General features: G+C 51.8%; 55 protein-coding genes. 39 read left to right on the forward strand and 16 right to left on the reverse strand.

Annotation, left to right across the window (positions count from 1 at the left end; all coding sequences use genetic code 11):
* Positions 1–113: 113 nt before the first annotated feature.
* Entirely contained in the window at positions 114–494 is a 381-nt protein-coding gene (locus J2I46_RS30135; protein WP_310589142.1) for a nucleotidyl transferase AbiEii/AbiGii toxin family protein, read from the forward strand.
* 635 nt (positions 495–1,129) lie between these two features.
* Here the strand turns inward: J2I46_RS30135 and J2I46_RS30140 are convergent.
* Genes J2I46_RS30140 through J2I46_RS30150 form a run of 3 tightly spaced genes read right to left on the reverse strand, consistent with a single transcriptional unit; the run spans position 1,130 to position 5,245 of the window.
* Entirely contained in the window at positions 1,130–2,509 is a 1,380-nt protein-coding gene (locus J2I46_RS30140) for a hypothetical protein (RefSeq protein WP_207332826.1), read from the reverse strand.
* Between the two features lie 47 nt (positions 2,510–2,556).
* Positions 2,557–3,855 (reverse strand): hypothetical protein, encoded by a 1,299-nt coding sequence (locus tag J2I46_RS30145; protein ID WP_207332827.1) that lies wholly within the window; start codon positions 3,853–3,855, stop codon positions 2,557–2,559.
* Positions 3,856–3,901: 46 nt separating this feature from the next.
* Positions 3,902–5,245: an FISUMP domain-containing protein gene (locus J2I46_RS30150; protein ID WP_207332828.1), complete on the reverse strand. Its 1,344-nt coding sequence runs from the start codon at positions 5,243–5,245 to the stop codon at positions 3,902–3,904.
* A 274-nt stretch (positions 5,246–5,519) separates the two neighbouring features.
* Between J2I46_RS30150 and J2I46_RS30155 the strand changes: the two genes are divergently transcribed.
* From J2I46_RS30155 to J2I46_RS30210, 12 genes are all read left to right on the forward strand, one after another.
* Entirely contained in the window at positions 5,520–6,101 is a 582-nt protein-coding gene (locus J2I46_RS30155; protein WP_207332829.1) for a cupin domain-containing protein, read from the forward strand.
* Positions 6,102–6,225: 124 nt separating this feature from the next.
* Positions 6,226–6,618: a RidA family protein gene (locus tag J2I46_RS30160; protein ID WP_207332830.1), complete on the forward strand. Its 393-nt coding sequence runs from the start codon at positions 6,226–6,228 to the stop codon at positions 6,616–6,618.
* Positions 6,619–6,641: 23 nt separating this feature from the next.
* Complete coding sequence (locus J2I46_RS30165) at positions 6,642–7,322, forward strand: hemerythrin domain-containing protein (protein ID WP_207332831.1); 681 nt, start codon at positions 6,642–6,644, stop codon at positions 7,320–7,322.
* A gap of 108 nt (positions 7,323–7,430) precedes the next feature.
* A complete protein-coding gene (locus J2I46_RS30170) occupies positions 7,431–8,276 on the forward strand; it encodes a helix-turn-helix transcriptional regulator (RefSeq protein WP_207332832.1) in 846 nt (281 codons plus the stop codon).
* 140 nt (positions 8,277–8,416) lie between these two features.
* Complete coding sequence (locus J2I46_RS30175; protein ID WP_207332833.1) at positions 8,417–9,010, forward strand: c-type cytochrome; 594 nt, start codon at positions 8,417–8,419, stop codon at positions 9,008–9,010.
* 107 nt (positions 9,011–9,117) lie between these two features.
* A complete protein-coding gene (locus J2I46_RS30180) occupies positions 9,118–10,143 on the forward strand; it encodes a sensor histidine kinase (protein WP_207332834.1) in 1,026 nt (341 codons plus the stop codon).
* Between the two features lie 78 nt (positions 10,144–10,221).
* Positions 10,222–11,247: a sensor histidine kinase gene (locus J2I46_RS30185; protein ID WP_207332835.1), complete on the forward strand. Its 1,026-nt coding sequence runs from the start codon at positions 10,222–10,224 to the stop codon at positions 11,245–11,247.
* Positions 11,248–11,433: 186 nt separating this feature from the next.
* Positions 11,434–12,960: a right-handed parallel beta-helix repeat-containing protein gene (locus J2I46_RS30190; protein WP_207332836.1), complete on the forward strand. Its 1,527-nt coding sequence runs from the start codon at positions 11,434–11,436 to the stop codon at positions 12,958–12,960.
* A gap of 122 nt (positions 12,961–13,082) precedes the next feature.
* Positions 13,083–13,859 (forward strand): LytR/AlgR family response regulator transcription factor, encoded by a 777-nt coding sequence (locus J2I46_RS30195; RefSeq protein WP_207332837.1) that lies wholly within the window; start codon positions 13,083–13,085, stop codon positions 13,857–13,859.
* Between the two features lie 216 nt (positions 13,860–14,075).
* A complete protein-coding gene (locus J2I46_RS30200; RefSeq protein WP_207332838.1) occupies positions 14,076–14,735 on the forward strand; it encodes a nucleotide-binding protein in 660 nt (219 codons plus the stop codon).
* Positions 14,736–14,821: 86 nt separating this feature from the next.
* Positions 14,822–15,121 (forward strand): hypothetical protein, encoded by a 300-nt coding sequence (locus J2I46_RS30205; protein ID WP_207332839.1) that lies wholly within the window; start codon positions 14,822–14,824, stop codon positions 15,119–15,121.
* 30 nt (positions 15,122–15,151) lie between these two features.
* Entirely contained in the window at positions 15,152–16,153 is a 1,002-nt protein-coding gene (locus tag J2I46_RS30210) for a replication protein RepA (protein ID WP_207332840.1), read from the forward strand.
* A 594-nt stretch (positions 16,154–16,747) separates the two neighbouring features.
* Here the strand turns inward: J2I46_RS30210 and J2I46_RS33065 are convergent.
* From J2I46_RS33065 to J2I46_RS30230, 4 genes are all read right to left on the reverse strand, one after another.
* Positions 16,748–16,942, reverse strand: coding sequence for a PIN domain-containing protein (locus tag J2I46_RS33065; protein ID WP_374758112.1), 195 nt, complete (start codon positions 16,940–16,942; stop codon positions 16,748–16,750).
* Positions 16,943–17,149: 207 nt separating this feature from the next.
* Positions 17,150–17,395, reverse strand: coding sequence for a hypothetical protein (locus tag J2I46_RS30220; protein ID WP_207332841.1), 246 nt, complete (start codon positions 17,393–17,395; stop codon positions 17,150–17,152).
* A 349-nt stretch (positions 17,396–17,744) separates the two neighbouring features.
* A complete protein-coding gene (locus J2I46_RS30225) occupies positions 17,745–18,137 on the reverse strand; it encodes a LytTR family DNA-binding domain-containing protein (RefSeq protein WP_207332842.1) in 393 nt (130 codons plus the stop codon).
* A 102-nt stretch (positions 18,138–18,239) separates the two neighbouring features.
* A complete protein-coding gene (locus tag J2I46_RS30230) occupies positions 18,240–18,671 on the reverse strand; it encodes a hypothetical protein (protein WP_207332843.1) in 432 nt (143 codons plus the stop codon).
* 566 nt (positions 18,672–19,237) lie between these two features.
* Here J2I46_RS30230 and J2I46_RS30235 point away from each other — a divergent pair.
* The gene (locus J2I46_RS30235; RefSeq protein ID WP_207332844.1) at positions 19,238–19,666 is read left to right on the forward strand and encodes a LytR/AlgR family response regulator transcription factor; all 429 of its coding nucleotides are present in this window, start codon (positions 19,238–19,240) and stop codon (positions 19,664–19,666) included.
* A 240-nt stretch (positions 19,667–19,906) separates the two neighbouring features.
* Here J2I46_RS30235 and J2I46_RS30240 read toward each other — a convergent pair whose 3' ends face one another.
* On the reverse strand, positions 19,907–20,485 hold the full coding sequence (locus J2I46_RS30240; RefSeq protein WP_207332845.1) for an NUDIX hydrolase: 579 nt from the start codon (positions 20,483–20,485) through the stop codon (positions 19,907–19,909).
* Positions 20,486–20,929: 444 nt separating this feature from the next.
* On the opposite strand from J2I46_RS30240, the gene J2I46_RS30245 reads away from it, so the two are divergent.
* The 6 genes from J2I46_RS30245 to J2I46_RS30270 all read left to right on the forward strand — a co-directional run bounded on the left by J2I46_RS30245 (position 20,930) and on the right by J2I46_RS30270 (position 26,118).
* On the forward strand, positions 20,930–22,396 hold the full coding sequence (locus J2I46_RS30245) for a TIR domain-containing protein (RefSeq protein WP_207332846.1): 1,467 nt from the start codon (positions 20,930–20,932) through the stop codon (positions 22,394–22,396).
* 50 nt (positions 22,397–22,446) lie between these two features.
* A complete protein-coding gene (locus tag J2I46_RS30250) occupies positions 22,447–23,019 on the forward strand; it encodes a hypothetical protein (protein ID WP_207332847.1) in 573 nt (190 codons plus the stop codon).
* A gap of 62 nt (positions 23,020–23,081) precedes the next feature.
* Complete coding sequence (locus tag J2I46_RS30255; protein WP_207332848.1) at positions 23,082–23,969, forward strand: nucleoside triphosphate pyrophosphohydrolase family protein; 888 nt, start codon at positions 23,082–23,084, stop codon at positions 23,967–23,969.
* Between the two features lie 23 nt (positions 23,970–23,992).
* A complete protein-coding gene (locus J2I46_RS30260; protein ID WP_207332849.1) occupies positions 23,993–25,009 on the forward strand; it encodes a nucleotide kinase domain-containing protein in 1,017 nt (338 codons plus the stop codon).
* The gene (locus J2I46_RS30265; RefSeq protein ID WP_207332850.1) at positions 24,973–25,467 is read left to right on the forward strand and encodes a TIR domain-containing protein; all 495 of its coding nucleotides are present in this window, start codon (positions 24,973–24,975) and stop codon (positions 25,465–25,467) included. The genes J2I46_RS30260 and J2I46_RS30265 overlap by 37 nt, the downstream gene beginning before the upstream one ends.
* Positions 25,468–25,473: 6 nt before the next feature.
* Entirely contained in the window at positions 25,474–26,118 is a 645-nt protein-coding gene (locus J2I46_RS30270; RefSeq protein ID WP_207332851.1) for an Nmad2 family putative nucleotide modification protein, read from the forward strand.
* Positions 26,119–26,175: 57 nt separating this feature from the next.
* On the opposite strand, the gene J2I46_RS30275 is transcribed toward J2I46_RS30270, so the two are convergent.
* From J2I46_RS30275 to J2I46_RS30290, 4 genes are all read right to left on the reverse strand, one after another.
* A complete protein-coding gene (locus tag J2I46_RS30275) occupies positions 26,176–26,865 on the reverse strand; it encodes a TIR domain-containing protein (protein ID WP_207332852.1) in 690 nt (229 codons plus the stop codon).
* A gap of 4 nt (positions 26,866–26,869) precedes the next feature.
* A complete protein-coding gene (thcA, locus tag J2I46_RS30280; protein WP_207332853.1) occupies positions 26,870–27,466 on the reverse strand; it encodes a Thoeris type III anti-phage system protein ThcA in 597 nt (198 codons plus the stop codon).
* Positions 27,448–28,626 carry a Thoeris type III anti-phage system protein ThcB4 gene (thcB4, locus tag J2I46_RS30285; RefSeq protein WP_207332854.1) on the reverse strand — a complete coding sequence of 393 codons (1,179 nt, stop codon included), beginning with the start codon at positions 28,624–28,626 and terminating at the stop codon, positions 27,448–27,450. The genes thcA and thcB4 overlap by 19 nt, the downstream gene beginning before the upstream one ends.
* Before the next feature lie 119 nt (positions 28,627–28,745).
* Positions 28,746–29,483, reverse strand: a complete 738-nt coding sequence (locus J2I46_RS30290; RefSeq protein WP_207332855.1) for a LexA family transcriptional regulator — start codon at positions 29,481–29,483, stop codon at positions 28,746–28,748.
* A 153-nt stretch (positions 29,484–29,636) separates the two neighbouring features.
* Here J2I46_RS30290 and J2I46_RS30295 point away from each other — a divergent pair, with 153 nt between their 5' ends.
* The 12 genes from J2I46_RS30295 to J2I46_RS30350 all read left to right on the forward strand — a co-directional run bounded on the left by J2I46_RS30295 (position 29,637) and on the right by J2I46_RS30350 (position 34,702).
* Positions 29,637–29,876 carry a hypothetical protein gene (locus J2I46_RS30295; protein WP_207332856.1) on the forward strand — a complete coding sequence of 80 codons (240 nt, stop codon included), beginning with the start codon at positions 29,637–29,639 and terminating at the stop codon, positions 29,874–29,876.
* A gap of 4 nt (positions 29,877–29,880) precedes the next feature.
* Positions 29,881–30,198 carry a hypothetical protein gene (locus J2I46_RS30300; protein WP_207332857.1) on the forward strand — a complete coding sequence of 106 codons (318 nt, stop codon included), beginning with the start codon at positions 29,881–29,883 and terminating at the stop codon, positions 30,196–30,198.
* Positions 30,199–30,283: 85 nt separating this feature from the next.
* Positions 30,284–30,505 (forward strand): hypothetical protein, encoded by a 222-nt coding sequence (locus J2I46_RS30305; RefSeq protein WP_207332858.1) that lies wholly within the window; start codon positions 30,284–30,286, stop codon positions 30,503–30,505.
* Entirely contained in the window at positions 30,498–30,797 is a 300-nt protein-coding gene (locus J2I46_RS30310) for a hypothetical protein (protein WP_207332859.1), read from the forward strand. The genes J2I46_RS30305 and J2I46_RS30310 overlap by 8 nt, the downstream gene beginning before the upstream one ends.
* A gap of 97 nt (positions 30,798–30,894) precedes the next feature.
* Positions 30,895–31,221 (forward strand): hypothetical protein, encoded by a 327-nt coding sequence (locus J2I46_RS30315; RefSeq protein ID WP_207332860.1) that lies wholly within the window; start codon positions 30,895–30,897, stop codon positions 31,219–31,221.
* 3 nt (positions 31,222–31,224) lie between these two features.
* Positions 31,225–31,656, forward strand: a complete 432-nt coding sequence (locus J2I46_RS30320) for a hypothetical protein (protein ID WP_207332861.1) — start codon at positions 31,225–31,227, stop codon at positions 31,654–31,656.
* 36 nt (positions 31,657–31,692) lie between these two features.
* Complete coding sequence (locus tag J2I46_RS30325) at positions 31,693–31,944, forward strand: hypothetical protein (RefSeq protein WP_207332862.1); 252 nt, start codon at positions 31,693–31,695, stop codon at positions 31,942–31,944.
* A gap of 383 nt (positions 31,945–32,327) precedes the next feature.
* Complete coding sequence (locus tag J2I46_RS30330) at positions 32,328–33,044, forward strand: hypothetical protein (protein WP_207332863.1); 717 nt, start codon at positions 32,328–32,330, stop codon at positions 33,042–33,044.
* 6 nt (positions 33,045–33,050) lie between these two features.
* Positions 33,051–33,290: a hypothetical protein gene (locus J2I46_RS30335; protein ID WP_207332864.1), complete on the forward strand. Its 240-nt coding sequence runs from the start codon at positions 33,051–33,053 to the stop codon at positions 33,288–33,290.
* Complete coding sequence (locus J2I46_RS30340) at positions 33,287–33,637, forward strand: LytTR family transcriptional regulator DNA-binding domain-containing protein (RefSeq protein WP_207332865.1); 351 nt, start codon at positions 33,287–33,289, stop codon at positions 33,635–33,637. Before J2I46_RS30335 ends, J2I46_RS30340 begins: the two co-directional genes overlap by 4 nt.
* 148 nt (positions 33,638–33,785) lie before the next feature.
* Positions 33,786–34,058, forward strand: coding sequence for a hypothetical protein (locus tag J2I46_RS30345; protein ID WP_207332866.1), 273 nt, complete (start codon positions 33,786–33,788; stop codon positions 34,056–34,058).
* Positions 34,059–34,174: 116 nt separating this feature from the next.
* On the forward strand, positions 34,175–34,702 hold the full coding sequence (locus J2I46_RS30350; RefSeq protein WP_207332867.1) for a hypothetical protein: 528 nt from the start codon (positions 34,175–34,177) through the stop codon (positions 34,700–34,702).
* A gap of 320 nt (positions 34,703–35,022) precedes the next feature.
* Here J2I46_RS30350 and J2I46_RS30355 read toward each other — a convergent pair whose 3' ends face one another.
* On the reverse strand, positions 35,023–35,535 hold the full coding sequence (locus tag J2I46_RS30355) for a hypothetical protein (protein WP_207332868.1): 513 nt from the start codon (positions 35,533–35,535) through the stop codon (positions 35,023–35,025).
* A 766-nt stretch (positions 35,536–36,301) separates the two neighbouring features.
* Positions 36,302–37,045, reverse strand: coding sequence for a hypothetical protein (locus J2I46_RS30360; RefSeq protein WP_207332869.1), 744 nt, complete (start codon positions 37,043–37,045; stop codon positions 36,302–36,304).
* Between the two features lie 693 nt (positions 37,046–37,738).
* On the opposite strand from J2I46_RS30360, the gene J2I46_RS30365 reads away from it, so the two are divergent.
* The 3 genes from J2I46_RS30365 to J2I46_RS30375 all read left to right on the forward strand — a co-directional run bounded on the left by J2I46_RS30365 (position 37,739) and on the right by J2I46_RS30375 (position 39,107).
* Positions 37,739–38,470 carry an SDR family oxidoreductase gene (locus tag J2I46_RS30365; RefSeq protein WP_207332870.1) on the forward strand — a complete coding sequence of 244 codons (732 nt, stop codon included), beginning with the start codon at positions 37,739–37,741 and terminating at the stop codon, positions 38,468–38,470.
* A gap of 104 nt (positions 38,471–38,574) precedes the next feature.
* Positions 38,575–38,838: a hypothetical protein gene (locus J2I46_RS30370; RefSeq protein WP_207332871.1), complete on the forward strand. Its 264-nt coding sequence runs from the start codon at positions 38,575–38,577 to the stop codon at positions 38,836–38,838.
* A gap of 50 nt (positions 38,839–38,888) precedes the next feature.
* Positions 38,889–39,107: an amidohydrolase family protein gene (locus J2I46_RS30375; protein WP_207332872.1), complete on the forward strand. Its 219-nt coding sequence runs from the start codon at positions 38,889–38,891 to the stop codon at positions 39,105–39,107.
* A 6-nt stretch (positions 39,108–39,113) separates the two neighbouring features.
* On the opposite strand, the gene J2I46_RS30380 is transcribed toward J2I46_RS30375, so the two are convergent.
* Positions 39,114–40,994, reverse strand: coding sequence for a serine hydrolase domain-containing protein (locus J2I46_RS30380; protein WP_207332873.1), 1,881 nt, complete (start codon positions 40,992–40,994; stop codon positions 39,114–39,116).
* Positions 40,995–42,413: 1,419 nt separating this feature from the next.
* Here J2I46_RS30380 and J2I46_RS33070 point away from each other — a divergent pair.
* The 4 genes from J2I46_RS33070 (at position 42,414) to J2I46_RS30390 (ending at position 44,469) form a co-directional block, all read left to right on the forward strand.
* The gene (locus J2I46_RS33070; protein WP_229380035.1) at positions 42,414–42,659 is read left to right on the forward strand and encodes a S8 family serine peptidase; all 246 of its coding nucleotides are present in this window, start codon (positions 42,414–42,416) and stop codon (positions 42,657–42,659) included.
* 12 nt (positions 42,660–42,671) lie between these two features.
* Positions 42,672–42,884 (forward strand): cadherin repeat domain-containing protein, encoded by a 213-nt coding sequence (locus tag J2I46_RS33075; RefSeq protein WP_229380036.1) that lies wholly within the window; start codon positions 42,672–42,674, stop codon positions 42,882–42,884.
* A 29-nt stretch (positions 42,885–42,913) separates the two neighbouring features.
* On the forward strand, positions 42,914–42,997 hold the full coding sequence (locus J2I46_RS33615) for a hypothetical protein (protein ID WP_374758113.1): 84 nt from the start codon (positions 42,914–42,916) through the stop codon (positions 42,995–42,997).
* A 434-nt stretch (positions 42,998–43,431) separates the two neighbouring features.
* Complete coding sequence (locus J2I46_RS30390; protein WP_207332874.1) at positions 43,432–44,469, forward strand: aldo/keto reductase; 1,038 nt, start codon at positions 43,432–43,434, stop codon at positions 44,467–44,469.
* Positions 44,470–44,752: 283 nt separating this feature from the next.
* Here the strand turns inward: J2I46_RS30390 and J2I46_RS30395 are convergent, their stop codons facing one another.
* Positions 44,753–45,538, reverse strand: coding sequence for a bestrophin-like domain (locus tag J2I46_RS30395; protein ID WP_207332875.1), 786 nt, complete (start codon positions 45,536–45,538; stop codon positions 44,753–44,755).
* Positions 45,539–46,006: the final 468 nt, after the last annotated feature.

The following is a 46,006-nucleotide window of genomic DNA, read 5'->3' on the forward strand; positions in this document are numbered from 1 at the left end:
GGGTAGCCTGGGCAATATTCGTCAGCTGCTGCAAATAGACGTGGGCTTTGGCGACGTAGTAACCCCGGCCCCCGTTCGAATGAGCTACGCTACTTGCCAAGGAACAACCGCAGATACTGGCCTATTCGCCCGTAACCGTAATCGCCGAAAAGTTTGATGCCATGATCGATCTGGCCCAGATCAACAGCCGGATGAAAGATTTTTATGATGTCTACCGGTTACTGGCAACGGAGCGCTACCAAGAGGCCACACTTGGTGAGGCCATCGGGCAGACGCTGCGGTGGCGACAGACCGTCCTGACGGCCCATCACCCGCTTTTTAGCGCTGGCTTCGCCACGTATCCTCAGCGCACCAGGCAGTGGTTGGCCTTTCTCAAAAAGACAGGAATGGCTGAGTCGCCGTCTTTTGTCGAGGTGATGCAGCTAATTACGGAGAAACTACGGCCTGTTTATCAAATCCTGGTTGAGCAAACTGACGCTAAGGGCGGGGGCTAACTGCACCTTATGGCAACAGAATGCCCCTAATCCTTCGCTCAGCACAGGTCAAATCCCAGGTAGGACCCCGCTGCCCACTACCCCTCCATTATAATTGGAGCTGCATTTTCTCACTCGTAGGCTGAAACATGGTTACTGCAACTGAGAGTACCCCCAGCCAACTTAATTGATGGGTGCATACCCCCCTACCGGCCAGCCTGCTCCTTTAATTTTCTTTGTTGATGCTTATAAGCCGTTACCGCCTTAAGCCAGCTTTCGAAGGAATACTTGGTCCGGATCGCCTCAGCCAGTGTCCCGGTAGGTCCTGCCTGCATTTTTAGAGCTCCCTGCCAAAGCCGTTTTTAGCCAGTACTGGGTTTTGATCAGCAGATCGGAGAAGCTAAAGGAATAATGATTATTATGTACAACGGTTACCTGGTAGCCTAGGTGTCTCAGGTTTTCCTCAATCACTACGCACAGCTGATAGTCCCAGGGTGCAACAAGTAGAAAATTCTGTCTCACGCAAAAGGAGGGATCAATTGATGGGTTAACCGCAGTGGTTAGGTAGCTTCATGCGGGCAGTTGCCCGCACGCCCCGGCTCATCACGGGCTAGGGCGGGAGGAATTCAGGCTTCCAACGCGGGAAATAAGGCCACTCAGCGAAACGTGCCTAGGCAGAAATAGCCCTCAATAACGTGCTCGCCCAAATAGCCGGTGGCCGAAAACAGGCCCGCCCGAGGAACGCTGAAGTTGCCCCGCACCGTAATGGACTCGACCCCGTTATTGCCAGTGGCCGGATACTGAATCTGGCTCAAGTAGACGCCTCCCGGACTTATATGTCCCGTCTTATTAATAACGTAGATGGACTGATAATAGGGGGTCGCCTCTATCGTCTCCTTACCGATGAATACGGCGCTGGGGCCCCAGGCCAAATTGACATCCTGCGTGGCGTTTAGCTGGGGAATGTTAATGGTAAGGGCCAGACTTTTATCGGCGGTATCAGTTGATTTGGCCCGGCCAATGCTGATGACCTGACCACCAATTCGGCTGGCCGATCCGTCTGCCTTATGCACCCAGGGCCCCCCGTCGATTCGGTAGACAATGCCCTGGGGCATGACCATCAGCGAGGATAGCAGCAGCAAAAAGCTGCCGGAGGGCGATTTGACCTGGGCCGTGACGGTGACAGGCGTGGGCTTATTGACGCTACCCGGAGCCCTGTAGGTGTTGGTGCTGCCCGGACCACTACGGGCCAGACTGCCCCCGCCCGAAGAGATTGTCCACCGGCTCACAGGTACGGTTTGGCCAGGTCCCAGTTCAACCAGCTGCTGGGCCTGGATAACGGCCTGGGCCTTGTCCAGAGGCGCTAGAAAGGCTTCATCTCCTTGGATAACGAGTGTAGTGTAGACGGCCAGGCTTAGGGATTCTCCCGGTCCCACGCTGGCTTGCAGGGGCGAGAGATAAACCGAGGCGAACATACTCCAGTCGCTGAAATGGGTCGTTTCAATGGTTAGGGTTTTGGCCTGCTTGTTAAGGGCCGCTCCGGGCATAGCCATCCAGATGCCCTCCGAGGTCTGGTAGGCCACTTGCAGGGCCTCGGCCAGGGTACTGTTGAGCTCATGTTCCTGGTAAGCTAGCGTCAGCTTGACGGGTTTGCTAAAGACCATGCCGTGGGGCTCCAGCCGGTAGGCCACCCCCCGGCCGCTTGGATTGGTGTTGGTGATGGGCTGAATGCTGACGGATTGCGCGGTGGGTAGAGCCCCCGCCGGAATTTCGATCCGCAGGCGGCCATCATCCGAGGTCAGTGTGCCACCGGCTGCTCCGATGGATTGCGCCGTGGTCTCTTCGCCGGTTGATTCACCAGGAGCACAAACCAGGGCCGTAGGGTCCAGGGGGGCAGAGCTACCAGGATCAGGCTGAATGCCTGGCTCCTCGCGGCTTATTTTGCAGGCTGAGACGCCCAGTAGTAGTAGGACCAAAAAAAGTAACCGGCGACCACTGGCTAAGGGCCGACCAGGGATAAGAAAAAGGGTATTCATGACTGTGGGGGAGAAAGTTGGAAACCTTAGAAGGGCGCAAGACGAGCTTAAAACGTTGATTGGATACGGAATTCGGCCTGTAGTGGCTTTTGTAGGACGGCCCTGGGGCAGGGTCCGTCCAAATTGTAAAGCGTCGCGCTTAGCCTTCCCCTGATGTATTCGACCCCGTCCACCTCGTCGACCTGGGTGATGACCACCTGGCCACCCGAAATAAAGGGCCTTTCTGAGCCGCAAGGATAGATGTAGGTGAGAAAGCCCGATTTGCCGTCGTAGGCCTGGGCAAACTCGGCAAAGGCCTGCCCGCTGTTTTTTGGCCCTCCCGCTACGTACGAATAACTGCCCTGGGGCCTGTTGACGTTGCGGGCGACCATCAGCAGATTCAGTGACTGGGATTCCGACTCGTTCCAGCCCGAGAGGTGAATGGTCTTGTCGGTCTTGTAATAGTAGTGATTTACCCAGGCAAAGGGCGTGCCCCCGAAGGTGCCGGTGAAGTAGTCGGGACCAACCAGAATGCGCTTGAGCAGGAGTACTTTCCGCTCGCTGTTGGTAAAGCTTACCTCGGCCACAACGGTCACCGGATTCTGGGGGGGATAGCCACTTGGGGCCGTATAAACGGCCCTGTCACCGGTGCCCCTGAGTTGGCCGTTGGCTGAGCCGCCTGGCAGCGACCAGGTGATGGCCTTTATCTCCAAGGGCTTGTCGGTGCTGCCGGGCACCAGGGGCGCCAGCCGGGCGTAGGTGACGGCCAGGCTAGTCGAGGCGCCAAAGTCCAGATAAGCGCCCAGGTTGGGACCTCCGTCCAGATTCAGCTGCTCAATTTCGGCCACTTCGTAGGCGCTCCAGTCGCTGAAGTGCGGCATGGGCAGGCTCATCTGATGAGTAGCCGTATCAACCTCTACGCCCGGCACCTGATACCAGGTCTGATCACTTCCCTGGAAGGCTACCCGCAGCAGATCCGGGTCGTTGGCCGCTACGGCCGAGGCTTTATAGTGCCACGTAAGGGTGGCGGGCCTGGCGAACTGGGTGCCATCGGGCAGGAATCGGTAGGCCAGGCCCAGGCCATGGGGAGCCTGGTTGGTGATTGGCTGGATGGTAATGGTCGTGGCCTGGGCCAGCGCCCCGGCTGGCAGGGTTAACTCTAGGGTTCCGTCGGCCGAGGTAAGACTGCCGCCCTGGGGGCCAATAAGCTTACTGGTGGCCTCGCCCGCAGGCTGGCCCACCTCAGTGGTTAGGGGAGGCTGCCCGCCGGGCGGATCAACGGCGGGCTCCGGGTTGGGGTCGTGTTTGCAGCTGGCCAAACAGGCCATAAGCGCCCAGCCAGCCAGCAGGTAATGAAGACGTTTCATGCTACGAGTTATTTTTTAGCGATCGGAAAAAGGTGATAGCGGGCGGCTACCTGGTTTTGACCAGCCGAAGGGGAGTGAGCGTTGGAAAAGTGGACAGGGCCTGGGGCGTGAAGCGGGCGTAGGTGCTACCCGGTAGCTGGATGATATTGAAGACCAGGGGACTATCCTGGCTGTCGCGCCCGGAGGTCCACAAGGTGCAGTTTGACCCCTCCCCGTAATTGGTGCCGTTTGGCCTGCGCACATCGGCGGGAATGGCGTTAAAGCCCGACAGGTTGTTGGCGTAGCCGTCCTTCTTGGTCCAAGCATCGGTGGCCATTAGTTGGCCCAGCAGCCGCTTTGAGGTCACATCGTCGCCATCGGTACCCCAGTCGTAGACCGTAATGCCCTGCGACTCCAGCAGAGTAACGTAGTCCTGCCGGGTTGGTATGCGCCACCCCGTCGGCAGGGGAACATTCTTTAAGTCAGCGTATTCCAGAAAGGTACCATACTCGGGTTTAGAGTTCTCTTTCAGGGAGCCAGGACCGGCGTAATTGGTGGCCAGCCATTCCTGATTGCCTATAAGGACGGTTGGGTAGTAGAGCACCCCGATTTTTACCGACGTTCCGGTGGTAATGGGCGTAGTTGAGGGCAGACCCGTAGTTGGCCTCTGGCTGGCGCTGCCCACCTTTTCGTATTTGACCGAATAGCGACCATTTCGGTCGGTAATGGTGGCCGTTAGAAAATTCTTGGCTGAGCTCATGTTGGTGGCCTGCGGTTTTTCCCACACAATCCGGTAGCGCTGCATGTCGCTGGCCAGAATGGGGGCGTCCCGGTAGCCGGAGTAGGCGGAGCTGAAGACGCGCCGGATGCCGCTCTGGGCGTAAAAGGTTAGGGAGGCGGGATTGTCCTGGTAGACCAGCGTCCCGGTGATCTTGTAGAAAATCTGCCGGGTTTCGTTGCCAACGTTAGCTACCTCGGTGGTGTATTCTACGGCATTCCTGCCGTCTTTGGCAAACACCATGGTGCGGAACTCCCGAAAACCCTGCTCACCCTGAAAGGTGCCCTTCTGCCAGTCGATGGTCAGTGGTCCCTCGTTATGGTCCGCAAACCAGGTACCAACCAGTTCATCAGGGATTGGGGTAAACGGCGTTTCAAGAGGGGGCTCGGTGGGCGTCTCTATCCCGGGCGGGTCTACCCCGGGCGTGGGCGTATGGTCGTGTTTGCAGCTGCCCAGCGCGCTGGTAAGCAGGAATACAAGGGCGAGTGAGGCTATTTTTCTGAAATGATGCATCGGATTGTTGGTTTGAAAGAGATCGGTTGTCCCGGCGGACGATGGCAAAATTGGCGGGGTAAGCGGGGCTGACGAGGGGGTAAGCCGATGAAGCGGAGAAGCACCAAGATGAAGCGTCATAAAGCCCCTCTTAAGTGGCTAATCAAGTTCAGTGTGCTGCCCTAGGGTTCTGATACACTGTAGGAAAGGCTGTACCAAGCACCAGGCTTAGGCTTCACTGCCGTTCGGCACGCGGCTTTCTGCCGGTTCATTGACCATTAATTCCGCTTCATCTGCCCCGGCGTTGGTGCCTTCTGGTAGCCCGGACACCTTTGTCCTATCAACGCCGGTCTGCTGACCTAATGCAGCGGCTCTAAGGCCTGAATGGGCCCATTGTCAATCAAACAATCAATTCATGGTAACCACTAAAGCCCCCCGCCCTCAAGCCAGTGCCTTACGCACGATCACCAATCCAATTCTGCAGGATGAAGTCGTTTTTCTGGAGACCAGCATCGAGACCAGTGGTCAACATACGCTGGTCGAGGTTAGCCTGGCCGCCGGAGGTGGCAACCCGCTGCACTTTCACCAGGATTTTGCCGAAACGTTTACCTGCCTAGAGGGTGAGCTGAGCCTTCAGGTCGGTCGCCAGATCATCCGGCTTCAGCCGGGCGAGTCAGCGACGGCCCCGGCCCAAAGCCATCACCGTTTCTTTAATCAAACCGACAAGCTGTGCCGGTTTGTCTGCCGGATTGCCCCGGGATGTCCGGGTTTTGAGCAGTTCCTTCAGATTACCTACGGGCTGGCCCGTGATGGCAAGGTCAACGCCCAGGGCGCACCCAAAAATCCCTTTGAGCTGGGTTACCTGATCATGATCAGCGGCACCTGCCTGACGGGCTGGATGAGCCTTCTTCAGCCGCTGCTGCACTGGCTGGGCAGACAGGCCATTAAAAAAGGCATCGCTGCCGAGCTGCAACGGCGCTACCTGACGATCTGGTAGAAGGTTAGTAGGGTCATTTTCGCCTTGTCGCTTTTATTCAATACCAGCCCTGTAGCCCAGTTTACTTTTGCCCAGCAATCAACTAAAACGCAAGTACACGCACGCTTCTTTTTTACTACTACTCATGAAACAAGTGACCATTAACCCCTGGACTTGGCAAGACCAGCTAGGGTACGCCCAGGCCGTTGAGATTCCTCAGGCCAGCCACACGCTCTACTGCGCCGGACAGGCCGCCATGGATCCCGACGGACGGCCCGTTGCGACGGATATGGACGGGCAGATCAAGCTAGGTTTAGATAACTTGGAAACGGTGCTGGCCAAGGCAGGCTACTCGCTGACCAATGTGGTGCGGCTTAATTTTTACACCACCTCGGTGGAGCAGTTCTTTGCGGGCTACGGCCAAGTCATCGACCGGCTAGCCCAGGCCGGCTGCCGGCCCTCGGGCACCCTGATGGAGGTCAAAGCCCTGGCCTTTCCCCAGCTCGCCATAGAATTCGAAGCAACCGCCGTTCGGTAAAAACAAGTTAACTTCTTCTACTCATGATTCAAACCTTGCAACATCAGCGCTACAATGTGTTCAATCAAATCCACAAAGGGCTGCGCGGCATGCTCTATGATACGGCGCTCCGCCTGCAGCAAACCGATTTCTCCCGCCCTCAGGCCAGCCTTGCCGTCGAGCAGCTCAAAGAAGTTCTCTCCTTTTTGGAAGAACACGCCGACAACGAAGACCAGTTTATTCTGCCCCACGTTCGCACGCACAACGCTCAGTTGATTGACGAGCTGGAAAAAGACCATGAAATTGATCATCGCCTGACCCAGACGCTGCTTGATCATGTTCAGGGTTGGTCAACGGCCTCGCCCTTTGAGCAGGAGATCTTTGGTCAACGCATCTGCTACGCCTTCTCCGAGTTTATTGCCTTCAACCTCTACCACATGAACAAAGAGGAGAACGTGCTGATGTATTTGCTGTGGACGCACTACACCGATGAGGAGATTCGTCAGATGGAAGGGCAAATCATTCAGTCTATTGCGCCCCAGACGCTGCTGGCCGAAAGTCGCTGGATGATGCGCTCGATCAATGATAAGGAGATGATAGAGTGGCTGACGGGCCTCAAACAGGGCGCTCCCCCGGCGGTATTCGATATGTTCTTAGGTCTGGCTAAGGAGGAATTGTCCGCCGAGCGGCTAGGTAGCGTACAGGCGGCTCTGGCCGTAGCCTAAAGCCGAATAGGTATTTTGGAAAATGTCGCTTTTTTTCAATACCCCGTTTTGTCAGCTTTTACTTTTGCCGTGTCGTTTGCCCGTAGTTTGCCATTGATACTCAAGGTCATGAAGACAAGTTACCAGGAATTTAAACCCTCTTTAGCGCTGCAACCCTTCGTTGAGTGCTACTGGCTGCATCACTTCGAAACCCAGGGTCTTGCGGAATCGCCCGTGCAGCGTTGTTTGCCGTTTGGGGCCCTGGAGCTGATTCTACACCTGGACGACAATCCCGCTTACGCTTTATTCGACAATTGCTGGCAGAAGCTGCCGCAGGCCTTCTTTGTGGGACTCTACCGGTCGACTGTACACTGGAAGGCCGTCGGAACGGGCCGTAAGTTTGGCATTCGACTCAAGCCAGAAAGTTTGCTTCAGCTCTTCAACGTACCCGTGGCTTCGCTGTTCAATAACTTCACGGATCTGGAGAGCTTCTTCGGACGGGATATGAACCGGTTGATGGACAATGTGCATGGTCTGGTCGATATGCAGCTGGTCATTAACGAAGTGGAGCAGTTCCTCTTCAACAGGGTTCAGCACCTGAAGGCCGAGCGGAACTATCTGGTGGCGGCAACCCAGCTGATTCGCCAGGCGAAAGGGAACGTTTCGATTGAGGGTCTTAGCGCGCACTTATCTATCAGCAAGCGGCAACTGGAACGAAGCTTTAAAGATACCTACGGTACCTCGCCCAAGATGTATCAGCGCATTATTCGGTTTAGAAACGCCTACGAATCGTTTCAGCAAACCTCGGCTACTCCCAACTGGCTGGACGTCTCCTACAACTTTGGCTATTCGGACCAGGCTCATTTTATCCGGGACTTTAAAGAATTCTCCAACGAGGTACCCACGCTGGTGTATCAGGATGCCGAGCAATACTTTCGGCTACCCAATAAAGGCCTCTTTACCCGGCGCGCCTGAAGAAACTGAACCTGATGCCTGGTAAGCAAAGGTTACCGGTCGATCTCACGGATTAACAACTTGATTTACGCTACCCAGCAGCCCGGCTGGCAGCTAGGTAGCTAGGTTATTGACTTTACTTTTACTAACTCTCCCCGCAGATGAAATGGATTTATCTGACGGCTATAGCCGTCATGGGACTGGTTTGTGCCTTTACCAGTCCGCCCGCTACCCACAAATCAGGAAAAGCAGTCGTTTCCCCGCACCAGGATCCGGCCAAGGATGCCTTGATCAAACGGGGCCAGTACCTGGTGACGGTCATGGGCTGCGGCGATTGCCACGCGCCCAAAAAAATGACGCCTCAGGGTCCCCGGCCCGATATGGACCGCTTTCTAGCGGGCTACAACAGCGCCGAGCCGCTGGGTGAGTACGACAAAAACCTGGTTAAAACGGGTCAATGGATGCTGTTCAACGGGCAGAATACGGCCTTTATTGGTCCCTGGGGCGTGTCATTCGCGGCCAATTTGACGCCTGACGCCAGTGGCATCGGGAAATGGTCGTTGACTCAGTTCAGTAAGGCCATGCGGCAGGGAAAGCTCAAAGGTCTGGACAATGCCCGCCCGCTGCTGCCGCCCATGCCCTGGCCAAATTACACCAACATGACTGACGGCGATCTGAAGGCCATCTTTTCTTACCTCAAATCGCTCAAGCCTGTGGCCAACGTGGTGCCTGCTCCTCGCCCGCCCTTGCCCTGATTAAGTGCTCGTCCACCTGCTGGCCAGACTGCTAAGCAGGTGGACGAGCGCTTGATAGCCATACCTCCCCCTCCCTGTAGATCCGCTTTCTTTATCTGTTTTGACGCATGAGCCGCTGGTTTAAAGTGGACCGTACAGATGGTCTGGCCTTTCTGCTTATCTACCCGGCCGTCATCTGCGCCAACTACATTATTTTTTGGCCGTCCTATTTCACCGATAAGGACCTCTTCATCAAGTCGACCTTTATCATCAATGCCTCAGCGACCACTCATTTTCTGATCAACACGGGCTGGGCTAAATACCTGCGATTCCGCTACGGTGGCACCGATCAGTTTGTGCAGCGACTGCTCTACTCCATGCTGGGTTATGCCCTGATTACGATCGTGATGACGCTGCTTCTGTTTGGCGTCTACGAGTGGCAGAAACTGCCCTACCGGTTTGAGACCATACCCTGGATCGTACTGATTGGCTTTGCCGCCAACATTATCTCGGCAGGTATCCTGGAAGCCATCTTCACCTACGGGCAGCTGCAAAAGAGCACCCAGCGGGAGATTAGCCTCAAGCAGCTTCATCTGCAGCAGCAGATGGAGGTGCTCAAGCAGCAGATCAATCCGCACTTTCTCTTCAACAGTCTGAATTCGCTCATTGCCCTGATTGGGGAGAATCCCTCGCAGGCCGAGCTTTTTGCCGAGGAGCTTAGCTCGGTCTACCGCTACGTGCTGCGGGCCAACGAGCGTAACCTGACCGAGCTGGACAGCGAGCTGGAGTTTATTCATTCCTACGCGCACCTGCTGCGCACCCGGCACGGAGCGGGGTTTGAGCTCATAACCCGGGTAGATCCCCGCTTTGGTCGGCATCTGCTGCCGCCGCTGACCCTGCAGCTGCTGATTGAGAACGCCGTCAAGCACAACGTGGTGCTGGCCGATCAACCCCTGAGGGTGGAGATATACACCGACGAGCTGGCCAATCTACACGTGCGCAACAACCTCCAGCCAAAGATGCTGAGCGTTTTGTCCAATGGCGTGGGGCTGGCCAATATCATCGCCAAATACCAGATGCTGAATCAGCCCCTGCCCGCCGTGCGCCAGGAAACCGAGCGGTTTGTAGTTGCCCTGCATTTGATTGCCACCTGATCAGCCCTCAGCCTTATAGTCCACTAAGGATGGTGGCCTTTAGGGCGTACCTTTGACGGAAGGATTTCTTATTTGGCTATGAAACAATGGGTCAGCTTCGACCGCTATGATATTCTGATTTATCTGCTCAACTATCCAGCGGTTATCATCGCCAACTACATCATCTTTGGCCCCGCTTATGTTCAGGATGGTCCGCTCTTTACAACGGCTACGCTGATCATAAATGGCTGGGCGCTGGTTATATTCCTGACGCTGACTTCCTGGATGAAGTACATGCGTTATAGCTACGGCGCACCCGATCAGTTTGGCCAGCGTCTGCTGTATTCTATGCTGATGTACGTGGGGGTAATGATGGTAGTCATCCCCTTGATTTACTGGAGCTACGACCGTTTTGGTCTGCCCTATAAAGCCGAGACCATACCCTGGATCCTGATGATTGGGTTCGTCACCAACGTGATCTCGGCGGGATGCCACGAAGCCATCTTCACCTACGGGCAGCTGCAAAAGAGCACCCAGCGGGAGTTTGATCTCAAGCAGCTTCATCTGCAGCGGCAGATGGAGGTGCTCAAGCAGCAGATCAATCCGCACTTTCTCTTCAACAGCCTGAATTCGCTCATTGCCCTGATTGGGGAGAATCCCTCGCAGGCCGAGCTTTTTGCCGAGGAGCTTAGCTCGGTCTACCGCTACGTGCTGCGGGCCAACGAGCGTAACCTGACCGAGCTGGACAGCGAGCTGGAGTTTATTCATTCCTACGCGCACCTGCTGCGCACCCGGCACGGAGCGGGGTTTGAGCTCATAACCCGGGTAGATCCCCGCTTTGGTCGGCATCTGCTGCCGCCGCTGACCCTGCAGCTGCTGATTGAGAACGCCGTCAAGCACAACGTGGTGCTGGCCGATCAACCCTTGGTTATTGAGATTCAGACTGACGAGCTGGCCAATCTACACGTGCGCAACAACCTCCAGCCAAAGCAAAAGGACGTGTTATCTAACGGCGTTGGCCTCAGCAACATCATTGCCCGTTACCAGATGCTGGGTCAGCCCCTGCCCACCGTGCGCCAGGAGGCGGGCCAATTTGTGGTCGCCCTGCACCTGATTACTACCTGATCGACGGCCGAACTACTGCGTCAGGTTGACTGATCAAGTAGCACTACGAGCTTTTATCTGCCCCTGATGACGCTTCAGCAGGGGCTTTCTCCGTTTCGAGGGGTTTAGGCCGGGGCTAGCGGCAGAAGGACTCTACTTTCGACCAATCAACCAAAACACGCTGCTTTGCGGCCGCGGCTCTCCTCTATGAAAACCAAACAACATATTCCGGGTCACCGGCTTTTGCGGCTCCCTCAACTGGCCTACGCCTTTACAAAAAAGCTCGTTATACCGCTAGTAGGCCTGATGGTGCTGCTGAGTGCCTGCAAGAGAGATCCCGATCCTGCTCCCCTCGATGCGCTGACGGCCCGGGCGGGCGATGATCAGCAGGTTCAGGTCGGCCAGGTGGTCAGTATCGATGGCAGCGCCTCGCAAGCGCCCCAAAACCAGCCGTTCACCATCCAGTGGGTCATGCTTCGCAAGCCCGCCAAAAGCAGCGCTACGCTGAGCAGCACTGCTACAATCAAGTCCACTTTTACTCCGGATGAAGTAGGGGAATACGAACTGGAGTTGACCTTATCAAGCGCTGCGGGTAAGAGTACCGATAAGGTAGTTATTGTTGCCGCTGTTGCCCAGCCCCTGACTATCGATAAAGATATCACCGTCAAAACCTTGCTGGTTGACCGCCTTACCAATCCCAATCTGCCGGACTACATTGTGCCCAAGGACCTCGCCGTCAAAGCCGAGTTAACCCTGGCTCCCGGTGTTGTCGTCGCCTTTGAGCGGGATGTGCGCCTGTCGATCAATGACAACGGTGGTATTCTTATTGCCCAGGGAACACCCCAGAAAAAGATTCGTTTCCTGGGCGTAAATCAGACCAGGGGCTACTGGGCGGGTATCATGCTTTATTCAAAGAGTAACGTTAACCTAATGGAACAGGTCGAGATTCTGCACGCCGGTAGCAGCCCCATGCTCGACAATACAAAAATGGGAATGGCCCTATTCAAGGGCAGTCAGATCGCCTTTAAAAACACGCTGTTTAGTCAGCATGACGGGTACGGTTTGTATGTGTACGAGGAGGCTGTTCTTCGGGAGTTTACGGCTAATAGCTTCACTAGTAATGCGGAAGCAGGCATTGTGTTGCCCCCCGAAAGCGTAGCCAAACTGGATGCTGCCTCGCAGTTTACGGGTGCCAATGGCCGCAATGTCGTGGAGGTAAAGGGGGAATACCTGGGCAACAATAGCGCTCAGGGGACCGTAATCGCCTGGCCAGGGTTCGCCGACAAAACACCTTACCGCATCATGCGGCGAATGCAGGTAAGGTCGGGCTGGAAACTAAGTCCGGGCGTCATCATTGAAGTGGCCCGGGATGTATCAATCATCGTTGATGAGACTGGTTATTTGAATGCGGTGGGTACGCCCGCTCAGCGGATAACGTTCACGGGCGCAGCTGGTCAGGCGGCCTATTGGACGGGCATACTATCTCATTCGACCAGTAACCAAAGTCGGCTTGAAAACGCCGATATTTTAAACGCGGGTAGCACGGCCATTCTATCGACCAAACGGGCTAATCTGGCGCTTTATGGCAACAACGCCTCCCTGACGCTGCGCAACACCCGTATCGTGGGAAGCGGTGGATACGGAGTCTATGTTGGTTTCCAGGCAACGCTGAATACAGATGAGACGGCTACCTATGAAGGTAACGCGCTGGCCAACGTCTTTATCGATAAATAATGGGCAGCTGGTGCTTAGACTGCTGCCCTGGCAAGCAGTCTAAGCACCAGCTGCTTGCCAGGGCGTTCAACTGGCTTTAATTTAGGTGGTCAATCAATGAGTCTATTAACTGCACAAATCGAATGAATGTCCTGATAATTGAAGACGAAGAATTAGCCGTCCGCAAGCTAACCAAATTACTGGCCGAGATCGATCCCCAGCTCCAGGTGGTTAGTACGGCTCCCAGCATTCGGACATCGGTTGCCTACCTGCAAAGCCAGCCAGCGCTTGACTTGATCTTCATGGATATCGAACTGGCCGATGGGCAAAGTTTCAAAATTTTTGAACAGGCAACCGTGCCAGCTCCGGTGATCTTCACCACCTCCTACGACGAGTACGCCATTAAGGCCTTTAAGGTCAATAGCATTGATTATCTGCTGAAACCCATCAAAAGGCTCGATCTGGCGGCCAGTCTGCAAAAATACCACGACCTCAAGGGCCAGTCTGAGCCACTAGCCCTTCCCGCCGTATCGATTGATGCGCTGGTGCAGCAGCTACGGCAGCAAATTCAGCCCCTTGAGTACCGACGTCGGTTTCTAGTCCGGCATCTATCTCAGTGGCTGCCCATCGAGACGGGAGAAATCGCCTATTTTCATTCAGAAGACGGCGTTACCCTGCTGCGCACTATAACGAGTCAAAAGTTCTCGCTTGACTATACGCTGGACGAATTGGAGTCCATGCTTGATCCGGCGCTTTTTTTCAGGGCCAACCGCCAGTTTATGATCAATGTCCAGTCGGTGCAGCAAATCCACCCTTATTTCAATAGCAAACTTAAGCTAACGCTTAAGCCTGCCGCCGCTGATGAGGTGCTGGTTAGCCGAGAACGTTCTGCCGATTTCAAAAAATGGATGGGTAAATAAAGGGCAAATTACCTGGGCCAAACGCCCGAGGTTAAACCTGGCTGAGAAAGGAAGACTGCCCGTCGTAGGTCAATCACAATACCCCAAAAGTGATATCAAAAATGATATTACAAACGATATCATCATAGATAGTAAAGTGCTATATATATAGATATTACTTGTAATATTACGCCTGATATACTGGTAAGGCGTAAACCATTCATACTAAGGGTCTACATGATAATTACTACGGGAGGCATAAAAGGGGGAAGCGGGAAGACCACTCTCGCGACCAATCTGGCCATCTACTTCTCCGCTCAGGGACGGGACGTTCTGTTTGTGGATGCCGACGATCAGGGATCGGCGCATGCCTTCTCTCTTCAGCGGGCGGCGGCCACCGGTGGCCAGACAGGCTACACGGCTATTCGCCAGTCTGATAAGGAGGTCCGCTCGGAGGTGCTTAAGCTGGCTGGCAAATTTGATGATGTGGTTATTGACACTGGAGGACGTGATACCACTAGCCAGCGGGCAGCGCTCTCCATTACGGATGTGTACCTGGCTCCGTTTTATCCCCGCTCGCTGGACGTGTGGACCCTGGAGAAGGTAGAAAGTCTGGTCTCGGAGATGCAACTGGTCAACCCAAAGCTCAGAGCGTTTTCGTTTATTAACCGCGCCGACTCGCAGGGAGGCGATAACAAGGATGTGGCCGATCTGCTAGGCGAGTCCTCGGTCATTACCTACCTGGACACGCCCCTGGTGCAGCGTAAGGCATTCGCCAATGCCATCAGCTACGGCCTAGGAATTTTTGAGATGAAGCCCAGAGACAAAAAGGCGACTGATGAGTTTAAGGCGCTTTACGATGCTTTGTTTTCTGACCTGGCAATCAAGGCATATTGATTTTTAATGATATCGTTCGTAATATCACATTTACTATCGAATGTAGTATCACATCTGATATCAAAACAGCTATAACAACTGCTATCATGGCTATTGCAAGAACGCCCACGCCTCCAGCGCCAAAACCGGTCGTTGTGGACGAGAAACACATTGAAGCGCTGATCAGTAAAGGTGGCTCCTCTACGCTGGCCAAAGAGGCTAAGCCTACGACTAGCCCCGAGGAAGATGCCATTAAAACCATCCTGATTCGGACCTACGAAAGCCAGGTGCAGGAGATCGATCAGCTGCTGGCCGGGCTTCCCAAGCGGCAACGGCTTTCTCGTAATGCCTTTATTGTGGAGGCCATCGAGGAGAAGATCAAACGCGATAAGGCGAAGCGTAAATAATTCCTCCGGCGTTCCTTAAGGCCCCCTTCCATGACAACTGATAAATCCGGGCTGGATAGCCTGCCCTCTTCCAGCCGCGTTACCGAGCGGCTGGTGCAGACCGCCTACGAGATTGCCCACGATAAGGCTACCATCGAGGACGCCATCTTTCAGCATTCGGTGCTGTGCCAAACCTTTTTGCCGTATCGTAACCCGGGGGATGGGGTGCGGGTCTGGCAGCAGAAGCAGGGGCACGTGAGCCTGGCCGTCCAGGCGGGTGGTGCCTTCAATCAGAACGGCATTATGGAAGATATTGGGCTACCATACGGGACCAAAGCCCGTTTGATCCTGGCGCACATCAACTCGGAGGCCATCAAGAGCCAGAGCCGGATAATCGATGTAGAAGGCTCCATGTCAGCCTTTATCAAGCGCATTGGGCTGAGTCTGGACGGGCGGACAATCCGGGAGGTCAAAGAGCAACTGCGCAGGCTGTCAACGGCCAAGCTGAGCCTGGGTTTTTCCAATGGCGTGCGGGGCATGCAGTACGATCTGCAAATCATCAATGCTTTTGATCTGTGGTTTCCCAAGAATGAGAAGCAACGCGTTTTGTGGCCCTCCAGGGTGCAGCTCAATGAAGATTATTTTCAGAGTCTGATGCACCACGCCATTCCGCTGGATGAGCGGGCGCTGGCTGCACTCTCCCACAATGCCATGGCGCTGGATATCTATTCGTGGCTGGCCCAGCGGCTGCACCGGATTGGCCCCAAAGACGTGCAGTTTGTCTCATGGGAGAGCATCAAGCTGCAATTTGGTCAAGGCTATGACCGGATGAATGACTTTAAGAAGATCTTTCGCAAGACCCTAAGCGTGGTCCGTACCCAGTATTACGCCTCGCAGATCGAGGAGATACCCAACAAGGGCTTCAATCTGCGTCTGTCCCCGCCGCCCGTACCGCACAAGGTCCTGGTTCCCGGCGCTGGCAAACAATCCTTGCCCGGACCAGCCTCTCCACAAAGCCCGGATCCTGGCCCACCACCGCTCCCTGGCCAGTAGCCTGAGCTGCCTGGAATGGACTAAAAGTACGTGCACTTTGTCTCACTTCGGGGCTAAAAGAAGCCAACTATAGGCCCTCAGAAACCGTGAAAGGGATTTTTGGACGCCCCGGTTAGGCTACGTGTAGTTTGTCTCAGTTTTTAGGATAAAATACTGGTAATCAATGGTTTAAAAAAAATGTGGATAAAAATATAACCTGCCTGTCAACCTGCGTTGCTTTTTTTGACTAAGTCATTGATTATCAACATATAGTTATCCACGAGCGGTTTGTCTCACCCCGCCCGTCTGCCCCAGTTATCCACGTGTAGTTTGTCTCACCTTACCCGACTTATCCACGAGCGGTTTGTCTCAGAAAGTACGTGCACTTTGTCTCACAAACCTATAGTAGACTAATATCTAAAAAAAAACCTATAACAGAGCGATCAGAATTGTGGAAATCTGGACCTCTTGACCTTCGTAAAGGAATTGCTAATGAAAAAGGGGTGGCGCTGGGGGGGGGGCGGGCCCGGGTTCCTGTTCCGGGTAGCCGCTCAGGCTACAAAGCCGCAGTTGGAAGAGTGGTTTGCGGGGAAGCACGGTCCCGCCTCAGACGACTCAGCTATCAATCCAGTTCTCCAGAATAATGCCGTCCATATTGACAAAATCCTTGGTGTTACGGGTTACCAGGGTTAGGCCACCAGCCAGGGCAGTTGCTCCGATAAAGATATCCAGATCATCCACCCGTCGGCCCATCTTCCGGAGTCTGGCTTTCTGACGGGCGTACTCGGCCAAACAGGTACTAACGGGCAGTACCCGCGCGCCAAACGCTGTCCGTAGATCCGTTACCGGTTGATGGCCTTTCGATCCGGAGCGCTGTTCTCCACGCCGTACAAAAGCTCAGCAATCGTTATTTCTGAGATGTAGCAGGAGAGATAACCGACTTGCTGAATTTTTACTTGTAAATCGTACTCGCCCTTAATGAAGTAAATGTAAATATTGGTATCAGCAGGTAGCGGCTCATAGATCTACCGGTCGATCCCCGCTTTGGCGGGCTGAATAAATCTGCAGGGTCAGCTCATCACCGGTTTCCTGGCCCTGCCAGCTGCCAAACAAACTGTAAAAAAGCGTTTTGTGCTGCCCTCCCGGCTTGCCGGTCGAGGATACGGTGATGGTCAGCACATCTTCATTTTTGAAAAGCTCCCGGATCGCCTGCATCAAGTGATCATCTACCTGATCTGGTTTAAGGTGGTAGGTGGCTTGCATGGTCTTTTCTGGTAGAGCTGTTTTGGTTGACTCGCGCCTTTTTAACGCATTCTCATTTTAAGAGGTTCGATCGCTAAAAATGGCCTTTATTGCTGCTAAAAACGCAGTGAAAATGCTAAGAGGATGGGTGTTATTAGCCTTAACAACTAAAAACTTAGTTACAAAGTTAAACTATTCCTCTAAGTTTTAGTATTTTACTAATAGTATTTTGGCTTAGTATTCCCGTTTTTTCCTCGAGGAGTATCCGGCTTAACGCTCATAGAGCATCATACTGGTCCACGGACACCAACTCCCGCAGTTTTGGCGGGCGATGGATTAATTACTTTGGTAACTGGCATGTGTAGCCAACTTAAGCTGCCACTGACTTGGTTTTAAGGGCTAGACCCAGCTGCCGGGCAACGGTGGGCCATCGACGCCGGGCTATGCTAATGGCCGTGTCATCGTTGAGCCGTAGTTGCCGGCAGGAAGTAAGCCGCACGACATCCTTAACGCAGCGCGGGTTGATGAGTGAGGATCGACTCACGCGCAGAAAAGTCGGAAGGCTATGGGCAATGTATTTCAGGGCAGTAATCACCAGTAGCGGCCGTGAACGGTTCGTTAGGTAGATGAAACTGTAGTTACCACTGGCCTGTACCCGGCTGATGGAAGCTGGATCCAAGGGCTGACTAAGGCCGGGCAAAAAGAGGGGTGGCTCATGGGCCACAAAAGCGGTTGTGTCACCTGCTGACGCGGTAATAGCCATAAAAAACCAGCTAGAAGAAGACGCAAAATAATGGTTTTGCGTCTTCTTCTAGCTGGTTTTTTCCTTTGAATGGGTAAGCGTAGCCCACTTTTGGACCAGGGTTTATTTGGTGGCTGTCACCGCGAAGGGAACTCCGTCGGCGTCATCGCCCTCGATGGTAAGCTTATTACCCTTGATCTGGGCAAGCTGGTCGCCCTGGTAGCGCAAAGTAGTAAGCTCACCTTGGGTTGCCAGCTGAACCCCGTTGACAGTTTGTACTACAAACTCATCGTTGGTGCTTTTAATGCGCAGGTCAATGACCATATCAACTGAGCTGGCCGACTGACGCGTCAGGGTGATGGTGCCCCTAAGGTCTGAATCGGCCGCAGAAACCACCCGTCCACCGTAGCTTAGTTCCGAGAAGGTGTATCGGCCAGCCACCGAGGCGGCGGCATCCAGCGCGGTAACATCGTTGTTTTTTTTGCAGGCTGAGAGCGAGCTCACAAGCAGCAGCAGCAGCAAGATAAGGCGATTGGGATTGACTAAGCTGGTCATAATTCTGAAATCGGTTGGTGAAAAATTGAGCGAACAGGAATGGATAAAAGAGGAAAGTTGCTGGCCAGCTGATGGACACTTTATCCTGGCTGGCCCTGCAAAGATGGCCGGTGCGAAAGGATCGCTAAGGCGTCATTTCGGCCAACCGGAGAGAATCAGGCCCCAACCGTCGGTTTCGCCCAGTGAAGCCACCAGGCCGGATCGACCGGTAGCCGCCGGGATGGGCCTAGCAAGATTCCCGTAAGAAAGGCTACGGCAGCTTTCTGGCCCTCTGCCGGGTCATTATCTAAGCAGGGCGCTGTTTGGCCCTGCAGCGCCTTGTAAAGAGCCCTGGACAGCCTTCGATATGGCTTATGCGCCGGGCACAGAACGAGTGACTGCCAGCGCTAACTGCCCGCCCTGGGGTCGACCTTAAGAAGAAGTTGGTAAAGGGAGCCGTTTGGCTCATCCGGCTTATTGGCCAGTTGAGCCCCTTTTTTTACTGCTCCAGTAGATAGAGGTTTCCGGTCCGGTTGATAGACAATACTTTCGCCTCGTCTTTTTTCCACCAATAAATCGCTATCCGCATGCTTACTGCCTGCCACACGCCAGTTACCTCCCTGCTTCCTGTTCGATCACTAGTAAGCCCCTCTCTGTCTGCCTACCTGCAGTTGCCCTATGGTAACCAGCTGCTTTTGGTGGCCTTCACCGACATTGTCCGCCTGGAGGGAGCGGGCAACTACACCTATATTTACACGCGGGACAGCCGCCGCTACTTGTCCTCGAAGACCCTTAAACTGTTCGAAACCCTGCTGCCCGGGCCTGCGTTTTGCCGGGTCCACAAGTCGAGTATCATTAATTTGGATTACCTGACCGACATCACATTCGGTAACGCACCTTATCTGGTGCTGATCAGTACGGAACCGATTGCCATAGCGAGGCGGCGGCTACCCGCTACCCGGCGGCGGGTAAAGCAGCATCGGCAACTGGCTGCCCAGCGCACGTTGATGGCCTGAGTAGAACAGTTATAGTCTCTGCGCTGGCTACAGATAAGCCAAGTCTTGTATTTAGCGGACCGCTCACCGGTAGGCGCTTTCCGGCCGGTCGCCGGGGAAACATTGGCTTCTCCATCAGGTTTACCTGGCAACTAACCAGTTAAGACCTGTGGCAGATCAAAACCCAGATCCCTGGGCCACCCAGGAGGCTAAGACCACTACTCAGAAAGGATCGGGTTCACCCCAGACTGCAGCTGGTTCTTACCGTGCTTTTAGGGTGCTCTCCATGAGCCAATAACGCAGCAGGGGGGCCATATGCAAGGATTGCAGCACCTGGCCCCCGTCCAGCAACGGCAGTAGCTCCTGGAGCTCAACCAGGTGCACCGAAATTTCCTCCGTTAATTCCAGGTCCGGCTCCTGGCGCTTCTCAACGCCCAGGGCCAGATAGGAATACGTCAAGTTGGTATGGGTACCGGGATTAGCCGACAGGGTCATCAGCAGCCGCCACTCACCTCCTCCGTAGCCGGTTTCTTCCAGTAATTCACGCCGGGCTGCTTCCAGGGGCTGCTCACCCGGGTCAACACACCCCGCACAAAGCTCATAAGCTACCTGCTTTATCCCGTGCCGGTACTGGCGCAGTAGCACTAGCTCCCCGCCCTTAGTAACGGCCACGACATTGATCCAATCGGGGTACTCCAGGGTGTAATAATCGGGAATGTAGCCACCATTTTGCAGGCGGACCGCGTCGCGCCTGACGGTAAGCCAGGGTTCAGCGTACACAAACGTTGACTCCTCAACGGTCCAGGGCTTAGGATCAGTGGAAAAAGAAAGAAGATTCATGGCCAATAATAGCAATAGCTAATTCAGGAAACTAACGCCGTCCCAGTCCTAGCTTCCTGAATTAGCCTACTAAACCAGCTCAGGTATTGATCAATTATCAAGCAAAGAGGTTGCTTTAATAATACCAATATCGTCTATAACGTTTTGAGAACGGTCGTTCTTATAATGTTATGGATAGTATAGACTGCCAAGAACTACTCAAAACGTGCTGTGAACGTCCGGTTAAGACGTGTAAAAATTGTCTCAGAAACATTAGGATAAAAACAATATATAAAACAGAAAGTATTTTCGAATATTATGATTACACTTGTATCTAGAGTAGAATTACACCATAATGAAAGGTATTTAACAGTTTCCTCATTGCCTGTATAAATGTACAAATTAGCCAATAGGAGGATAAACCCACTCACGTAAAGCTAAAACCACTTAAAAACTTAATAAATAATGGAAAATAAATTAAAGGTATTTGTTTCTTACAACTCAAAAGATCTACAAATAGTTGAAAGCATAGTGAGGCAAATAGAAAGTCAAGGTCTTGAGTTATTTTTTGATAAAAAGAGCTTAAATTTAGGTGATATAATAATAGACACTTTAGAAAAAGCACTCAAAACAGCAAATTGCTTTTTAGTATTTATTGGGAAAGACATGGATGGACCTTGGCAAAATATAGAAGTTAAAATAGCATTGCATAGTTGCGTTAATGATAAAACAAAAAAAATCATACCAATACTTTTACCAGAAGCTACCGATGATTTTCTTCCGAGCTTTTTAAATAGTTTTCATGGAAAAAAAATGAAATCAGTATTTGATTTTTCAACAATTGATGAAATAATTAAGCAACTAAGCAAATCTAAATTAACACCAATTTACGAAGTCACAAATGGACAAACAGAGGATAAATCAGGTAAGCCTCTTGGTTTTAAAGCTCACACAGAAAAAATAATTGAATTATTAGTAGGCGAATCTATATATCAATCAAAGTTTGTAGCAATAAGAGAGTTGATACAAAATGCTGTTGACGCATGTGAAAGACGCGCAGGAATGCCATCAGGTGAAATTCATAACATCGAGATCACTGTAAGTTATGACAATTCTAGTATCGAAATTTCTGATAATGGTGAAGGAATGGATCTTAATTTACTTAGAGAAAACTTTGTAGCTATTGGTAAGAGTATCAACGAAGAAGTAACAGATGAAAATATTAGAAAGAAGTTAATCGGTAAGTTTGGAATCGGTTTTATAAGTACGTTCATGATAGCCAAATCAATAGAAATATCGACTCAATACTCCCAGAAAGAACAAATAAACTTTACAATAACATCAACCTCAGAGATGTTTGTGTATCACGATTATAGTACAGTTAAAAGATTGAATGGGTTTATCGGTACTACGATAAAGGTCAATATAAAAGATGAACTAATAAAAAGTAGCGACTTCGATATAATCAAATATCTCAAATCATATTGTCGGCATGTTCCTTACTTAAAAGTGAAAATATTAAAACCTAAATCGACGACTATAGTAAAATTAGATAATAACGACTGGAATACTTACAAAACAGTTATTTCTAAACAATTCATTCATAAAAACTTTATACTATGTTTGGGAATTTCACAAGCAAATATTGATTTGATATGCAGTAACTACGGTTTTTTAATTAATAATAATGTGGAAAACATTATTCCTGATCATTTTCCTAAATTTATTGGAGGTGAAATAAATTTTGAACCTAATGCTGTGAAATTAAACATTGCTAGAAATGATATTATTAATGGTGATACAGTAGACATCGATTCTATTAAAAAGTTTATAAACAAATCCGTTAGAGAGATTATAATTTCATTTTATAGAATGAACAATAAAAATAAAGATGCAAAAAAAACATTAGAAATCTTCTGTTATATTATTTGAGTTGTGATAATAAGGTAGACATTCCTTTAACTGAAATCGAGTGCGTAGAAATGTTGAAAGAAATATGGGAAGTAGATTATTTGAATCGCACTGTAAGTTTAAAAACTGCTCTTGAGTCACTAAGTGAAAAAAATTTAAAGAGGTTATATTATTGGGACGATGGAACAAAATTAACTAACTTACTACCAGTCATTAAAGAAACTTTGTATAAACAAGGATTTTTACTTATCCAAAATGACTCGCGAATGATTCCAATTAATAAAGCTCCTCAAAGCAGCTATAATATCCTCAAGGCATTACAGACCATTGCTCAACTAAGCCGCAATGTTGAGTTGAGAAATCTTAACCATTTTCACAGTGATGATTTTGCCCCAGAAGAAGATAAAAGTTTACACCACATTATGTATGAAGTAGCGTTAGAAATAAAACAAAAGACTAGAATAATAATCAAGTTTTGTAAGCTTGGTAGCAATAAACTATATATTCCTATAAATAATGTTGGCTATATAAATTCGGAAGATAAAGTAATAGAAAAAATCAATAAAGACCTTTCAATTGGTAAAAGAAAAAAAGATCACATAGAATTCTTTTTCGAGATATTTCTAGGTATAGACTATCTATAAAAAGATGTAAGATGCTCTTATTATTAATTTATCTACTAACTGACAATTAAAATTCATACATTATGACGTTGAATGAATATCAAGATAAATCCAAAGTTACAGTTCAGAAATACAATTCTAAAGATCAAAAAAACTTTTTTCTTGGTTATTTAGGACTTGCCGGCGAAGCTGGATCTGTTCTAACAACTTTAAAAAAGCTAATTCGTGATGGAGATGGCTTTGGGACTTTTGAAGATAAACTTACAGAAGAATTAGGAGATGTTTTATGGTATGTATCGGCAATAGCATCTCATTATAATATTCAATTAGAAGACATAGCTCAAACTAACATTCGCAAAACGCAAGATCGTTTTGAAGTTCTTGACTTATTGGCTATACCCAGATTTGACGAAAAATATGAAGAACAGTTTCCTGATACGTTTATTATCAATTTCGTCGAAGAGCCAGGAGACTATTTCTCAAAAGTTAAAATGATATGGGAAAAAACCGACTCAAAAGAGTTATTATACTTAGGAGATGAGCTAACAGATAATTCAAAAGTACCTAATGACTATCGGTATCATGATGTATTTCATTTAGGATATATCGCTTTTTTAGGCTGGTCACCTGTACTGCGGCATCTGATGAAGCTTAAGCGTAAGAGTGACCCCATAGCATTAGAAACAGAGGATAGAGGCAGACCACAGGTAGCAGAAGAGGCAGTTACATTAATAATATATAACTATGCTAAAGGCAATAAGATGCTGAAGGTAAGTGACAGAATTGATACTGAGCTACTTAACATGGTTAAACAATTGGTTGTAGATTTAGAGGTGTCAGCTGTAAGTTCTTTTCAATGGGAAAAGACTATTATTGAGTCTTATAAGGTATTCCATCAAGTAATTGACAATAGGGGTGGAAGAGTTCTTGTCTCTCCTGGAACTAGACAACTGAAATACCTTGGTAAGTAGTATAATTATTATAATCCATTCAAATGCAAACTCACTTCATAAAATTAACTAAGCCCCAAAAATCAAGCGTGTATGATACATACTGGAAATTTGCGGTTAATCGAAATGAAATATTTACAAAGCGTCTGTCTGATCCCTTCGGCCCATGGACGAACGATCCAATTCTAAGAGACAATAGATTTACAAATATTTTTAGAGCTTCCGATAGAGTAAGTCAGCATCTAATAAACATACAGTATTCAGACAGTAAAGAAATTAAAGAAATATTTTTTAAATCTATATTATTTAAGATTTTTAATAAGATTGAAACCTATAATTATTTAGAAAAATATCTAGATAAAATTTCAGCTTCTACTTTCTCTATAGATGCATATGATAGTCTGCTTACTCTACGTATGGCTAATAAGCAAACTATTTATTCAGCAGCATATATAATGCCTTCAGCTGGTAATGTCTTTGGCTATAAATATAAACATACTAATCATTTAGCCTTACTAGATAAGATGCTAAGGGATAATTTACACAATAAAATCGCGGATTGTAGAAGCCTTGAAGAGGTTTATAATTTATTACTTTCTTATCCTTCGCTAGGCAGTTTTTTAGCATTTCAATATACCATTGACCTTAACTATAGCACTATTACAAATTTTTCTGAAATGGATTTTGTCATCGCAGGACCAGGCGCTAAGAATGGAATATTAAAATGCTTTACAACTCTAGGAGATTATAGTTACGAAGATATAATTAAAATGATGGCTGATCGTCAAGAAGATGAATGCTACAGATTAGGCCTGAGTTTACCAAGCCTCTGGGGTCGAAAACTTCAACTTATTGATTGTCAGAATTTATTTTGTGAAGTTGATAAATATTTGCGAGTAACAAACCCTGAACTTAATGGAGCATCAGGTAAGTCTAGAATTAAACAAAAATTTTCATTAGCGAAAGCGCCATTTTCTTTGTTTTTCCCACCAAAATGGAATTTAAACGAAAAATTAGATAAGTCATGTCAAGAGAAAGTAAACGCAGGCATCTTTTCATAAGTCATCACCATAAGGATGATGAGCAGGTATCTAATCTTACCAGACTGCTTTCGGGACGTGGCTACGACGTCAGAAACAGTTCTGTTAGAATGAAACCTGAGAACCAAAAGCGTATGGCTGAGAACAGAGTTAGCGACAAGGTTATTGAACGTGTGTTGAGAATGAAAATATCTTGGGCCGGTACAACCGTAGTTTTGATAGGTAAAGATACTCATTCAAGGCCTTGGGTAAATTGGGAAATTGATAAAGCAAAAGAGCAGGGTAAAAGAATTGTGGGAGTTTACCTACGTGGGGGAACAGAAGCTGATGTACCAAAAAGTCTCGAAGCTTATGGTGATGCTATCGTAAATTGGAATACAGACAGCATTATGGATGCTATAGATGGCAAAAATACCTTTCAAGCCCCAGATGGCTCGTCTCGCCAACCTCCTAACAAAGGTGGATCATCAAATTGCTAGTTAACTATGGCTAGAGTTTATATATATGTTGTTGATCGTGATTTGGGCTTTGCCCCAAATCCATTTCATGGTGTATGTACACTAGCAACCTGTAAGCCTGGTATAAGAAGTACAGCAAAGATCGGTGATTGGATATTCGGCGTTGGAGGACGTACATTAAAAGCTCCTGGGCAACTAGTTTATGCAATGAAGGTTAGTCAAAAGCTAACCTTCAATGAGTATTGGTTATCTGAAGAATTTAAGGATAAAAGGCCCGTTCGTAACGGAAGTAAAAAAATGATGCTTGGCGATAATATTTATTTTCAGAATACAGATAACTCTTGGCTACAAGCGCATTCCCACCATAGCCTAGAAGATGGAGGTATAAACTTGTATAACCTAAATAGAGATACAAAATCTAAAAATGTATTGGTCTCAAAACATTTTTATTACTTTGGTAGCTCAGCACCTGAGATACCTTCATACATACTGTCTGATTTAGGGTATAAAAATAATCAAGGTCACAGGATATTTTCACTAGACAAAGCCTCTCGTTTGGTTGATTGGCTAGAACATAATTTCACAGATTGTCTCAATATAGTTTTATCAGATCCTTTTAATTTTGATAAGAGCGCTGCCCACTATTCGGTTAAAACAAATCGGATGATGTAGTTCATTGTTAATTTTGATTTATTTTCTAGTTTATAGTAATTTTTATTTTAAACATTACTATAAATTTTTAGTTATATTGTATTTGTCTCTTTTATTTTTAATTTCTACAGCCTTATCTAAATAGTAATTATGTGACAGAATAAAATCGGACCATTTTACGGATTGAATGTAACAGTAGTCGCCCGAATAGACTATACTACCGTTCGTACACTTAAATACTGTAGGATTTTTCTCATTGAACATATTATAACGTAGTATATTAAATAAGAAACCTACATTTAGCGATGTGCAATTACAGATCGGATCATGACTTATATAATAGTCATAATTGCCAAACTGATCAGGTAGCACAACGGCAATTACTGCGTTCGAGCCACTTGTACGGCCATTCCTTGTTATTTCTTTTAAGGAATAAGAAATTCCCCATGGCATCCATTGTTCAGTCTCATCTTCCCAAATGTTCCTCATGCCTTTAGATATGAAAACAATAGTAATTGTACTATCGAAAATTTTACTTCTTAGTTTTGATATAATGTGTTGATCCGAAAAAGCAGCTAGGCTTTCTCCATCATTTTCGCCCTTAAAAATATGATCATCATTTTCTAAAATTTCAGTTAGTTTATCTACATAATGTCTCGCCGTTGTTTGAACTTTAAAAGGCCCTCCCCATAAGTTTTGCGTGTAGGTGTTTAAATTCATCACCTGACTATCGCTATATTTATATGATACAAATATTTTTCTCCCCATTTATTTAAATTTTATCGATTAAAAGGTCTTGAAGTAAAGACATATACCCATAATCTTTTAGAAGTCTTTCATTTTTAAAAATATCAGGAAGAAGAGTATCATATATAATTTTCGTTGCAGCACCAGTACTTGCAATAGGCAGAACTAATATATCAGGATATTTGTCTCTGAACATCACAAATTCTTCTTCAATTCCATCCATACCACCAATGAATATAGCTGCTGAGTATTCGTTTTCAGACAACATTTGTTGTCTCATTAAGTTAACACTTGCGGATTTGTCTTGCAGCTTTTCTGTGTATACGATATTCTCAAATTCGTTATTGCCTTGTGGAAATATATCTTTGAACCAGATTGACTGATAAAGTTGTACGTGATTCTGAATGTTCAAGTCTATCCTATTCATCACATAGTATATTAACGGAGTTATTGAGGGATGCCCACCCCAGATTAACTTATATTTTGGAAGAACGACTGTTGTTAAAGCAATTATACAGTCTCTGATCGCAACAATATCTGCGGTTTCAAAATATTTTGCGTCCCTTTCTGGTAGCGGAATGCTCGCAGATAAAAAAACGTTTTTTAGTTGTTTCGAAGCCATGATTCGAATTCCTGCTTTTTTAAAGTTTTAATATCAATGTTTAGATTTGTATTGAGCCAATCTAAATGGTCAATCCATTTCTTCCTTATCCTTAAATCATCGTAAATTAACCTAATACTAACTTTACCAGATCTCATTTCATTTCTAATTTCCGCTGTTTGACAACTGTTAGATTGTGGAACTCCTATGGTAGGTATAAAAATTCTTCTTAAGTCACCTGGTAGGTCTTCGGTTAAAAATCGCTCCGGTTGTACTACGATATTTTTTCCTAACTTACTTGCGATACTCCTGAAATTTGTAATTAAACTATCCTGTCTCGCGGCCAGATTACGTGCTCTGATAGACTCGACATCTTTAATAATATTTTCAAGAAAGTCAGATTTTAGTTTAGAGGCATCTTTATCGTCAAACAAATCATTTACAAAATTTTCTTTTTTAAGTTTTGTGGGGTAGCTTATGTGAGATGTATCATCCTTCTCTATGTTGTGATTTGGCCAAACAAGTTGAATAATTCCTATTTGTTTAGCTCCTGCTTCTGCAAACTCTTCCTCACACCACTTACTACTTAGAAATTCGGGCGTGCTGAGTAGGACAATAACATCACTGTCAGCCATACGATGCCATAACTCCTCTTGAAATGGCTCTCCTTTTCCTACTGAATGAGTATCTAAAAAGACATCAAAATTGTGAGACTCTAGAGCTTCGAACAGTTGTATTGCCACTGAAGATGACTCATCTCTTCTGTAACTTATGAATATTTTTCTTGTATTTCTCAGCAACTCAAATGACTCTAGAGCTATGTTGACGATCCTGTCATTTTCTATTTGCTTGTATTGTATACCGTTCTGGTTTTCTAAAACTTTAGGAATTTCATCTGAAAAGGCATCCTCTGTGAAAAATATCGGCAATATCATAGAACCATCTTCCAATAGCTTCTTGGCTATTTCAACATCTTTAAAATTGCCATTCTTATCTCCAAAATAAAACGTGAATGCTGGCTGATTGCCCAAGTATTCTCTTTCAAAATTATCTCTATTTATAATTTTGAAAGAGTCAAGAGAGATGTTTAATTCTGATACCCTAGAGTTAAACAGACTGAGAATATTTTCAATAAATGGAGTATCACTGCCAAGAGTTATTAACTGATATTTATATTTCATTCTGCTAAAATTTAGATTTTCCTAATATGTTTCGCTTCAACTGTCTAAGACCCTTTTTAATTATAAAGATATTAATTTAAGAGCATAAAGATATAGCCTTATCTATTTTGAGCTATAATCTATCGCCTCCCCCGCTTTTGCGTAATAGACACGATATTATAAATCTCGTATACTTCCGATATACGAAGATCAAAATCAGGATATGACTCTTTATCTGGATTCGTGGAAACGCATGTTATAATCCCTTCATCTACGTTGTGGTTTGAAATCCGCTTTGTCAAGATGCCCTCTTGGTGGACAATCACGTAGTCCTCAAAGCGGTGCAGGTGGAACTTGCTTTTCCAAAGCGTCCTCTCAATAGCGCGGCCTACGACGATGTCCCCCGCACAGATAGCGTCGCGCCGGTCATTATCCATACTATCACCCCGTACCTCGAAAGCCCGGTACCTGCCCGTATGCCGCTTGGCAACGATGAAGGAGTGCTTTGGTAGCTCCTGAAGAAACTCAGCGTCATTGTAGCCTGAGAGGTATCCTGCATAGGCAAACTGATCTACAAGGGGAATAGTCATTAGAATCTGTCCATCGGGCAGATCTTGAAATTCACTACCAGCCCAGTTTTTCTGTAGCTCTCCCTTAGTGGTCATGTCAATCTGCACTGCCTCATCAAACTTAGGTGTCTTCGGTGTTGGCTGTGATTCGGTTTTGAGCCACTCTATATTCACTCCAAGGGCTAAAGCCATCGGTTCTAAGTACCTATCCTTTTTCACCAAACCGGTGGAGAGATAGGTATTCATCGTTTTCCGGCTAACACCAATCTTATCAGCTAGGGCTTCTTGGGTTAAACCCATCTCGTCCATATGCCTACCGATTTTGTAAGAGTCTATTACTATTGACATTCAAGCAGTTACATTTTTTTTACTCAAAAGAGTAAATATTTGCGCTCTATTTTTTGCACAAATGAGTAAAAAGAGTAATTTTGTAGCATGGTAACAGCACAAATGTAACGCGAGATGGACACCACACAAGTTATTGAGCAGCCAACCGATATAGGCTTTAGCCAACGGTTGAATAAGGCTTACAAGCGCGTATCGCCCAATCTGCGGGCGTTGGCCCGCCGGGATTTCTGCCAGTATCACGGCGTGACCGATGATAGTTTTCGCTCTAAGCGCACGGGCCAGCGGGGCTACGTGGCTACCGAGGCAGAATGCGAGTGGATGGAGGCGTACAAACCACAGATCAATCCAGCCTGATCTGATGCAAACCACCCTAAATGCGGCTACTCCGGTAGCCTACCCGCTGGCCCCGGCGCTGGATTCCTCAAGTCTTACTGTGTCGGTTGTTTCGCCCCAGGCTACTGTGTCCCTGCCTGATGGGGCCACCAAAGAGCACGTACTGGATGCTATCGCCCTGCTGGAAGCGCACTTGTCGAATCCTGCACTCAACACCCTGTGTAGCGTAGCCCTTAGCTGGTATCTGGATATGCTCACCAGCCAGCAAATAGCCAGCCTGAGCGAGCGTATGCAGCTACTGATTCAGCGCGTAGCTGTCCAGCATCCGGCCCTCATAGCCTAACTCTGCCTCGTATCCAGTTTCCACAAAAAAGCCCCGGCGTGTGTACCAAACAGAGCCGGGGCGATAACCAACCGCGAAGTTGATCATGAACCGCACAAATGTAGTCAGGCACGGCCAAAGCGCCAGCCCCGCCCCAGCCAATGGCCCCAGCGGCCCCAGCCTCCGCCTCAAGCAGATCCAGGACTACCAGATCCTGGCCAGAGTGCGCCTCAAAGAGCGCCTGAGTGGCTCGCCTACCAGCGCCACGCTGTATGATTTGCTCATGCGGGATCAGCTCACCGCCATCAAGCGCCAGCACCATGCCTAGCCCCACCACTAAGCCCAGCGCCGCTAACCGGCCTGAGGCCCACGATCCCGAACTGCAACTGGTCCTGCGCCGCCTGCGTGATCTATACGTACAGCGCCTGCACTGGCAGGCGGGCAAGAATATGGCGCTCTACATCGCCCCTTACCAGGGCATTAACCCCGAGCCAATGGAGCACTGGATCGGCACCAGCGAGGAGGCCGAGGCGCACCTGCTGTCAGTGCCCCTCAACGCGCTGATCGATCATTACGAACAGGTGCTCTGGCTGGCCAAGATCCCCCTGCCCACTATATGAACGAGATCGCCCTGACCGTCATCGGACTACTGGTCGCCTCCCTGGTGATCCCCGCCCTCAAAGCAGCGCTGAAGAACCCCTTAGACAAGCACCTCCCATGACTAGCTGCCCCTACGTGGAGGCGGTGGACCCCAACCTCCAGGCCGTGGCCCATGAAGCCCTGCACTGGCGGCATACCGACGAGCATACCTGCGAGCTGCATAAACGGGTGGAGGAGCCCCGGCTAGACGGCTTTGATAAGCCCACCACCCAGCTGCTGGGCCGAATCCAGTATGATCCTGATATGGAGCAGTACCTGGGCTACGTCCACGCCTGGCCCCCTGGGGGTCAGGACCCGCCCCTGATGCTGGTGTCGGTCCGCTTCCATAAGCTGCTGGCCCAAAACGAAGTGATCGAGTTTCTGCTGACCATTAACCGCCTGTAGAGAATGGCTACCTTCCACTCCCTGCTCAAGAGTTTCATCAAAGAGCACATCGCTGCTCCCGGCCCCGTGGCCTCCCCCATCCCCCCCGTGGTGCTGGAAAGCGCCCAGCGCTGGCAGACCCACTTTGTCTGCCCTCAGGCGCTTTCCACCGTGCGCCGGTTGATCGATCAGGACATGCTGCGCTGGCTGGATCGCCAGCCCACGTATGTGCCCGAAAGGCTCCTGCTGGTAGTGGAGCGGCTGGTCCCTCTCGAGTACGGCATGGTGGTGCTCACCCACGAGGCCTGGGTCAAGATATCCCACGCCCTGATCACCTACGAGATCGTCCAGGAGCAGCTTCGAAGCGTGCCTATCCTGGAAGGCACAGCGCCCGCCCTGGTGCTGCGCCACCTGGCCTGCATCAGGAACGTACCCCGCGAAGTAGTCCCCCTTTAGCTCCCCTTGACCCGCATTCCTTGTTAACGCCCACGTATGAAATGCACCGCTTGTCAGGCCCCTGATGGCCGCCCCGTTTTTCGCACCAACCCACCCGGGCAAACGCCTGCTGGGTGGCTATGTCGCACCTGCATTGAGGCGCACCATGACGCTTCGCTGATCGATGCCGATATAGGGAAACTGGTAGACCTATTGGCTGGACCGGTAGTGCCTCCCTCACCGGCAATTGAAGCTGATTCAGTTCTGACCTGTTCCTCCCAAGCTATCGCCCCGATCATTGCCCCCTGACCTCCTAAGCCCTTTTCAAACCTGACCATATGACTACCGCCTGCTCTCGCCCCCCTCCGGCCCGCTAAGGACCATACCGCTCCCCAAATCCTGATGCTGATTGCAAGCAGCCGCCGGATTTACACCCGCTATACCGCTAAAAATGAACTCTTTAGCGCTTGACCAATCCCCTTATGCCCCGGTCGCAGAACCGGTTTTTTTCAGCCTCCGAGACGCAGTTATTCGGTTAGGAGTCCTGTTGTCCTGACACGAATGTGACAGAAGTTACTCTATTGATTACTCCCCGTTACTCCTCGGTTAACCTGTTAACCACCCAAAAAAACGCGAACAAAATTTTTCCAACCCCGGCCTCATCCGGCCACAAACACGCAACCCCGATAGCCATGACCGCCTCAAACGCCTCCAATCGCCCCCAGCCCCGCGCCTATTCTCCCGTTAAATTCAAATCTGACCCCCAGGCCAGCTCCTTTCGCTGGGAGATCGACCTGACCCAGGACGGCCACAATAGGGTCTCGTTGATCGAGGGCTACTCCAAAGGCCAGGGCTTTGAATTGACCAACAAAGCCGAGCTCTTAATGCGCAAGATCACCAATCCCCTCTCGCCCTATCTTCAGAAGAGCGACGAGATCCGCGTCTATGAGAATCTCAAAGAGCTGCCCAATGGCAAGCTCATGCAGGTGCCCAAATCCGATCAGGTGTGCATTCTGATTCTCTACCGGACCAATTACAAGGCCCTGAGCTGGGTGCGCCACACCGACCCCCTGCTGGATCACCTCAACAGTCTTTACACAATGCTTAACGCCACGGGCCGTCTGCCCCAGGAGCGCTCCACCAATGCCCGCAAGAAAGTCTGGTTTCCCGAGCTGGACCACTCCAAGTACACCTTTGCCAATCAGGAGGAGCTCAAGGTGTTCTGCCGCTCGATGGTGGAAAAGCACGGCTCGGCCTGCATGGCCAAGTGGTGGAATGCCCACCTGGGCATGCAGCCCGAGCTGACCACGCCCGGTCCGGCTCTGTTGCAGACGCCCCCCACGGGAGGCGAGCACCAGGCTACCCAGGCGGCCACCCAGGGCCTGTACGATAAATTCAATCAGCGCTAAGTCCCTATGAGCCTAGCCGAGGAGATCAGAGGCCTGCCCCTGGCCACGCTGCTGGACTGCCGGGAGCACTACGAGCGGGCCATTCGCCCGGAGCGCTCCCCCCTGGGGCGGGCCATTTGCCTCCATACGCTACAGCTGATCAACCGGGAGCTCACCCGGCGAATGCCACCCGTGCCCTCCTTGCCGGGTGAGTCTCTGCCACCTACTAGTCTGCCTGTCCTATCGCTGCCCTGTCCCCATCAATGAATACGACCAGGCGCTTGCCTACGCCCCTGCCCAGTCTGCATTTTCGCGGGCTGGGCAGACCCGTTCCCATGGGGCAGATCCTGCGCTTTGAGGCGGCGGATAACTACACCCGCATCTGGGTGCAGGGCCAGGCCCGCCCCCTGCTGTATGGTTACACCCTGCGGGTGATGTGCCAGCGCTTTCCCTTTATGGCCCGGGTAAGCAGGTCTTTGGCCATCAATCCCCAGCAGGTGCAAACCACGACTAATCCCCAGCTGATCCTGTGCAATCAGCGCCCGCTCTGGCTCTCCAGGGCCTACGCAAGGCGCTTACCGGGCGAGTTGGAGCGGGCACGGCAATCATCTTGAAACCAGTATGTTACGTTTTGAGGCCGGTGGAGCAGGTGCTGTTCCCTCAAGTTATTGTGATGTAACAAAAGCGGTGATTTAGCTTCGTAGTGTGGTGCCCGGCTCCGATTGCCAGCTGCCTGTCTACAACGTTAATCCCCTCTTTTTTATGCCTTCAGTATCCCCAACCCCCGCTTTCACCCAGGCCCTGGGCGCGCTCTGCCGCCAGCATGGGTATGACGAGTTCGTTACCGCCAGCTTTGAGCCCGCCACGGGTCAACTGCTCATTGCCGCCGGGCCAAGTGTCAGTCAGCTCACTCCCGCCATGCAGGCCATTCTGGAGGGCTGCCAGTCCATCCGGGCCACCTATCAGGATCGCCACCGCTCCATTGAGGAGGACGACGAGGAGGACTACCCCGATGAGCCCTACGATCTGGACTAAGCCGGTTGCTCCTGGCGTGGCCAGGCAGGTCAGAACTATCACAGCGTGAGAGTGGTGACCTGTCAGCCCCCCTGGCCAGATCCTAGTTTTATCCTAGTCTTGAATCAGCCCCGCTTTTGGTTTCTATGTCCTCCTCTGCTTCTTGCCGCAGTCTGTCACTTCCCGTTACGCCCCTGGTCAAACGCATCATCCTGGCTTCCACAAAAGGGCAGGCCCTGTTTGTGAGCCGCGAGCAGCGCAAGCCCTTCAATCCCTACTCGGCCTATCTGTTTGCGCTGCTTCAGCGGGAGCGCCGGGCGGCCGATGGGCAGGCCATGGCCGATGAGCATCTGACCGAAAGCCTGGAGATCCAGATCCCCGAGTGGCAGATGCGCGCGGGGTGCATCGAAGGGATTACCCCCGCCCGGGCCGTGGCCTTCAACACCTTTGTGACCAATTCGTTTCGCCAGCGTTTGCGCGAGGAGATCGAGCTGCGACTGGAGACCACCCGGTTTCTCAAAGAGGCCGCTGAGCGGGCCCTGGCCCGCTGGGGCATCGATGAGGATACCTATCCCCTGAGCGCGGCGATTCGCCACTATACCCGCCACCGATCAGAGAGCACCGGGACTACGGATGCTCCTACCGACTCACTGGCTGCGGCCTGATCCCCGGGAGCGTTTGTTGCGTGTGATGCCGAGAGGGCCGCCCCAGTGGGACGGCCCTCTTTTTTTATGTCCCGGCTAGCCAGGCATGGTTGACCGGCCCAATACCCGTGTAGCTGATCCGGCTAAGCCGCCCTGCTACATGGCCAGCGTAGACAACGGTGAGCCTGTTAAGTCGGGCCAAATGTAGTCTCCCATCAGGTATACCGATGGAAACTATAGGCTGATCCGGGAGCTAACACGTTGAGATCGGGTATAGCTTGACCCAGGCAGTAGCCCTTGAGCGGCGATCACGTAGAACAGGCGTTTAGGACGTGGGTGTTTTAGGCTGGACTCGGTACCCCCACCAGTAACCGCCATTTCCGCTGGTTCCAGAACCGGTGCCAGACGCCTGCCTCATCGGCCTTATAGAAGCCCGACTTGCGCTCGGGCTGACCCGGTTCAATGATCGTCCAGCAGTCCCCCTTCAGCAGCCCACTCAACTTGTGGATCGTTCCCGCCTGAACATGGTGGGTGGTCCCCGGTAGGCGCTTGTGCGTAGTCAGGGCTAAGGTCCCGTCGTCTTTTGGCGTTGCAATGACCTCCAGGTAGCCCCCCGACAAAATGGTTGTGCGAAACGGCCAGGGGTGATCATGAAACAGCTCGTCATGGGCCGCCGTGAAATGATGCAGCACCCGGCCATCGCCCAGGTGATATTTGGTAAAGGTTTTATTCATTCGCTCCCGGCGAATGATGTCTTTGGGGGTTGAATAGGATTGCATAGCTTCCGGTTGAGCTGAGCCGTGATTGGCCGCTCCCGCCTTGTTGTAAAGGGCAAAAATGGGAACCAGGTTCATTGAGCGTATGTGCCTTGTGATGGTCTATCAGATCGGCAGGGTGAACTTGATAACTGGACAGCTATAAACGCTGTCTCTTTAACGGCTGGTTTTACACCCCTGCGTCCTTGGCCTTACAGTGGTAAAACCAGCTGCTACTAAACCAGCTGCTACCTTCTTATGTCACCATGCTCCCGAAACGCGGTGACTGCAATTGCCGGGTAATGGCCCGTGTTGAATCACCCTGCCAGCAGGAGGTAACCAGTCGGAAAAGGGCTAAACAAGGGCGTTTTCACCCCCTGGTAGCCCCCTTATGACGGTCCCGCTAACACGCGTGTTTTCCCCCTAACCAAGGTCAGCGCTGGATCTTCCGACTTTTATACCAAAAAAATGCATCAACTCGCTCATTGCAAGTCAACTAAGCCTGAATTTTTTATAAATCAGGTGCCGAATCACGGATAGGACCCCGCCACGCACTACCGGTCAAGTGCAATTGCACCCCCCATTCCCGATGATATATGACCCGCTGGTTACATAGGGGGTTGACCGCTGCCTAACTGCTTGGGTGGTGACCGGTTTGTCAATGGGTGATTAGGTCTTCAGTAGGCGCTGGTAGCCCCCTTTAACCTGGATAAAAGGCTTCGGTAGCGCAACTGGCTTTATGTCACCCCCGAGCCGGAACCAGGTTACTGCAACTGACTGGTCCTTTAGCAGGACCAGTCAGTTGCAGGGAAAGGTCCTGTGCTCCCAGAAGGGTAGTAGTAGCTCCCTTATGACAAGTAGAGGATCACACGACCGCCGCCAGCAGGAGCAGGAAGGCAACTAGGCCTACCAGGATACCCCAGGCCTTAAAGAAGCGCCGCGTGGCTCGCCTGCGCTCGGCGGGCGTAAACTCGCTTGCTTTTTTGATGGGATGCTCCCCCAGGCGGGAGGCAAAGTAGATGCCCCCGGCGGGAAAGCCCAGGCCCAGCAGCAGCACCAATACCGCCGCAAAGCCGTGACCGCTACAGGCAATGCTACAGGCCAGACCTGTAGCCAGTACGGCCAGGCCGATGCCTAGCAGCAGCAGGCCCACAAACAGGATCCGTTTCCCGGTCTGCTCATCCGCCTTGACCGGGCGAGCTGGTTTGGCCAGCTGCCAGTTGGCCGGTAGCGGGGTGGGGTGACTCAATGAATCGGCCTGGTGATCGATTCGTCTACCCCAGGCGTTAAGGGGACCCGAAGGCGCACCGGGGCGGGGGGCCATGGAGCCGCCCAGCAAAACGAACAGCAGGAAATTAGCCAGGAAGGCCCCCCCTATACACCAGCGCCCAAACCCAAACGATTTCTGGCCCTGCCTGGCTAGCTGGCGAACGGCCATTGCCCAGCCCAGGAGGAGCCCTATGCCCACCTGGAGCACTGTCAGGGGAAGCTCCTCCAGCAGCGCAGCGCCCAGCCCCAGGCCATTATAGCCATTCAGTAGTTCACAGACGATCAAAAGGGCGATGGCCAGCGCAGGCTGATGGTTGGCCCAGCGGGCAAGCGTTCTCATGGGAGCAACGGTTTAGCAGGTGATCAATACAGACGGAGTGACGGAATGCCCCTGGCTTGTGAGGGCCAGTAACCGGCTGGCTATAAGGCAAATAACGCAGCTTCCAATCACCTTCTGGAAAAGGCCTGAGCAAACGGCAATGTAGTCCCTGCTGCGGCCCGTCGCCATGCGTAGTAATGCTGGTAAAGTCCAGCCACCCCCGCCCCCTGCAAGTTCCAGGCGCTAATCCATTAATCCAGCCCTTCCAGGTAGGCGATACCTACTTCTTCCCTTCCACCAACAACTGGGGAGAGCCCCGCCTTAACAGCTCGTTGGGAGCGGCGCGCCTTTGGGTACTACGCAGCGCCAGGCAGTCAGCAGCCGGGCGGCCTTTGCATCAACCCAGATAAACAAGTTTTAGACCAGCTGGTTTGACATGGAGTCGATGGCGGGCTAAAAAGCGGTGGTTCCTGGCCCGCCAGCGCTTTTTGGTTACTGCCAAAGCCGCTCACCAGATGCTGGCCTACGCAATACCGGTTAAAAAGTAGTTAAGGGTACTCCAGCCCCTAGCCATCTTAAGCCAGGGGCTTGTTATAGGGTGCAAAAGGTAAGCGGCCGCTAAGGGGAAGCTCTGGCTGATCAACCCTACTTCCGCCCCCAACTTCCTGCCTTGATCGTTCCCTATCAAGGCTCAGTAATTTATAAACCAAGCCCATGAAGCTCAGTCAACAAACCATTCTCATCACGGGGGCTACCTCCGGCATTGGTCTGCACCTGGCCAGCAAACTCCACCAGATGGGCAACCAGGTTATTGCCTGCGGCCGCAATCAACTCCAGCTCCAGAAGCTATCCAGCGCACACCCGGGCATGGCTACCCACCTGTGCGATGTGACTGATGAGCAGCAGCGCCGTGAGCTGGCCGCCTGGGCCGTGGCCCACTACCCGGCCCTGAACATGCTCATCAATAACGCGGGAATCATGCAGCAGCTTGACCTGACGGGGCCCATCGATCCGGCCCGGATGATGACCGAACTAACGACCAATCTGTTGGCTCCGATTCATTTGAGTAGTCTGCTGGTGGGGCATTTGCAGGGCCAGCCGGTGGCCGCCCTCATCAACATAACCTCGGGGCTAGCCTTCACGCCGCTGGCCATCGTACCGCTTTACTGCGCCACCAAGGCTGCCCTGCATTCCTTCAGCCTCTCACAGCGGCACCAGCTACAGGACACCTCGGTCCGGGTATTCGAGATCATTCCCCCGGCGGTGGGCACTAATCTGGGCCACCAGGACAACTACGATAACAGCAACGATGAGCTGATGCCGATGGCTGATTTTATCAATGCCGTGATTGGGGCCCTGCAGCAGGATACCTACGAGGCGGGCATCGGCATTGCCGAGCAGCTGCGTCAGCAGCGGGAAGGCCTCTTTGATCTGCTTAACCTGTAGCGAAGTAGGCTGGCCATTAACGGCTCGCGTTGAGTGGTTAGAAAAAGCCCCGTAGCCTCTTTTTCTAACATGGTCAAGACAACAACCCAACTCAACGTAGTGCCGTGACAAGATCGATCCGTCTGCTGACTAAGCTGGCCATTGCCCTGTTGCTGCTGCTCCAGCAAAGGGGACTACTTCAGGCGCAATCCAGGATTATCGATGTGCACATTCATTCCTATGACCAGGGCGCTTTCCTGCGGCCCACGCCTGATCTGCCCGGTACCCAAGTGCCAGGAGTGCAACCAGCCATCGAAGCCAAACCTATGCTGCCTTTGCCAAGTACCATATTGTCAAGGCCATCGTCAGCGGCTCACCCAGCAGCGTAGAGACCTGGGCACTCACCGATAAAGACCATACACTTATCCGGGGCATCGCCATGGATGACCCGGCGGACTACGATATGGACAGCGCCCGGTTTGAGGAGCTAATCCGGGAGAAGAAGATTGAGGTCTTTGGCGAGATTGGGGCCTACTATACCGGCATCACCCTGAATGCGCCGGGCTGGCAACCCTACCTGCGCATTTGCGAAAAATACGATATTCCCGTTGCCGTTCATGTGGGGGGTGGACCGCCGGAGTCTACCTATTCCTGCTGAAAGAAATTACTGCCATATACGCAGTCCTACCAGGCCCCAGGCGGCCATGTAGCCCACCACCAGTAGGGCCGACCCCACCGCTACGCTTAGAAAGAGCCGGTCTGTCCGCCCCGGGATCCGGCTATAGCTGCGCACCAGGCCCAGCAGCGCTCCCAGGGCGGCAAGCGGTCCCAGCAGGGAGGTGATAAACACCAGAACCGACAGGGGAGAAACCACGCCCAGCGTATCATTACTCATGTTTAAGCACAGCCCCATCACCAGGTACGAGAAGGCGTAGACAACCAGGACTACCCGCAGGGGAAGGGCGCTCAGCTGGCGGCCTCTTCGGCGCAGCCGGATTCCGCGAATCAACCAGCCAAAGCCCATAAAAACCATAACCACTAGCAACAGTAGGGACACGTGGCCCAGGATCAGGGGCAACCAGGCTCGCCAGGCGGAGGTTTTAGTCGCCGTGTTGGCCACAATGCCGCTCCCAAACGAGCGGGCCACTACCGGCTCGCCTGCTTCATTCTGCACCAGCGTTACCTGGGCGGTGTACCCCCTTTTATCCATTCGAAGGGCCTGATTAGCCCCGACCGGCCGCAGGGGCACGGTCTCGCTGCCGACTCCATCCTGCATAAGCAGATTCCCTTTCTCTTCCCGGATGCGCAGCAGCTCGGTTAAGCCCAAAAACCAGCCCGTAATAGCCAGCCGGAAATTACTCGGCCGGTAGTGGCCAACCCAGGCCTGCTTTTGGGTCTCGGATAAAGGGTACACTGGCGGTAGCTGCGGAGGAACTCCCTGCATCACCGCCGCCAGCACAGCGTCTTTGAGCTGGTTAAAGCCGGGACCGTCACTGTTGACCAGGATAATGATACCCCGGTTCAGCCCTGAGTGGTAGAGGTAGTGGGCCCTTAGGCCCGTGCTGCCGCCGTCGTGGCCATGCAGGATGTGCCCCTGGTAGGCAGTAGTGAAATTATGCAGGCCGTAGCCCTGGGTGGCCCCCGCCCGGGCGGCCAGGCTGGTCACGGGCGTTTCCATGCGATCCACCAAGGCGGGAGCAAGCAGCTGCTGTCCATGGTAGGAACCCCGGTTCATCAGCAGCTGCACAAAAGACATCAGCTCCAGGGCTGACACGTTGAGCCCCCCCGCCGGGCGCAGTAGCAGGTGCCAGTAAGGAACTGCCTGCTGGCCCGTATACCCGGTGGCCAGATCCGTCAGGGCGGCTCCATCGCGGCGGAAGGTAGCCCGGTTCATACCCAGGGGCCTAAGCAGGTGCTGGCGCACAAAGGACTCAAATTCCTGGCCGGTTTTTTTCTCGATGATCCGGGCCACCAGGGGCGGCCCCGTGTTGGTGTAGGACATAAAGGTACCGGGTCGCCAGCGACAGGTGCGGGATTCAGGCGTAATCTGTAGCCCGTCTTTCAGCGAGAGGCGGGATCCGTCGTAGGCATAGGCTTTGGGCGACCAGTCGTCAAACCCTGCCGTATGCTCCAGTAGGTGTGCTACCCGGACCGGGTCGGTTGCCTCCCAGGGGTTGCTGAAGCTAATCTCGGGAGCCAGCGTTTTTAGCTCGTCGGTCAGGGCTAGTTTCCCCTGCTGGATTAGCAGCAGCGCCGATGCAGCGACAAAGCTCTTGGTCACGGAGGCCACCGGAAACAGGGTCTGGTCTGTCACCGGCGTTCGGTCGGTGAGGTTTCGCAGGCCCGCGTTGCGCCGGTAAAGCAGTGAATCCCGGGTAAAGACCAGCACTTGCAGGCCGGGTATGGCGGTGGCTTTCTGGATACTGTCAATTCGCCGGGTCAGCTGCTCAGCGGCAAGGGCGGGAGGGGCAGACTGGGCAACAGTGACGGTGTGGGTCAGTACCAGCAACAGACTGGTCAGTAGTGGCGTTAGCCGACTAGACATGGTGGTTAGGTCTACGCGTTAAGGTGTTACGTAAATCTACTGCAAATCACGCTAGGTTACTCCCTACTAGTTAGAACCGATCCCTGCCAGATTAAAGGGGCTGGCTAGCCGTCAACTTCCCTTTTTGGCCTCCTGGCTAGTTTTGGCAACTATAGGCCGCTCAGCCCTGTCCGGTAAGCAGGTTCCTGATTTAATGCACCATTTATTGAACGGCAATCGGCTGGCTGAAGGCTATGTCACCCCTGGCCCGAAACGTAGTTACTACAATTACCGGTCACTTGACCATATCGAGGCATTCTGTCTACTAGGAACGGTCAGCCAAAAGAGGGATAGAACAGGCGTTTTTAGCTCGTTCTCCCGCCGGTTTGCTGACCTGGCCAGCGGGCATGTTTTCCAGAAAAGCAAGGTCAGCAGTGGATCTTCCGACTTTTCTCCCCAAAAAAACGATCAACTTGCTCACAGTCAAGAAACTAAGCCAAAATTCTTCACTCATCGAAGGCCAAATCGCAGACAGGACCCCGCCACGCACTACCCCTGCATTACAATTGTAATGCACTTTCCCGGTGATATATGACAGGACGGTTACATAGCGCGGGACTCACCCCTGACCACTCCCTCACTGCTTCAGTAGTGACCGGTTGACAAACGGGGCAAACGGGCAGTAGCAGGGGTGTTCCAGCCTGCCCCGCTAGCTTGTTGATGGTCCGCGTATTGATTCAGTCCCTGGGCAGTCGATGTCACCCGTGGGTGGAGGCGGGGTTACTACAATGTTGGTGGGATGAGCCGTTGTAACCTGGCCAGGGAGAGAGCGAGAAACCGGCCCAACCAGGGCTCTTGGCACCTGGACTAGGCCTGTTTTGCCCGCCCGGGGTGAACTAGCATTTCTGATCTATCCAAGGTCAGGAGTAGATCTTCCCATTTTCTCACCGCAAAAAAGGCTCATCTTGCTCATTGACAAGCAGATAACCCAAAATTCTTCGCTCGTCGAAGGCTAAATCGCAGACAGGACCCCGCCACGCACTACCCCTTCATTACAATTGTAATGCACTTTCCCGGTGATATATGACAGGACGGTTACATCGCGAGCTGACCGTTTACTCACCCATCCAGTGGTGACCGGTCGGTGGATAAGATAAAACGGGCTTTAGACAAGCTTTTTCAGCCAGCTTGATCAGCTTGGCAATCGCCAGTGGGCTAGCTGGTTCCTATAAATCTTATGTCACCTATGGTTCGAAACAGGGTTACTGCAATGCCTCACCCGTCTCCGTGCTGAGGAGGGTTGCCCCCTAAACCCGGCGAGCGGCCACTATAGACATCAGTGGGCCACGCCAACGCGGCTGGTACCATTGCTACGGGTGCCGCCGACTATCGCCGCACGCCGGTCTAAAACGGCTACGATTGAGGGCTTCTCCTCGGCTGGTGGTACGCCTATTCACTACCACGGGGCAGCGCATTAGCACCCTTATTCGTCAGAAGCTAGAAATTACGGCCGCCAATGGCGGAAACACCACCTTCTTTGGCAGCGACGCCGATGGGGACGGCTTTCCCAACTTCTTTGGTACGTCGGCCGCTGCCCCCAACGCCGCTGCCGTAGCCGCTCTGATGCAACAGCAAAACCGGGTTACTCCCCTGGCGCCCGACCGGATCGTCTCTATTCTGGAGTAAACGGCGCTGGATATGGATGACCCCTTGACATCGAGTTTCGACGTGGGGTTTGACTACCGGACCGGGTACGGCTTTATTCAGGCAGACAGGGCGGTGCAGGTAGCTACCCCGCCCCCGGTTGTGGCTAATCTCATTCCCAACCAGTCGGCCGTGGCCGGACAGCCTTACCGCTACCTGATTCCGACCAATACCTTCTCGGATCCTAACTGCACGGCAGCCAGCTGACGCTAACAGTTACGGGACTACCCCTGGGTTTGACTTTCACCGCCCCGAACAACATCAGTGGTACGCTCGTTACAGCCACGGGATCATCCTTCACCGTGACGGTGGAGTTATAATCAAGAGAGGTAGTACAATGAAAGCCCCGGCCCCTGATGAGCCGGGGCTTTTTAGTGGCCGGGCGCATCAGCGGCAACTGTTCTAGCTGAAGTAGTGCGCCCGGGGCCTGGCTGCGCAGGTAGGTTTGCCAAAGGCTTACCCAGGTCACCGGGCTCTACCGATCGGCGAACCCACTTCCTTTGTCCACCGCGCTACTAGTAGAATCAGCTTGATCCCGGCTTACGCCGGTAATTTTATCGTTTAGATTCTAGTGCTGCACTGCCTGACGCTATCTGGTGTCAGGCAGTCTCTGCTTGAGGGAGTTAGCCGATTCTTAGCTCCTTACGGTCATCCCTCTCCCTTACCTAGATTGACCCAGACGCCAGGCAAACGGCGGTTTATTGGCTAACCCCTGTTACCTTACCAGGCCACAATAACCCCTTACTACACGCCTATGTCTCTGACTACTTTTCGCGCCCTGGGCCGCTCGGGACTCCTGGTCAGTCCCCTGGCCCTGGGCACGATGACCTTTGGCACCGCCCGCTGGGGCTCGCTCGACCACATCTCGCAGACCATTTTCAACGACTACGTGGAGGCGGGGGGTAACCTGATCGATACGGCGGACATTTACGCCGGTGGCCGCAGCGAGGAGCTAGTCGGCCAGTTCATAGCTGATCGCAAGCTGCGTGACCAGCTGGTGCTGGCCACCAAATTCGGCTTCAATGCCCAGGCGGGTAATCCCCACGCCGGGGGGAACGGCCGCAAAAATATGTACCGGGCCCTGGAGGGGTCGCTGCGGCGGTTGAAGACGGAGTACATTGATCTTTACTGGCTGCACGTCTGGGACATGGTTACGCCCGTTGAAGAGGTCCTGCAGACGCTGGGCGATCTAACCCGGGCGGGTAAGATTCGCTATTTTGGTTTCTCGGACATGCCGGCCTGGTACGTCACCAAAGCCGCTACGCTGGCCGGGGCTCATCAGATGCCCGGCCCCATTGCCATGCAGTTGGAGTATTCGCTGGTAGCCCGCAGCTTGGAGCTGGAGCACCTGCCCGCCGCCCGGGAATGCGGGCTGGGCCTAACGCCCTGGAGTCCGCTGGCGGCGGGTTTTCTGGCGGACAAATACGAGCGCACGGCCGGGGGCGGCGGCTCGGGCCAGGGTCGCCTGAGCGGGGCTAATCCCTTTGGCAACAGCAAATTCACGGAGGAAAACTGGCAGACGCTTGAGGTTTTAAGGGAGGTGGCCGGGGAGCTCGATCAGCCCCTGGCGCAGGTGGCCCTGGCCTGGGTGTCCGCCCAGCCTGGCGTTACGGCCCCCATCATCGGAGCCAGTACTCGGGATCAGCTTCGGGATAATCTGGCCTCGCTGACCATCTCCTTTTCGGCTGATCAGCTCAGGCGGCTGACCCAGATCAACGCTCCCCAGGCCTTCTTTACCCCGGCTCTGCAGCAGATGATTTTTGGGGACACCAGCGTGCAGGCCTGGTCCTAACAAAAAGTTATTGCATTAGGCATGGCTAACCGCTAATCAATCTGCCGCAAACAAGCTGGTCCGCTACCTGGTTACAACTAGGCATATTAATAGTGTCTATATTGATGATGAATTAGAAAGCGTTGGCGTCCTGAGCACCAGCGCTTTTTTGTGGGCCCTGCCAGAGGCAGCGGAAACCAGGTGCCAGTAGTTCGTCTCACCACTGGTTATCAGGCCTAGGTTGCCAACAGCGCATTATCCGGTAATATCTCTAGTTGGATGAGTCTGCCCTCTGAGCAGCACCTTATGGATCCATCAACGTGCTCAAAACTAGCTGGTAGGGCACTGGAGATACGCTAATCTCACCCCAGTAGGGGTGGTCGAGCACCACCAGTAAAAACACCAATAGTTCAATCATTCCGGCCAGTACCCCCGTTAGTAACGCGTGAAGCGGGTAGCTCTTTACCATAAAACAGTAGGAAAACCCAGTGGTAGCCATCGCCCCCAGTAGCACAACCAGCCAAAGCACACCCGGAACGCCCCCGTGGACTACTTCCATTCGCTGACGGCGCAGCTCAACCAGGTTGTTAAAGGCGCGAGTGGTTTCGGTGTACACAACCAGCTGCTCGCCGGATAGCTCTCTCTGGTTCAGCAGCTGTTTTTGAAACTGATTTAAGACGACTGTTTCTGAATCGGGGAGTAAACCCCGGCGCTGAGCAGGCCAAGACTGGGTTATGATAACGCTTATGTAGCGCCGCAGTTGCTGGCGCATCGGGTCACGCGTCGCGTCGGGATAAGCGGCCAGATCCCGGTAGAGTACCGCCGCGGCCGAGGCTTCCTGGGAGGTAATGTTGATGGCCTGGTTGTAGCTGCCCCAGGCCGCTACCGTCAGCAGACCCAGCAGCAGGCCGTAGAGTAGGGAGACGGCCGAAAAAAACCAGCCGACTGTCGCGTTATCCAAAGAGTCCACCGGCTTATTTTGGCGCAGAGATCGATGCGTAAAGGTCAGCCCAAGCAGGGCTAGCCCCACAAAGAAGCTCATAATCAACAGCGCCAACAACCACGTTGGCAGGTTGTACATCCAGTGCATACGGGTTGAGTTTTGGCGAGCGGTCCTGATGAAGTTGAGGAGACCCCTTTGCTAGAAGTCGCCCTTACCGGATTTGTTCAGGAAAAGCTGGTAAGGGCAATCCCTTAGACCAAGGGCCATTTTTTTCCTGCGGCCGCAGGCGGCACTTGTCCGGCAAAAACGGGCCGCTAGTTCCTGTGTTAAGCGTCCTGGCCTGCGAGCCTACCAGTAGGCTTAGGGCGCTAAAAGGGGCGGGCTAGGTGCATCGCTGCCTTACTGCTTGAGTGGTAACCGGTTAATTAGACGAAAATTCGGCTTTTATACGTAAAAGCCGAATTTTCGTCTAAAGACAAGGAGGTGGTCATTCACTGTACCCAGCGTGTTATGAATCAGCGTTCATTGACCGATTTCTTTCGAAACCACGGTGGTGTTATCCGCACCCAGCAGCTTCGCGCGGGCGGGTTTACCCACTACCACCTTAACCCCTTG

The sequence above is a fragment of the Fibrella forsythiae genome, from assembly GCF_017353175.1.
GTDB lineage: Bacteria > Bacteroidota > Bacteroidia > Cytophagales > Spirosomataceae > Fibrella > Fibrella forsythiae.

What these genes read in the sequence shown, in the direction of transcription:
- J2I46_RS30220 (WP_207332841.1), bottom strand. Translation starts at nt 17,395, where the DNA reads ATGCAAGCCACCTACCACCTTAAACCAGATCAGGTAGATGATCACTTG.
- J2I46_RS30330 (WP_207332863.1), top strand. Translation starts at nt 32,328, where the DNA reads ATGACCGCCTCAAACGCCTCCAATCGCCCCCAGCCCCGCGCCTATTCT.
- J2I46_RS30265 (WP_207332850.1), top strand. Translation starts at nt 24,973, where the DNA reads ATGTCAAGAGAAAGTAAACGCAGGCATCTTTTCATAAGTCATCACCAT.
- J2I46_RS30315 (WP_207332860.1), top strand. Translation starts at nt 30,895, where the DNA reads ATGACTAGCTGCCCCTACGTGGAGGCGGTGGACCCCAACCTCCAGGCC.
- J2I46_RS30325 (WP_207332862.1), top strand. Translation starts at nt 31,693, where the DNA reads ATGAAATGCACCGCTTGTCAGGCCCCTGATGGCCGCCCCGTTTTTCGC.
- J2I46_RS30160 (WP_207332830.1), top strand. Translation starts at nt 6,226, where the DNA reads ATGAAACAAGTGACCATTAACCCCTGGACTTGGCAAGACCAGCTAGGG.
- J2I46_RS30150 (WP_207332828.1), bottom strand. Translation starts at nt 5,245, where the DNA reads ATGACGCTTCATCTTGGTGCTTCTCCGCTTCATCGGCTTACCCCCTCG.
- J2I46_RS30290 (WP_207332855.1), bottom strand. Translation starts at nt 29,483, where the DNA reads ATGGACGAGATGGGTTTAACCCAAGAAGCCCTAGCTGATAAGATTGGT.
- J2I46_RS30270 (WP_207332851.1), top strand. Translation starts at nt 25,474, where the DNA reads ATGGCTAGAGTTTATATATATGTTGTTGATCGTGATTTGGGCTTTGCC.
- J2I46_RS30185 (WP_207332835.1), top strand. Translation starts at nt 10,222, where the DNA reads ATGAAACAATGGGTCAGCTTCGACCGCTATGATATTCTGATTTATCTG.
- J2I46_RS30140 (WP_207332826.1), bottom strand. Translation starts at nt 2,509, where the DNA reads ATGAATACCCTTTTTCTTATCCCTGGTCGGCCCTTAGCCAGTGGTCGC.
- J2I46_RS30240 (WP_207332845.1), bottom strand. Translation starts at nt 20,485, where the DNA reads ATGAATCTTCTTTCTTTTTCCACTGATCCTAAGCCCTGGACCGTTGAG.
- J2I46_RS30245 (WP_207332846.1), top strand. Translation starts at nt 20,930, where the DNA reads ATGGAAAATAAATTAAAGGTATTTGTTTCTTACAACTCAAAAGATCTA.
- J2I46_RS30200 (WP_207332838.1), top strand. Translation starts at nt 14,076, where the DNA reads ATGATAATTACTACGGGAGGCATAAAAGGGGGAAGCGGGAAGACCACT.
- J2I46_RS30395 (WP_207332875.1), bottom strand. Translation starts at nt 45,538, where the DNA reads ATGCACTGGATGTACAACCTGCCAACGTGGTTGTTGGCGCTGTTGATT.
- J2I46_RS30145 (WP_207332827.1), bottom strand. Translation starts at nt 3,855, where the DNA reads ATGAAACGTCTTCATTACCTGCTGGCTGGCTGGGCGCTTATGGCCTGT.
- J2I46_RS30340 (WP_207332865.1), top strand. Translation starts at nt 33,287, where the DNA reads ATGAATACGACCAGGCGCTTGCCTACGCCCCTGCCCAGTCTGCATTTT.
- J2I46_RS30380 (WP_207332873.1), bottom strand. Translation starts at nt 40,994, where the DNA reads ATGTCTAGTCGGCTAACGCCACTACTGACCAGTCTGTTGCTGGTACTG.
- J2I46_RS30345 (WP_207332866.1), top strand. Translation starts at nt 33,786, where the DNA reads ATGCCTTCAGTATCCCCAACCCCCGCTTTCACCCAGGCCCTGGGCGCG.
- J2I46_RS30255 (WP_207332848.1), top strand. Translation starts at nt 23,082, where the DNA reads ATGACGTTGAATGAATATCAAGATAAATCCAAAGTTACAGTTCAGAAA.
- J2I46_RS30355 (WP_207332868.1), bottom strand. Translation starts at nt 35,535, where the DNA reads ATGAACCTGGTTCCCATTTTTGCCCTTTACAACAAGGCGGGAGCGGCC.
- J2I46_RS30305 (WP_207332858.1), top strand. Translation starts at nt 30,284, where the DNA reads ATGAACCGCACAAATGTAGTCAGGCACGGCCAAAGCGCCAGCCCCGCC.
- J2I46_RS30375 (WP_207332872.1), top strand. Translation starts at nt 38,889, where the DNA reads ATGGATGACCCGGCGGACTACGATATGGACAGCGCCCGGTTTGAGGAG.
- J2I46_RS30275 (WP_207332852.1), bottom strand. Translation starts at nt 26,865, where the DNA reads ATGGGGAGAAAAATATTTGTATCATATAAATATAGCGATAGTCAGGTG.
- J2I46_RS30175 (WP_207332833.1), top strand. Translation starts at nt 8,417, where the DNA reads ATGAAATGGATTTATCTGACGGCTATAGCCGTCATGGGACTGGTTTGT.
- J2I46_RS30225 (WP_207332842.1), bottom strand. Translation starts at nt 18,137, where the DNA reads ATGGCTATTACCGCGTCAGCAGGTGACACAACCGCTTTTGTGGCCCAT.
- thcA (WP_207332853.1), bottom strand. Translation starts at nt 27,466, where the DNA reads ATGGCTTCGAAACAACTAAAAAACGTTTTTTTATCTGCGAGCATTCCG.
- J2I46_RS30155 (WP_207332829.1), top strand. Translation starts at nt 5,520, where the DNA reads ATGGTAACCACTAAAGCCCCCCGCCCTCAAGCCAGTGCCTTACGCACG.
- J2I46_RS30390 (WP_207332874.1), top strand. Translation starts at nt 43,432, where the DNA reads ATGTCTCTGACTACTTTTCGCGCCCTGGGCCGCTCGGGACTCCTGGTC.
- J2I46_RS30165 (WP_207332831.1), top strand. Translation starts at nt 6,642, where the DNA reads ATGATTCAAACCTTGCAACATCAGCGCTACAATGTGTTCAATCAAATC.
- J2I46_RS30320 (WP_207332861.1), top strand. Translation starts at nt 31,225, where the DNA reads ATGGCTACCTTCCACTCCCTGCTCAAGAGTTTCATCAAAGAGCACATC.
- J2I46_RS30335 (WP_207332864.1), top strand. Translation starts at nt 33,051, where the DNA reads ATGAGCCTAGCCGAGGAGATCAGAGGCCTGCCCCTGGCCACGCTGCTG.
- J2I46_RS30210 (WP_207332840.1), top strand. Translation starts at nt 15,152, where the DNA reads ATGACAACTGATAAATCCGGGCTGGATAGCCTGCCCTCTTCCAGCCGC.
- J2I46_RS30250 (WP_207332847.1), top strand. Translation starts at nt 22,447, where the DNA reads ATGTTGAAAGAAATATGGGAAGTAGATTATTTGAATCGCACTGTAAGT.
- J2I46_RS30205 (WP_207332839.1), top strand. Translation starts at nt 14,822, where the DNA reads ATGGCTATTGCAAGAACGCCCACGCCTCCAGCGCCAAAACCGGTCGTT.
- J2I46_RS30360 (WP_207332869.1), bottom strand. Translation starts at nt 37,045, where the DNA reads ATGAGAACGCTTGCCCGCTGGGCCAACCATCAGCCTGCGCTGGCCATC.
- J2I46_RS33075 (WP_229380036.1), top strand. Translation starts at nt 42,672, where the DNA reads ATGGATGACCCCTTGACATCGAGTTTCGACGTGGGGTTTGACTACCGG.
- J2I46_RS30365 (WP_207332870.1), top strand. Translation starts at nt 37,739, where the DNA reads ATGAAGCTCAGTCAACAAACCATTCTCATCACGGGGGCTACCTCCGGC.
- J2I46_RS30180 (WP_207332834.1), top strand. Translation starts at nt 9,118, where the DNA reads ATGAGCCGCTGGTTTAAAGTGGACCGTACAGATGGTCTGGCCTTTCTG.
- J2I46_RS30300 (WP_207332857.1), top strand. Translation starts at nt 29,881, where the DNA reads ATGCAAACCACCCTAAATGCGGCTACTCCGGTAGCCTACCCGCTGGCC.
- J2I46_RS30295 (WP_207332856.1), top strand. Translation starts at nt 29,637, where the DNA reads ATGGACACCACACAAGTTATTGAGCAGCCAACCGATATAGGCTTTAGC.
- J2I46_RS30260 (WP_207332849.1), top strand. Translation starts at nt 23,993, where the DNA reads ATGCAAACTCACTTCATAAAATTAACTAAGCCCCAAAAATCAAGCGTG.
- thcB4 (WP_207332854.1), bottom strand. Translation starts at nt 28,626, where the DNA reads ATGAAATATAAATATCAGTTAATAACTCTTGGCAGTGATACTCCATTT.
- J2I46_RS30235 (WP_207332844.1), top strand. Translation starts at nt 19,238, where the DNA reads ATGCTTACTGCCTGCCACACGCCAGTTACCTCCCTGCTTCCTGTTCGA.
- J2I46_RS30195 (WP_207332837.1), top strand. Translation starts at nt 13,083, where the DNA reads ATGAATGTCCTGATAATTGAAGACGAAGAATTAGCCGTCCGCAAGCTA.
- J2I46_RS30230 (WP_207332843.1), bottom strand. Translation starts at nt 18,671, where the DNA reads ATGACCAGCTTAGTCAATCCCAATCGCCTTATCTTGCTGCTGCTGCTG.
- J2I46_RS30190 (WP_207332836.1), top strand. Translation starts at nt 11,434, where the DNA reads ATGAAAACCAAACAACATATTCCGGGTCACCGGCTTTTGCGGCTCCCT.
- J2I46_RS30170 (WP_207332832.1), top strand. Translation starts at nt 7,431, where the DNA reads ATGAAGACAAGTTACCAGGAATTTAAACCCTCTTTAGCGCTGCAACCC.
- J2I46_RS30310 (WP_207332859.1), top strand. Translation starts at nt 30,498, where the DNA reads ATGCCTAGCCCCACCACTAAGCCCAGCGCCGCTAACCGGCCTGAGGCC.